This is a genomic window from Arthrobacter tecti (assembly GCF_054511355.1).
In genome coordinates this window covers 170,043-227,713 of the sequence record NZ_JBTNCT010000004.1, presented here as the reverse complement: position 1 = coordinate 227,713, position 57,671 = coordinate 170,043, and the positions used below count along the sequence as shown (strand labels likewise).

Annotated in this window: 41 protein-coding genes (2 of these 41 cut by a window edge); 33 read left to right on the top strand and 8 right to left on the bottom strand. The window is 63.3% G+C overall.

The genetic code is table 11. The features are described from left to right. Positions 1–1,047, top strand: partial view of an FAD-dependent oxidoreductase gene (locus ACX80C_RS07440; RefSeq protein WP_459325763.1) — the 3' portion only. It extends 129 nt beyond the left edge of the window; only the last 1,047 of its 1,176 coding nucleotides appear in the window; the start codon falls outside the window, past its left edge; it ends in the stop codon at positions 1,045–1,047. Positions 1,048–1,071: 24 nt separating this feature from the next. Here ACX80C_RS07440 and ACX80C_RS07435 read toward each other — a convergent pair whose 3' ends face one another. The 3 genes from ACX80C_RS07435 to ACX80C_RS07425 form a co-directional block, all read right to left on the bottom strand. Beyond that, positions 1,072–1,698 carry a Maf family protein gene (locus tag ACX80C_RS07435; protein WP_459325762.1) on the bottom strand — a complete coding sequence of 209 codons (627 nt, stop codon included), beginning with the start codon at positions 1,696–1,698 and terminating at the stop codon, positions 1,072–1,074. Between the two features lie 79 nt (positions 1,699–1,777). After that, positions 1,778–3,166 (bottom strand): dicarboxylate/amino acid:cation symporter, encoded by a 1,389-nt coding sequence (locus ACX80C_RS07430; RefSeq protein ID WP_459325760.1) that lies wholly within the window; start codon positions 3,164–3,166, stop codon positions 1,778–1,780. A 204-nt stretch (positions 3,167–3,370) separates the two neighbouring features. Next, positions 3,371–4,081 carry a CHRD domain-containing protein gene (locus ACX80C_RS07425; protein WP_459325759.1) on the bottom strand — a complete coding sequence of 237 codons (711 nt, stop codon included), beginning with the start codon at positions 4,079–4,081 and terminating at the stop codon, positions 3,371–3,373. A 176-nt stretch (positions 4,082–4,257) separates the two neighbouring features. On the opposite strand from ACX80C_RS07425, the gene ACX80C_RS07420 reads away from it, so the two are divergent. Next, the gene (locus tag ACX80C_RS07420; RefSeq protein ID WP_459325757.1) at positions 4,258–4,791 is read left to right on the top strand and encodes a sigma-70 family RNA polymerase sigma factor; all 534 of its coding nucleotides are present in this window, start codon (positions 4,258–4,260) and stop codon (positions 4,789–4,791) included. Beyond that, positions 4,788–5,546, top strand: coding sequence for an anti-sigma factor family protein (locus tag ACX80C_RS07415; RefSeq protein WP_459325756.1), 759 nt, complete (start codon positions 4,788–4,790; stop codon positions 5,544–5,546). Before ACX80C_RS07420 ends, ACX80C_RS07415 begins: the two co-directional genes overlap by 4 nt. An 80-nt stretch (positions 5,547–5,626) precedes the next feature. Here ACX80C_RS07415 and ACX80C_RS07410 read toward each other — a convergent pair whose 3' ends face one another. After that, positions 5,627–7,342, bottom strand: a complete 1,716-nt coding sequence (locus tag ACX80C_RS07410; RefSeq protein WP_459325754.1) for a DUF885 domain-containing protein — start codon at positions 7,340–7,342, stop codon at positions 5,627–5,629. Positions 7,343–7,406: 64 nt separating this feature from the next. On the opposite strand from ACX80C_RS07410, the gene ACX80C_RS07405 reads away from it, so the two are divergent. From ACX80C_RS07405 to ACX80C_RS07395, 3 genes are all read left to right on the top strand, one after another. Continuing rightward, on the top strand, positions 7,407–7,952 hold the full coding sequence (locus ACX80C_RS07405) for a serpin family protein (RefSeq protein WP_459325752.1): 546 nt from the start codon (positions 7,407–7,409) through the stop codon (positions 7,950–7,952). After that, positions 7,909–8,607: a serpin family protein gene (locus ACX80C_RS07400; RefSeq protein ID WP_459325751.1), complete on the top strand. Its 699-nt coding sequence runs from the start codon at positions 7,909–7,911 to the stop codon at positions 8,605–8,607. The genes ACX80C_RS07405 and ACX80C_RS07400 overlap by 44 nt, the downstream gene beginning before the upstream one ends. An 80-nt stretch (positions 8,608–8,687) precedes the next feature. After that, the gene (locus ACX80C_RS07395; RefSeq protein WP_459325750.1) at positions 8,688–9,350 is read left to right on the top strand and encodes a hypothetical protein; all 663 of its coding nucleotides are present in this window, start codon (positions 8,688–8,690) and stop codon (positions 9,348–9,350) included. Here the strand turns inward: ACX80C_RS07395 and ACX80C_RS07390 are convergent. Further along, a complete protein-coding gene (locus ACX80C_RS07390) occupies positions 9,347–9,571 on the bottom strand; it encodes an acyl-CoA carboxylase subunit epsilon (protein ID WP_459325749.1) in 225 nt (74 codons plus the stop codon). The two genes, ACX80C_RS07395 and ACX80C_RS07390, sit on opposite strands and share 4 nt — an antisense overlap. Further along, positions 9,568–11,220 (bottom strand): acyl-CoA carboxylase subunit beta, encoded by a 1,653-nt coding sequence (locus ACX80C_RS07385; protein WP_459325747.1) that lies wholly within the window; start codon positions 11,218–11,220, stop codon positions 9,568–9,570. The genes ACX80C_RS07390 and ACX80C_RS07385 overlap by 4 nt, the downstream gene beginning before the upstream one ends. 242 nt (positions 11,221–11,462) lie before the next feature. Between ACX80C_RS07385 and ACX80C_RS07380 the strand changes: the two genes are divergently transcribed. The 20 genes from ACX80C_RS07380 (at position 11,463) to ACX80C_RS07285 (ending at position 48,396) form a co-directional block, all read left to right on the top strand. Continuing rightward, positions 11,463–12,311, top strand: coding sequence for an SDR family oxidoreductase (locus ACX80C_RS07380; protein WP_459325746.1), 849 nt, complete (start codon positions 11,463–11,465; stop codon positions 12,309–12,311). A gap of 215 nt (positions 12,312–12,526) precedes the next feature. Next, positions 12,527–13,411 carry a biotin--[acetyl-CoA-carboxylase] ligase gene (locus tag ACX80C_RS07375; RefSeq protein ID WP_459325744.1) on the top strand — a complete coding sequence of 295 codons (885 nt, stop codon included), beginning with the start codon at positions 12,527–12,529 and terminating at the stop codon, positions 13,409–13,411. 42 nt (positions 13,412–13,453) lie between these two features. Then, positions 13,454–14,032, top strand: a complete 579-nt coding sequence (locus ACX80C_RS07370) for a PH domain-containing protein (protein WP_459325742.1) — start codon at positions 13,454–13,456, stop codon at positions 14,030–14,032. A gap of 89 nt (positions 14,033–14,121) precedes the next feature. Continuing rightward, entirely contained in the window at positions 14,122–15,204 is a 1,083-nt protein-coding gene (locus ACX80C_RS07365; RefSeq protein ID WP_459325891.1) for an adenylate/guanylate cyclase domain-containing protein, read from the top strand. Between the two features lie 256 nt (positions 15,205–15,460). Continuing rightward, positions 15,461–21,487, top strand: a complete 6,027-nt coding sequence (locus ACX80C_RS07360) for an Ig-like domain-containing protein (RefSeq protein ID WP_459325741.1) — start codon at positions 15,461–15,463, stop codon at positions 21,485–21,487. 238 nt (positions 21,488–21,725) lie between these two features. Continuing rightward, positions 21,726–27,800: an Ig-like domain-containing protein gene (locus ACX80C_RS07355; protein WP_459325739.1), complete on the top strand. Its 6,075-nt coding sequence runs from the start codon at positions 21,726–21,728 to the stop codon at positions 27,798–27,800. Positions 27,801–27,891: 91 nt separating this feature from the next. Beyond that, positions 27,892–28,863 (top strand): AAA family ATPase, encoded by a 972-nt coding sequence (locus tag ACX80C_RS07350; protein ID WP_459325737.1) that lies wholly within the window; start codon positions 27,892–27,894, stop codon positions 28,861–28,863. Between the two features lie 13 nt (positions 28,864–28,876). Beyond that, complete coding sequence (locus ACX80C_RS07345; RefSeq protein ID WP_459325735.1) at positions 28,877–30,271, top strand: DUF58 domain-containing protein; 1,395 nt, start codon at positions 28,877–28,879, stop codon at positions 30,269–30,271. Next, the gene (locus ACX80C_RS07340; protein WP_459325734.1) at positions 30,268–32,670 is read left to right on the top strand and encodes a transglutaminase-like domain-containing protein; all 2,403 of its coding nucleotides are present in this window, start codon (positions 30,268–30,270) and stop codon (positions 32,668–32,670) included. Before ACX80C_RS07345 ends, ACX80C_RS07340 begins: the two co-directional genes overlap by 4 nt. Positions 32,671–32,852: 182 nt before the next feature. After that, on the top strand, positions 32,853–34,103 hold the full coding sequence (locus ACX80C_RS07335) for an RDD family protein (protein ID WP_459325733.1): 1,251 nt from the start codon (positions 32,853–32,855) through the stop codon (positions 34,101–34,103). Continuing rightward, complete coding sequence (locus ACX80C_RS07330) at positions 34,100–34,978, top strand: PP2C family protein-serine/threonine phosphatase (protein WP_459325732.1); 879 nt, start codon at positions 34,100–34,102, stop codon at positions 34,976–34,978. Before ACX80C_RS07335 ends, ACX80C_RS07330 begins: the two co-directional genes overlap by 4 nt. Further along, positions 34,975–36,879 (top strand): FHA domain-containing protein, encoded by a 1,905-nt coding sequence (locus ACX80C_RS07325; protein WP_459325730.1) that lies wholly within the window; start codon positions 34,975–34,977, stop codon positions 36,877–36,879. The genes ACX80C_RS07330 and ACX80C_RS07325 overlap by 4 nt, the downstream gene beginning before the upstream one ends. After that, positions 36,876–38,516, top strand: a complete 1,641-nt coding sequence (locus ACX80C_RS07320; RefSeq protein ID WP_459325729.1) for a serine/threonine-protein kinase — start codon at positions 36,876–36,878, stop codon at positions 38,514–38,516. Before ACX80C_RS07325 ends, ACX80C_RS07320 begins: the two co-directional genes overlap by 4 nt. 18 nt (positions 38,517–38,534) lie before the next feature. Beyond that, positions 38,535–39,242 carry a flagellar basal body rod protein FlgC gene (locus ACX80C_RS07315; protein WP_459325727.1) on the top strand — a complete coding sequence of 236 codons (708 nt, stop codon included), beginning with the start codon at positions 38,535–38,537 and terminating at the stop codon, positions 39,240–39,242. An 81-nt stretch (positions 39,243–39,323) separates the two neighbouring features. Next, positions 39,324–43,763, top strand: a complete 4,440-nt coding sequence (locus tag ACX80C_RS07310; RefSeq protein WP_459325726.1) for an FtsK/SpoIIIE domain-containing protein — start codon at positions 39,324–39,326, stop codon at positions 43,761–43,763. Between the two features lie 181 nt (positions 43,764–43,944). Then, positions 43,945–44,214: a WXG100 family type VII secretion target gene (locus ACX80C_RS07305; RefSeq protein ID WP_459325724.1), complete on the top strand. Its 270-nt coding sequence runs from the start codon at positions 43,945–43,947 to the stop codon at positions 44,212–44,214. Between the two features lie 69 nt (positions 44,215–44,283). Next, the gene (gene ligA / locus ACX80C_RS07300) at positions 44,284–46,545 is read left to right on the top strand and encodes an NAD-dependent DNA ligase LigA (protein ID WP_459325723.1); all 2,262 of its coding nucleotides are present in this window, start codon (positions 44,284–44,286) and stop codon (positions 46,543–46,545) included. After that, positions 46,542–47,393 carry an inositol monophosphatase family protein gene (locus tag ACX80C_RS07295; RefSeq protein WP_459325721.1) on the top strand — a complete coding sequence of 284 codons (852 nt, stop codon included), beginning with the start codon at positions 46,542–46,544 and terminating at the stop codon, positions 47,391–47,393. The genes ligA and ACX80C_RS07295 overlap by 4 nt, the downstream gene beginning before the upstream one ends. Next, positions 47,390–47,851, top strand: coding sequence for a DUF2087 domain-containing protein (locus ACX80C_RS07290; RefSeq protein WP_459325719.1), 462 nt, complete (start codon positions 47,390–47,392; stop codon positions 47,849–47,851). The genes ACX80C_RS07295 and ACX80C_RS07290 overlap by 4 nt, the downstream gene beginning before the upstream one ends. Further along, positions 47,848–48,396, top strand: a complete 549-nt coding sequence (locus ACX80C_RS07285) for a GNAT family N-acetyltransferase (RefSeq protein WP_459325717.1) — start codon at positions 47,848–47,850, stop codon at positions 48,394–48,396. The genes ACX80C_RS07290 and ACX80C_RS07285 overlap by 4 nt, the downstream gene beginning before the upstream one ends. Before the next feature lie 198 nt (positions 48,397–48,594). Here ACX80C_RS07285 and ACX80C_RS07280 read toward each other — a convergent pair whose 3' ends face one another. Both ACX80C_RS07280 and ACX80C_RS07275 read right to left on the bottom strand, forming a co-directional pair. Further along, entirely contained in the window at positions 48,595–50,286 is a 1,692-nt protein-coding gene (locus tag ACX80C_RS07280) for an HNH endonuclease signature motif containing protein (RefSeq protein ID WP_459325715.1), read from the bottom strand. A 94-nt stretch (positions 50,287–50,380) separates the two neighbouring features. Further along, a complete protein-coding gene (locus tag ACX80C_RS07275) occupies positions 50,381–52,024 on the bottom strand; it encodes a LuxR C-terminal-related transcriptional regulator (protein ID WP_459325714.1) in 1,644 nt (547 codons plus the stop codon). A gap of 61 nt (positions 52,025–52,085) precedes the next feature. On the opposite strand from ACX80C_RS07275, the gene ACX80C_RS07270 reads away from it, so the two are divergent. The 7 genes from ACX80C_RS07270 to gatB form a co-directional block, all read left to right on the top strand. After that, on the top strand, positions 52,086–53,057 hold the full coding sequence (locus ACX80C_RS07270) for an ABC transporter ATP-binding protein (RefSeq protein WP_459325712.1): 972 nt from the start codon (positions 52,086–52,088) through the stop codon (positions 53,055–53,057). Beyond that, positions 53,054–53,836, top strand: a complete 783-nt coding sequence (locus ACX80C_RS07265) for an ABC transporter permease (RefSeq protein WP_459325710.1) — start codon at positions 53,054–53,056, stop codon at positions 53,834–53,836. Before ACX80C_RS07270 ends, ACX80C_RS07265 begins: the two co-directional genes overlap by 4 nt. After that, positions 53,829–54,632 (top strand): ABC transporter permease, encoded by an 804-nt coding sequence (locus tag ACX80C_RS07260; protein WP_459325709.1) that lies wholly within the window; start codon positions 53,829–53,831, stop codon positions 54,630–54,632. The genes ACX80C_RS07265 and ACX80C_RS07260 overlap by 8 nt, the downstream gene beginning before the upstream one ends. 68 nt (positions 54,633–54,700) lie before the next feature. Then, positions 54,701–55,186: a GNAT family N-acetyltransferase gene (locus ACX80C_RS07255; RefSeq protein ID WP_459325889.1), complete on the top strand. Its 486-nt coding sequence runs from the start codon at positions 54,701–54,703 to the stop codon at positions 55,184–55,186. A gap of 93 nt (positions 55,187–55,279) precedes the next feature. Beyond that, on the top strand, positions 55,280–55,576 hold the full coding sequence (gene gatC / locus ACX80C_RS07250) for an Asp-tRNA(Asn)/Glu-tRNA(Gln) amidotransferase subunit GatC (protein WP_167991953.1): 297 nt from the start codon (positions 55,280–55,282) through the stop codon (positions 55,574–55,576). A gap of 3 nt (positions 55,577–55,579) precedes the next feature. Continuing rightward, positions 55,580–57,079, top strand: a complete 1,500-nt coding sequence (gene gatA, locus ACX80C_RS07245; protein WP_459325708.1) for an Asp-tRNA(Asn)/Glu-tRNA(Gln) amidotransferase subunit GatA — start codon at positions 55,580–55,582, stop codon at positions 57,077–57,079. After that, positions 57,080–57,671: the beginning of an Asp-tRNA(Asn)/Glu-tRNA(Gln) amidotransferase subunit GatB gene (gene gatB / locus ACX80C_RS07240; protein ID WP_459325707.1), read on the top strand. The gene runs 923 nt beyond the window's last position; the window shows 592 of its 1,515 coding nt (coding positions 1–592); the start codon lies at positions 57,080–57,082; the stop codon falls past the right edge of the window.

Sequence of the window (57,671 nt, the reverse complement as noted above, 5' to 3'; positions counted from 1 at the left end):
GCGGGCCTCGTCCTCACCGCGAACGGCTTGTCGGCACTGGCAGCGCTGGGCCTTGAAGAATCAGCGCGCCGCCTTGGCTATCGGGTATGTATGGCCGGAACGAAGGACCAGCATGGGAAGTGGCTGATGCGCGTTCGGCGCACCAGTGCTCCCAGCCAGGAGGCGGTCGGAATTCATCGTAGGGAGCTCCACCGGATACTTCTCGAAGCGGCGGAGGGCGCGCGCCTCATTTGTGGCGTGCGGGTGAATAGCGTGACACCCGGGCTTTCCGATGGTGCGCGGGCGTTCGTGGAATGCGACACCGTTGATGGCCCGGTGAACCACACGGCGGATCTCGTGGTTGGCGCGGACGGGCTGCGCAGTGCCCTGCGCGGGCAGCTGGCGCCGGGCACGCTGCCGAGATACAGCGGTAAGTCTTCCTGGCGCGGCATCGTGGATGACACCACTCTGGTGGCGGACAACTTCGTGATCAGGTGGGGGCCGGGCACGGAGTTCGGCGCGGTAAGGATCAGCGCAACGCAGGTGTACTGGTACGGCTACACCTCCTCGGACGAACACCAGGAGTCCGCCGACGAGAAGGACGCCGCACTCGGGCACTTCCGTGAGTGGGCAGAACCGGTTCCTGCCCTGATCGGGAGCACACCTTTTGGAAGCCTTATGCGCCACAACGTCTATTCGCTGGCACCTCCCCTGAAGACCTATGTCAATGGGCGGACGGTGCTGATCGGCGATGCGGCGCACGCAATGCTGCCCACCATGGGCCAGGGCGCGAACACATCGTTGGAAGACGGCGTGTGCGTAGGCTTGCTCATCGGTCGGGCGATCAATACCGGTGCCACGCTGACTGAGGCACTGGGCCACTTCGATTTCCAGCGACGAACCCGTACGCAACGGATCGCCCGCCGCTCACATCAGGCCGAACGGTTCGGCGCCGGTCTGGAGGGGAAGCTCGCGGTCCGTTTCCGGAATACAGTGATGAAGGCTGTGCCCGGCGGTCCCGTTGCCGCAGCAGGAGGTGCCGTCCTGTCCTGGGAAGCACCGCCGTAATACCATGCGGCCTGCAACGTGGGGTTAGCTCCAGAGCGAGGTGAGCTCCACTCCGGCCTTTCGGAGCAGCTCGCGCAGTGTGGAAACACTGAGGCCGACGACGGCGTGCGGGTCGCCGTCGACCTTCTGGATGAAGGCCCCGCCACGTCCGTCGATGGTGAAGGAGCCTGCGCAGTTCAGCGGCTCGCCCGTGGCGATATAGGCCTCGATCTCGGCGTCCTGGAGTTCCATGAAGTGCACCTGCGCGGAGGCGACGGCGCCCACACGGGTGCCGGATCCGGCGTCGTTCGCGTCCCGTGTGTCCACCAGCCAATGGCCGGTGTGCAGGGTTCCGTGCGAGCCTGACATCCGCCGGATCCGTGCGCGGGCGACGTCTGGCTCGTAGGGCTTGCCGTGTGCTTCCCCCTCGAATTCGAAGACGGAGTCGCAACCGAGAACCAGGGCGCCGTGGGCTTCCGGGAGGGCTGCGACGGCTTCGGCTTTCGCGCGGGCAAGTAGTTGGGCAGTGTCGTAGGGGCTTGGATTTCCGTGTTCAGCGGTGACCCTGTCTTCATCAACGTCCGAGACCCGCACCGAATGGGCGATGCCCGCTTCAGCCAGGAGTTTGGTGCGGGCGGGGGATGCGGAGGCGAGGATGAGCCGAACAGTCATGCGCACCAGCCTAGTTGTAGTGACACACGGAAGAGGGACCCGGCATGAGATGCCGGGTCCCTCTTCCGTGTGCAACAGATCAGGTCTTTGCTCCTGCGAGCTCGGGTGCGTCCTGCGTAGTCGGGGTGTCGTCCACGAACGGATCACCGGTGCGCTTGGCGTTGTAAAGCTCCGTGTCCAGGAGTCCCTCGCGCTTGGCGACGATCGTCGGGACGAGTGCCTGCCCCGCAACGTTCACCGCAGTACGGCCCATGTCCAGGATCGGGTCGACAGCGAGCAGCAGGCCGACGCCGGCGAGCGGCAGTCCCAGCGTGGACAGGGTCAGGGTCAGCATGACGACGGCGCCCGTGGTGCCTGCAGTGGCCGCGGAGCCGAGAACCGAAACCAGCGCAATGAGCAGGTACTGACCGAAGTCGAGTTGGATTCCGAAGAACTGGGCGACGAAGATTGCGGCGATGGCCGGGTAGATCGCTGCGCAGCCGTCCATCTTGGTGGTTGCGCCCAGCGGCACTGCGAAGGATGCGTAGCCGCGGGGGACGCCGAGGTTCCGTTCGGTGACGCGCTGTGTCAGGGGAAGCGTGCCGACCGAGGACCGGGAGACGAACGCAAGCTGGATCGCAGGCCAGGCGCCTGAGAAGTACTGCTTCACGGAGAGCCCGTTGGTCTTGATCAGGATCGGGTAGACCGCGAACAGCACCAGGGCAAGGCCCACGTAGATGGCGAGGGTGAACTTGCCGAGCGAACCAATGGTGTCCCAGCCGTAGACGGCGACCGCGTTACCGATGAGCCCTACCGTACCGATCGGAGCGATGCGGATGATCCACCACAGCACCTTCTGGATGACGGCGAGCGCCGAAGCGTTGAAGTTCAGGAACGGCTCGGCGGGCTTGCCCACCTTGAGGGCAGCGATGCCGACGGCGACGGCGACAACCAGCACCTGCAGCACGTTGAAGCTGAGCCCCGTAGAGATCGCACCGGCGTCGTCGACGCTCGAGGAAGCCTCAAGGCCGAGGAAATTCGCCGGGATCAAGCCCTGCAGGAAGGCCCACCAGTCACCTGTGCCGCCGGTGTAATCTTCACCGGTTGCGTTGGTGTTGGCACCCGGCTGGAAGATGGTGCCGAGCCCCATCCCTATTACGACGGCGATCAGCGCGGTGATCGCGAACCAGAGCAGCGTCTGGCCGGCCAGGCGGGCAGCGTTATGGACGGCGCGTAAGTTGGTGATGGAGCTGACCACGGCGGTGAAGATGAGTGGCACAACGGCGGCGCGCAGCAGCGCAACGTAGCTCGAACCGATGGTGTCAAGCGTGGTGCCGAGGCCGTTGGGAGTGTCCTCGGTATGGCCGGTGTACTTGGCGAGGAGACCGAGTGCAAGGCCCACGATGAGTGCGGCGATGATCTGGGGTCCGAAGGAGGTCACCCAGCGGGGCAGCCTGCGGGACGCGGGAGCGGAGGTTTCTGAAGTCACCCAGAAACCGTAGACCCGCTCATATAGCAAAGAAAGTGACCGTTGCGAAATGTTACGGCACACGGGAGTCTCGTGCGAAGGGGCTTCTACGCGCTACAGGCGTCCTTGCGCGAAACCGCGAACTTATTCCAGCATCTCGTGTGACAAACCTGACAGCCGCGACCATGAAATGTGTCGCGGCTGCCAGGTTTCAGCGTGGCACCCTCAGTCGAGGCGGCTGCGGGAGCGCATGAATACAACTGTGCCGAGCGCTGCTGCACCGAGGATGCCAAGGGCAAGGGTCGAAGCTGCATTTGCCGCGCCGTCATCCGCCACGACAGCGGCACCAGTATCAGCCCCTCCCACCGGCATTGATGCCAATTGGCCGCGTACCGCACCGGGGACGTAGGCCGAGGTATGGGTGTCGGCGGAGAAGCCACCGGGATTGGCTTCGATTTCCTTCAGCGAGAAGCCCTCTCCGGTATCTGCGCCGTCGTCCCCTTCAAGTCCCGTAGTGAAGGGACCCTGGAGGCATCCCGAACTGGTGAGCACGCCGTCGCCCTCAGGATTCGGGAACGCCAACCGTGGGGGTCCGTTTGAGCCCGCGGCAGTCTCGTGAACGTGCGTTGCTGTCTTTGCTGCGCTTTGATATGGCGGTGTGACACCGTTCAGAGTGATCTCGTAACAGATGATCTCCAGATCGGAGTTGATCATGAAGTTGAAACCGCCGGTGGCCCCAGGCTCACCCGGTGCAGGGGCGCCGTCCGGGCCGATCACCTGATCCGGGGTTGCGTAGACCGTGTAATAGCTCGTGAAGCTGTCGGGTCGGTCAACCGCGGTCTCGGCGTTGGCCGGCGCCGCCCCGGTTACGGCCAGCAGAGCGGTCCCTGCGGCGACTCCTGCGAGAGCCGCGATGCGTGTCTTGGTGGTTTGCATGATGTCCCTTTCGATACGCAGCGCCGGGAGCCGGTGCCGCCGTACGAGGGAATACCTATGACCCGGCCGTTTCGTTCATCCTGACTTTTTTGCCCGTCCGATGAACGCGGCGCAGTCCTTGGCAGTAACCCTATTGAGGATCTGTTCGCGAATGGGCGGTAGTTATGCTTGGGACGATGAGCGAGGAAGGGGCGGCCCGCGTGCTCAGCCAAACCGCGGGGTTCGACGCGCAGAAGGCATTCGCCGAACACGCCCGGGCGATCTACGGTTTTGTATACAACACCACCCGGGACGCCTCAGTCGCAGAAGACTGTGTGCAGGAGACGTTCGTTCGGGCGTGGCGTTCGCGTGGTAGGTACAGCTCCGAGCGCGGTTCGGAGCGGTCATGGCTCTTTGCGATAGCGCGCAACGTCGTCGTCGATGAATTAAAAGCACGGGCCCGCCGGCCGACGCCGATAACGGGCGATCGGATGGAGAGCGAAACCGCTGCTCTCATCGAGGCGGGAGAGGTGGACGATCGGATTGTCCTCTATGGCGGCCTGGCGCAGTTGAGCCCGGAGCATCGCGCAGTAATCGTTGCCGTGCAACTGAACGGTATGAGCTATCAGCAGTTGAGTGAGCGAAGCGGAATTTCGGTGGCAACGCTACGTACACGGATGTTTTACGGCCTTAAGGCATTGCGGGAAGTATTGAGGGAGGAGGACAAATGACAAATGAACAAGCGCGCCGCGAGGAGCTGATGGGGGCTGCGCTGGCGGGTGAGCTGACAGAGGCGGAGCGGCGTGAGTTCGACCGGGCATGCGCCGCTGACCCTGGTCTGCGGCGCGAGTACCAGGCCCTGCAGGGCGTAGCGGAGCGGCTTGACCGGTCAGAACTCGTTTGGACGGACCAGGACCTCCCGCCAGGACTAGCCGGAAGGGTTTTCGCCGCGACAACGGAGAAGCCGGAACGCGCCGGCGAAGGGCACGGCGTTCCTGCCGCGCGCCATACCATGGACGGCGACCACGTGCCGCCACCAACGCCCCACCGTCACCGTAGACGCCGAGTTGCACTGATGAGCACGGCCGCAGCAGCCAGCCTGCTCGTGGTCGGGGCGCTGGGAGGAATCGCTATCAACGATGCGTTGCAGGCGCCCCCCGGTGGTCCCCCTGGAACGCTTGGCGCCGTCGAAGACGTTGATTTTTCCCGTGTTCAGCAAGGGGCCTCGTTCGACGCTTCGCTGGTGGCGCACACGTGGGGCACAGAAACGGTGCTCGAAGTGGATGGTCTTACAGTGGGTGATTCCTTCGAAGTGGTGCTGGTGAGTGAAGACGGCCGAGACCTCACATCAGGAACGTTCTTCGGATCGGAGCAGACCGTCACCTGCCGAATGAACGCGGCGGTTATGCGTGAGGACGTCTCTGCGCTGGAGATCCGCAGGGTAACCGGTGAAGTGGTGGCCTCATCGATCCTTCCGGAGCTTTAGCCGGAGGACAGTTTTGTGCAGCTGCGGCGACTTCCGGACGTCGTACGTCGCCACAACTGCACGAAACTTCCCCCAAATAGCTAGCTCAGCAGTGCCCGGCGCAGCGTATCCAAACCGACTGAGCCGAGATTCAGCGCGCGGGTATGGAAGTCGCGGAGATTGAAGTTCTCGCCTTCGCGTTCCTTCACCTCGTCGCGGATCTGCTCCCAGAGCCGCTGTCCGATCTTGTAGGACGGCGCCTGCCCCGGCCAGCCGAGGTAGCGGTTGAACTCGAAGTTCAACTGGCCCTCGCTGATGGCGATGTTCTTCTTCAGGAACTCGTAGCCCTGATCCGGAGTCCACGTGCCTGAACCCCAGCGCTCCGGGATTTCGAGTTCCAGGTGCACGCCGATGTCGAACACCACGCGGGCAGCCCTCATGCGCTGGGCGTCGAGCATGCCAAGGCGGTCTCCCGGATCGCTGAGGTATCCGAGTTCTTCCATGAGCCGTTCCGCATAGAGCGCCCAACCTTCACCGTGGCCGGAAACCCAGACGGCGTTGCGGCGCCAGGAGTTGAGCAGGCCACGCTGGTAGGTGGCGGTGGCGACCTGCAGGTGATGTCCCGGAACACCCTCGTGATAGACGGTGGTGGTTTCCTTCCAGGTGGTGAAGGAGTCCTCGCCCTCGGGGACTGACCACCACATGCGGCCCGGGCGCGAAAAATCGTCGCTGGGGCCGGTGTAATAGATCCCGCCTTCCTGGGTTGGCGCGATCATGCATTCGAGCCGGCGCATGATGTCCGGGATGTCGAAGTGCACGTCTGCGAGTTCAGCTACAGCCTTGTCCGACAACCCCTGCATCCACGCTTGAAGGTTTTCAGTGCCCTGCAGTTGGCGTTCCGGAGACTCATCGAGGATCCGGATCGCTTCCTCGATGGAAGCGCCCTCCTTGATCTCGTTCGCCACGGCTTCCTGCTCCGCGATGATGCGGTCCAGCTCTTCGACGCCCCAGCGGTAGGTCTCCTCAAGGTCAACAGCAGAGCCGAGGAACAGCCGGGACATCAGTGCATAGTGCTCGCGGCCAACGGCGTCCTTCTCAGGTGCTTCCGGGAGGAGCTCCTCCTCAAGAAAGGAGCTCAGGTGACGGTACGCATTGCGGGCAGCTTCTCCTCCCGCGGTGAGCTCGTTGCGCACCGACTCGGGAAGCTCGGCGCCGTCCTTGGCGCGGGCGCCGGCAACGAAATCGTCGAAGTAACCGCCGTCTGCCGCATAGGCAGTGGTCTGCTCGATGACAATCCGCACCTGGCGGGCAGCCGCGACGATGCCGCGGTTCTTCCCTTCCCGCAGCGAGGTGATGTACCCCCCGATCGCATCGGGGATATTGCAGAGCCGTCCGGCAATGTGGCCCCACTGCTCCGGAGTGTCCGTGGGCATGAGGTCGAAGATCGCCCGGATTTCCTGAGCGGGGCATGCCAGGTTATTCAGGTCCGCAAGGCTGCGGCCGGTGGCGTGGATCTCAAGTTCCAGCCCAAGCCGTTCCCGCATCGCGTCCAGGGTGACGGCGTCGACGTCGTCAGTGGGTTCCAGATCGGTGAGCCGCTCAAGAGTCTCCCGGGTTGCTTCGGCGAACGCCTCGAGACCGGCAGGGGAGTAGTCGCGGTACTCGGTTTCATGGCCGGGCAGGCCGAGCGTGGTGGCGAAGCCCGGGTCCAGTTGCAGCAGCATGTCGGTGTGGGCGTCGGCAACGGCGTCGATGGCCGTCTGGGCACGGGTAGGAGCCTCGGCGGTCAGGTCTGTGGTGGAAGTCTCGTTGGTCACACCGTTGAGCCTAGCGGCCCACTGTTGCTCGAGGCCACAGAGCGCTGCGCCTGTGGACAGTATCGTGACCGGATTGTGTTCCGCCCGTGCTGGTGCGTGCACACAGCGTGACCAGGCAGTTGGCCTCGAGGATCATCCCGACGCCGTAGCTGCGTTGCGATCATCGGCCTACCGGCTCGGGGCGGAAATGCTCGCGGTCAAGCCCGAGGTGAACCAGGTCACCAGCCCGGTCAGTGCATTGACCGCGCTGGCCATGTTGCGGGTCGGGGCGCGAACGACGACGGCGGACGAGCTGGACAGCGTGCTCGGCTTCCCCGCGGAGCACCGGGATGCGGCAATGAACGCCCTGCTCGCGGAATGGGCAGGGCACGACGGCGATCCCGGCACAGTTGATGAGGAAGAGCCGCCGGAGGAACCATTGCTGCATCTGGCGAACGGACTGTTTGTCGCGGAAGAACTGGAGCTCGCGGACGGTTTTCTGGAGACACTCGCCCAGCATTATGGGGCGGGCGTATACCCGGTTGGACTACGGCAGCAGCAGCGCGCTCGAAGTCATGAATTCCTGGGTGAACCAGCACACCGGCGGCCGAATCGAGGAGGTACCGATTGAGCCCTCACAGGACACCGTCCTCAACATCATCAATACGGTGTACTTCGCTGCTGCCTGGGCCAACCCTTTTGATCCGGCCAGCACGGTTGAGGGAACATTCACGACAAGAGGCGGTCCGGTTCAAGCCGAGCTTATGCACACAACGCTTCCCATCCAGTACGCCGCCGGAGACGGCTGGCAGGGCATCGATCTGCCCTATAACAACGGGTTCGTGATGCGCCTGGTTCTGCCGGAGGAAGGGCGCTCGCCGGCGATGGATCAGGCGGCGCTCGCCGTCGATGCTACTTTCGACGAAGCTCCCGAGACGATGGTCGACCTGACGCTGCCCACGTGGGACCACGCCTACGACCTCGACCTCAAGAAGATGCTCATCAGCATGGGGCTCGACGAAGCGATGGGACTGACACCGGACTACACGGGCATGGGCGCTGATCTGTTCGTCGAGGGAGCCGCCCAGGCAGCCAACATCACTGTCGCCGAGAAGGGCACCGTCGCATCGGCAGTCACCCAGATCTCGATGCAGGAGAGCGGCCCGCCCGAATCCGACGTTGAAATCGTCTTCGACCGCCCCTTCCTCTACCAAATCCTCCACGAGGAAACCGGAATGCCGATGTTCCTCGGAACGGTGATGGATCCCACTGCCGGAGAAGGTTAGCGAAGCACTGCGCCACCCGCTTCGAATCGGGGCAGTCCCAACCGCCGCTCGCGGAATAGGATGAAATGGTGGAGCCATTGTTGAAATTTGCCGGTAACTATTGGTGGCTGGTCTTTCCGTTGAGTGGAGTGATCGCCGCCTGGGGTAATTCGTTGTCGAAAGCCAGTAAGCGCAGGCACAAGCGGAAGGTTGAACTGTACAAAATCCGCTACCAGAACCAGCAGCCCGGTCAGACTCAGCCCCACGAGGTCAAAGCGCTCATGGGGGCTCATGACGCGGTGAATCAGCAGTGGCTCGACTATGAGCTGGACGTGGGTAAGCTGATCGACTTCCCGATGATGACCGACGTCCGGGAACCGCTCACGGTAGCGTTCCTGCGGGCCAAACGTGAGGCCGATGCCCTCCGTCCGGCGAACCCGGATTCCGTGAGTGCTGAGCGGTGCGCAGAGTACCGGGCAGCCGTGAATGACTATGAGGTGGCGTTCAGCGTTGCCGTTGCTGAAGCGCGGCGGGTCAGGGCGGGCAGCTTCTCCGATGTCGAGCGGCAGCGCCTGGCGAAGGCACGGAAGCTGATCAACATCGCGGTGGATTCGGCGGCAAGCCCAGCCGAGCGGCAGGCCGCCTACCGCCGTGCACGCCGGGAATTGGATGGGCTGATTGTGCTCCCCGACCGCGCAGTGAATCGCATTGAGGAGCAGGTGGCGCGTGCCCTGGAGCGCGGCCGCGGATCGGCTACGAGCTAGCGGAGTGCGCTCCTGCGCCACGAACCCGGACCCGGCCGGGGGCCGAGCCGCAGCTGGTCGCGCCGGATCCAGCTGCGGTGCGCTGCCGGTGAGGCGCCGCCGTCGTCGTTGGTTTGCATTCCCAGCACGACGACGGCGAGTGCCGCCAATTCCTCGGGTGTCGGGTCCCCCGCGACAACCTGGAACAACGGCTGGTTGTTTTCTTCGGTAGCCGTGTTCACAGCGGGATGTTCCCATGCTTCTTCGCGGGAAGTGACGCACGCTTGTCACGCAACGCCCTCAGGCCGCGGACAATCTGCACGCGTGTGTCGGATGGTGCGATCACGGCGTCCACATAGCCCAGCTGTGCTGCCTGGTACGGGTTGAGAAGCTCTTCCTCATACTGGTTGATCACCTCGGTGCGTGCCGCATCGACGTCGCCGCCGGCGTCGGACACTGCTTTCAAATGACCGCGATAAAGGATGTTCACGGCACCCTGTGCCCCCATCACACCGATCTGTGCTGTGGGCCAGGCCAGGTTGATATCCGCGCCGAGCTTTTTGGAGCCCATCACGATGTACGCGCCGCCGTAAGCCTTGCGGGTGATGACCGTCAGCTTGGGCACTGTCGCTTCGGCGTACGCGTAGAGCAGCTTGGCGCCGCGGCGGATGATGCCGTTGAACTCCTGGTCCTTGCCGGGAAGGAAACCGGGAACGTCCACCAGGGTGAGGATCGGGATGTTGAAGGCGTCGCAATGCCGGACGAAGCGTGCCGCCTTCTCCGAGGCCGCGATGTCAAGCGTGCCTGCGAACTGCATGGGCTGGTTCGCCACGATCCCGATGGTGTGGCCCTCCACGCGGGCGTAGCCGATCACCACATTCGGGGCATACAGCGACTGCATCTCCAGAAAATGGCCGTCGTCGACAACGGCCTGGATGACGGTGTGCATGTCGTACGGCTGGTTCGCCGAGTCAGGAATCAAATGGTCCAGCTCAGCGTCGAGTTCATTGACCTCAAGTTCCTCGGTGAACTCCGTCAGCGGGGCCTCGGCGAGGTTGTTGGACGGCAGGAAGTCGAGCAGTTCGCGGACGAAGTCGATGGCATCCTGCTCGTCGGACGCCAGGTAGGTGGAGGTGCCCGTTGTTGAGTTGTGCTGCCGTGCGCCGCCGAGGGTTTCCATGTCAACGTCCTCACCGGTGACGGTCTTGATGACGTCCGGTCCGGTGATGAACATGTGCGAGCTCTTGTCCACCATCACCACATAGTCCGTCAGCGCAGGGGAGTACGCTGCACCGCCGGCACACGGGCCCATGATGAGGGAGATCTGCGGGACCACCCCGGAGGCATGCACGTTATTCCGGAAGATGTCAGCGAACATCGCCAGCGACGCCACGCCCTCCTGGATGCGCGCGCCGCCGCCGTCGTTGATTCCCACCAGCGGACAACCGTTGCGCAACGCGAATTCCTGGACCTTGACGATTTTCTCGCCGTTCACCTGGCTGAGCGAACCGCCGTACACGGTGAAGTCCTGGCTGTAGATGGCGATCTGGCGGCCGTCCACCGTGGCGTGACCGGACACCACGCCGTCGCCGAGCGGCTTCTTCTTCTCCATGCCGAACGCCGAAGACCGGTGTACGGCCAGGGCATCGAACTCCACGAAGGATCCGGGGTCCACGAGGAGGTCGATGCGCTCGCGGGCGGTGCCCTTGCCACGGGCGTGCTGTTTCTGGATCGCTTCAGGCCCGGACGGTGCCAGGGCGCGTTCCTGCCTCTGCCGGAAATCGGCGAGCTTCCCCGCAGTGGTATGCAGGTCCGGAGCGCTTTCGGTTGCAGCATCGCCGGTTGCCTGCGGGGTGGAAGCCTGATCGAGGGGAAGCGTTTCGGGTTGCATCGAGTCTCTTCAGATTGGGTTCGGGTTATGGTTCCAGGGGAAACGTATTCAACCTGCCTGACCAACACGTTAAGTAGGTTTCCCACAAAGAACCGGGCTCTTTGGACAGTCTAGTAAGCAAAATGGAGCCCATGGCTGTAGAACACCTACAACAACCGCAGGAAAGACTTAGCCGCCGCACGGAAGTTACCCGTGAGTAACAATTAGGTTCTGAAGCCGCTTCCGGGCTTATTGTTTCCCCTATGACAGGCAACGGCGCTTTCGTACCAGGCACCCTCCGCGGGCACTCCCTTCTCATGTCAGGCGGCAGCAGGGGCATCGGTCTGGCCATCGCACTGCGAGCGGCCGCTGATGGGGCCAACGTGGCAATAATGGCGAAGACGGGTGTGCCGCATCCCCGGCTTGAGGGCACGGTCCATACCGCGGCGGAGCAGATCCGTGCAGCGGGAGGGGGTGCCCTCGCGCTTGTGGGCGACGTGCGGAACGACGACGACGTCGCGGCCGCCGTGGAGGCGACCGTCGCCGAATTCGGGGGCATCGACGTCGTCGTCAATAATGCCTCCGCCATAGATCTGTCCAGCACCGACGATGTCACGATGAAGAAGTACGACCTGATGGCCGACATCAACGTGCGCGGCACTTTCCTGCTGAGCAAACTGGCGCTGCCTGCCCTGCGGAAATCGACCAACCCGCACATCCTCACTCTGTCGCCGCCGCTGAACCTTAACCCGAAGTGGGCCGGTAAACACCTGGCGTACACCATGGCGAAGTACGGCATGAGTCTGACGACGCTCGGTCTCGCCGAGGAACTGCGCGGCGCAGGCATTGCCGTCAACTCACTCTGGCCGCGCACGCTCATCGATACAGCAGCGATCCGTGCCATGCCCGGCGGCGGAGATCTGGTCCAGGCCGCGCGGAACCCGCAGATCGTTGCGGATGCGGCTCACGCAGTACTGGTTCGGCCGGCTCGGGAGTGCACCGGCAACTTCTTCACCGACGAGGAGGTGCTCCGCCAGGAGGGCGTAACCGACTTCGGCGGCTACAGTCTCGGAGCACCGGAAGACCGATTGGTGCCGGATATCTTCCTGTAGCGCCGCCTTGTAGCGCCCGCGCCGCCGCACGCGAGCAACAAATCCGTTGAGTGCACGCAGAGAACGTGGGTTCGAACCAGCCCGCTCTGCGTGAAGGCAACGGATTCGCCGGTTAGGTGCAACGATGTCGGCGCGGGACCCTCGGCCAGTACGCGCCTACCGGCCCCCCGGGGTTCGCTCCGCTCACACCGGGTCCCTGCCGATACGCTTAGAGCATGACATCCCGCTACTCCAGCCTTGAACGTCCAGGCCTTGACGAGGCCGGGCTGCGCGAGGTCCTCTGCAGTCCCAGGGGGCAATTCGCGAGACTGGAACTGGTGGAGGCAACAGGGTCAACCAACACCGACCTCGTCCGGCTCGCTGAACAGGACGCCGCCGGGTGGCCCGACCTGAGTGTCCTGACGGCAGAAGAGCAAACAGCCGGTCGGGGCAGGCTGGACCGGAAGTGGACCGCGCCGGAGCGCTCGTCGCTGATCGTGAGCGTATTGCTGCGCCCCCTCACAAAGACCGGTCGTCCGCTGCCCACCCAGAGCTACGGCTGGCTATCCCTTCTTGCTGCGCTCGCGCTCTCGGAGAGCATTGAGGAGCGCACCGAGATCAGTCCGCAACTCAAGTGGCCCAACGACGTCCACGTGGACGGGCGCAAACTCGCCGGTGTCTTGGCGCAACTGGTCCCCGGCGCCAATGGGGCGCCGCCCGCCGTCGTCGTCGGCTGCGGTGTGAACGTAAGCCTCACCGACCAGGAACTGCCCGTGCCGAACGCGACCAGCCTCCTGCTCGAGCACGCCACAACCACTGACCGGAACGTCCTGTTGAAGGCGTACCTGCGCCGGCTCGCGGATTCGTATACGGAATTCACGGTAGTCGACGGCGATGCGTCCCGTCCGTGGACGGACGGCAAATCGCTGCAGCTAAGGGTCAGCGACCGGATGGTCACCCTCGGACAGGACGTACGGGCCGAACTGCCGAACGGCACCATGCTCACCGGCCGGGCCATGAACCTTGACACCCACGGTGCGCTGGTGGTGCGCGACGACGACGGCGAGCGGCACACTGTCGCTGCCGGCGACGTCGTTCACCTGCGTCCGCTGCTTTCCTAAACGCATGCACCGTTTGGACGCCCGCGTGAAGCGGGGTGCAGCATGCGCATAAAGCTCGAACCCGGTGAGCATGTTGTCGTCCGCACCAGGCCGCACCCGCGGCGGCTGTTCGGGCGGTTCATCACCACGTTGCTGATCCTGGCGGCGACGGGGTACGGCCTCGGCTGGTACAGCCGGGCACAGTTGCCGCCCGGGTGGCTGCCCTGGGAACCGGCCCTCCTCACGGCGTTCCTCGTGATAGCAGGTCTGCTGATTCTGCGCGTGTTCGTCGTCCCCCTGCTGAAATGGGCCGGCACCCGTTACATTCTGACGAGCCGGCGGTTGATCAGGCGGGCCGGGTTCACCCGCCGCAGTGAGCGCGAAGTCAGGCTCACGGGAATCTTCCAGATCATCGTCGAGCAGACGTTGGTCGAGAGGGCGACGGCAGGCGGAACGCTCGTTTTTGACCTCGGCCGCGACAGGATGATCACGTTCCCGAACGTTCCCCAGATATCGACGTTCAAGCAATACATGGTGTCCGCGATCAGCGACCTCCCACTGACCGCCATGTTCGATGGTGTAGATATGGAAGTCGAGCCGATGGACAGGGCGGACATTCGCGGAACGGAACAGGAGTGGTGATGAGCGCCAGCAGCGGCACTGACGGCACCGAAGTGAGCGTGGCCCCGGGGAACCCGTCCGAGGATGAGGACAACCCGCTGACCCTCTCCATGCCGATCCTCAACCGCGCAGCCCTCCCTCCGGCGCCGGACACACTGGACAGAGACACCATTCGGCAGCTCGAAATCGAACTCCTTGGCGCCGAACGCACCTTACGACGCCGCGAGGTCGCCTCAGGCGCGGGCGTGTCCCTTCTGTCGGCTCGCAAGCTCTGGCGTGCCATGGGCTTTCCCAACATCGGGGACGACGACGTCGCGTTCACCGAGAAGGACATGGAAGCGCTCACCACCATCATCGAGCTGGTGCGCAAGGAGCAGCTCACCGAATCAGCCGCGATCTCGATTACGCGTGCGATCGGACAGATGACCGACCGCATGGTCGTGTGGCAGATCGAGGCGCTGGTGGAGGAGATGGTGGTCCAGCGCGGCATCACCGACGCCGCCGCACGCCGGAACCTCGTCGCGGAACTGCCGCAGCTGATTGACCCGCTGGAAAAGACCCTTGTTTACGCCTGGCGCCGGCAGCTGAACGCCGCCGTCCAGCGGTTGGCCGTCCGTGCCGAGGCCGGTCTCGCATCAAGCGAGACAGGACGGGCAGGCACGGAGGACGACGCTCCGCTGCCGCTGGCGCGCGCCGTGGGATTCGCAGACCTGGTGTCCTACACCAGCCTCTCCCGGCAGATGAATGAGCGAACGCTCGCGCAGCTGGTTCAACGGTTCGAGAACATGTGCGCCGAGATCATTTCGGTGGGCGGCGGCCGCCTGGTCAAGACGATCGGCGATGAAGTGCTGTACATCGCAGAGACACCCGAAGCGGGCGCTGAAATATCCCTTGCCCTGGCTAAAGCCTTCACGGAGGACGATCTCCTGCCATCCGCGAGGGTATCGATGGTGTGGGGCAGGATCCTCTCCCGACTCGGTGATATCTACGGCCCCACCGTCAACCTGGCCGCGCGGCTGACTTCGCTGGCCGAGCCGGGAACGGTACTGATTGACGCGACGACGGCGGCAACGCTGCGGGACAACGAACGCTTTGTCCTGATGCCGCACAAGGCACGAACGGTGCGCGGGTTTGGCGAGGTTCACCCGGTGACGCTCGCCAGGGGTACCGGCGACGGCTTGATCCTGGACTGACTGCAACCTACTCCGATACGCTGCCGGGCTTCGGTATGGGCACAAGTACCCATGACTGGGCGCGCTTCGAGTTGCACGGTCGTGTAACACTTTAATCGGTCAAGTATTGGCCTTCTGCCTCCGCACGGAGGCCAGGGTCCATCCAGCGTCTCAACGGGGAATCTTTGTGAAGCTTCTGAACCGACTCCACCGATTCAGCACAAAACACAAACGAACACTTACCGTCTCCACCGTTTCGGCAGTCAGCGTGGCTGTTGTGAGCGGTGCTTTGTTGTACCCGGGCTTCGCCACGGCTGAGGTTGACCTGAATGACGGCGGCGTCTGGGTGACCAACCACAACACCGGAATGGTTGGCCACCTGAACTACCAGTCGCGTCTGCTCGACGGTGGATACGCAGCAAACAGCGATGGCTTCGACATCATTCAGGACGCTGCGACGGTGTTCAACATCAACACGGATCAGTCGAAGGTCAGCCCCGTGGATGTTGCCAACGTCGTCCGTGGTACTGAGGTCCAGTTGCCGGGGTCTGCGGCCGTCGCGATGGGCGGCGCTACGGTTGCAGTGACTGACCGGGCTGGTGGGGCGGTGTGGATTACCACCGCGCAGAATCTTGGTGCGTTTAGTGATCAGGAGACCGAACCTGTTGTGACCGGTTCGTCGGGGGTGGTTGCCGCAGTCTCGTCCAACAACCGGGTGTTTGTTGCTGATCCTGGTGCGGGGACTGTGTCAACGTACGTCGTGGCCGCAGATGGTACCTACGAAGAACCGGCTGTCGTCGAAGTGGAAGAGCTCAATGGCTTCGGTGATGCGCAGATCGCTGCCGTCGGAGATCAGGCAGCGGTGTTCGACGGGGAGTCGGGGCAACTGATCCTGCCCGACGGTGAGGTTGTTGTTCTCCCGGATGCCCAGGACGGCAAGCTCCAGCAGAGTGGTCCGGCTGGCGCCTTCGTGGTGGTGGCAACACCGACGTCGTTGATCAAGCAGCCGCTCTCCGGTGGCGACCCCACTGTCACTGCGTTGGAAGGTAACGGGGTTCCTGCGGCTCCGGTGCAGTTGGATGGTTGTGTGCACTCAGCGTGGGCTGGCGCTGCGGTGTATGTCCGCGATTGTGTCGATGACGCTGGTGATCGTCGCGAGGAGATCCCGGAGTTGGGGGCGGAGTCGGAGCTGGTTTTCCGGGTGAACCGGAGCGTGATTGTGCTCAATGACGTCAATGCCGGTGATGTTTGGTTGGTGTTGCAGAACATGCAGTTGGTGGATAACTGGGGTGACATTATTCCGCCGAAGCAGGATTCCGATGAGGAGGACGAGGAATCGGCCAGCGAGAATCCGGTGAATACGCTTCCGGATCGTAGTGGTGAGAACCGTCCGCCGGTGGCGGAGGATGATTCCTATGGTGCGCGGGCGGGGCGGACCACGATTCTGAATGTGTTGACTAATGACACTGATCCGGATGGTGATCTGTTGACCGCGGCGTTGGCCGGTGAGCAGCCCGCTGCGGGGAGCGTGCAGCCGATCTATAACGGTGCGGGATTGCAGATTGTGGTGCCGGTGGATGCGCCGGTGGGCAATCATACGTTCTCTTATGAGGTTGCTGACGGTCGGGGTGGTAGCGATTCGGCTGAGGTGAGTGTTGATGTGCGGGGTGCGGAGTCCAATGAGCCGCCGACGCCGTTGCGGCCGACAAAGATTTTGGTGGAAGAGGGCAAGTCGGTCAGGCAGAACATTCTGTCCAGTTGGATGGATCCTGATGGTGATGATTTATTCCTGGTCAGTGCGGAGCCGACTCCGGATGGGGATCAGGTGCGGACCCGCTCGGATGGGTTGTTGACGTTCCGGGATGTGGGCAAGGGCCAGGGGGTGAAGGAAGTGAACATTGTGGTCTCTGATGGCCGCGATGAGGTTTCCGGTGTGATCAGTTTTGACGTTCGCGCTTCCGGGACGTTGGCGCCGGTGGTGAATTTCGATCACTTCACGGCGACCGTGGGGCAAGAATCCCAGCTCACGCCGCTGCAAAACGATATTGACCCTGCCGGCGGGCAGTTGAGTTTGGCGAAGGCGGAAATTACCGGAGGTGAGGCCGCGCTGACCCCGAATTATGAGACGGGGACGGTTGCTTTCACTCCGGAGGCGGCAGGGACGTATTACGTCGAGTACTTGGTGACGAATGGGCCGCAGAGTGCCAGCGGTCTTATCCGGGTGGATGCGAAGGCTGAGGGTGCTGAGGGTGCTCCGATTGCTGTCCGTGATGTGGCGTTGTTGCCTCGAAACGGCGACGTGCTGGTGGACGTGCTGGGGAACGACAGCGATCCGACTGGTGGCGTGCTGGTGGTTCAGTCCGTGGATGTCCCCGCAGACTCTCCTCTTGAGGTGGCTGTGCTTGATCACAATGTTCTTCGAATCCATGACGTCCGCAGCCTGAATCAGCAGACGACCATCACTTATACGGTTTCCAACGGTACGGCCACTGCTACCGGTGAGGTGAGTGTTTTGTCGGTTGAGGGGCCTCAGACGCTTTTGCCGCCGCAGGCGAATGCGGATGAGGTGACGGTGCGTGCCGGGGATGTGGTCAATATCCCGGTTCTGGAGAATGACACGCACCCGAATGGGGATGACTTGACCTTGAGCCCGGTGCTCGCTCAGGGCATTGACCTGGCGGACGGGCGGATCTTTGCCTCGGAGAACTCGTTGCGGTTTGTCGCAGGAGATACCGCGAAGACTGTTTACGCGATTTATGAGGTGTTGGACAGCACAGGGCAGACGGACTCGGCGGAGGTGCGGATCAACATCCGGCCGCTGGATGCACCGAACACTCCGCCGGTGCCGGAAAACCTTGATGCCCGGGTGATCGCGGGATCCACCGTGCGTATTCCGGTCCCGTTGGATGGCATTGATGCCGATGGTGACTCGTCGTTCCTTGCTGGGATCGATGTTGCACCTGGGATGGGTGCTGCTGTTCCGGGCCCGAATTATATTGATTTCACGGCCTCGGCTACGGGCGCTGGGACGGATACGTTTACGTATACGGTGCGGGACCGGTTGGGTTTGGAGAACACAGGAACCGTGCAGGTGGGGATCGCTCCTGCGGCGGAGGCTAACCAGTTGCCGGTGCCGGTCAATGATGGGGTGATTCTGCGGCCGGGGCGTGCGATCGCTGTCGACGCGTTACGCAATGATTCCGATCCGGATGGGGATCCGATCGCGTTGGATCCTGAGGCTGTGAGCGCGTCCCCTGAGGAGATGCGCCCGGAGGTTGTTGAGGGCAGGGTGGTGTTCCGCGCACCGGAGGCCGAGGGTGATTTCAGTGTCCGTTATGGCATCGGGGACGGCCGCGGTGGGACGGCGAATGGGAATATCAGTGTCACGGTGGATCAGAATGCCCCGTTGTTGTTGCCGATTGCCCGTGATGACCGGGTGGAGCGTGAAGAAGTGCGGGGGCAGACTGCGGTTGATGTTCCGGTGCTGAAGAACGATGAGGACCCGGACGGGGTATCCGAGGATCTGGATGTCACAGTTGATCCGGCTTACGTAGGCGCCAGCGTCGGTGCCGAGAACGTGGTCCGGGTGGAACTGACCGAGGACGCCCAGATTGTCCCGTATACAGTCGAGGACATTGATGGTGGTTTAGCGACGGCGGTGATCTGGGTGCCGGGGTTGAGCGAGCAGTATCCGACGTTGATCAGTGATGCGCCCATCGATGTGACGGCGGGGGAGGAACTGGCCCTTGATCTGAGCGAACTCGTGGAGGTCCGGGAAGGCCGGAGCCCACGGCTGACGGTTGAGGACAAGGTTTCAGCGATCGGCACCAGCAACGCTAACGAGTGGGTGGTTGACCCCAACAACCTGCGCTACGCGGCGGACATCGATTACGCGGGCAAGGGATCAATAACCTTCGAGGTCACTGACGGGTCCGGTCCGGATGATCCGCAGGGTTTGAGTTCGACTCTGACGATCCTGACGAACGTGATCCCGAACGAAGACCGTAATTTTCCGCCCACCCTTGAGTCCGGGTCGTTGGAGGTTGCTATCGCGGAGCCGGCAGTGACCCTGGATCTGGCCGGGTTGGCAGCGGATCCGAACCCGGATGATGTGCTTGAGTTCTCGTTGACCGGGGACCTGCCTGCCGGGTTTGATGTGTCTTTCGAGGGTTCCGTGCTCAGTGTTGCGGCGCAGGACGGTGCGCAGGTCGGGACCACGGGCATGGTGGGTATATCCGTGAGCGATGGTGAGGAAACCGCAGCCAGCACTGTTGCGTTGACGGTCCTTGCCTCGTCCCGGCCGTTGCCGGTCGCCAACGATGACGAGGTTCCTGAAGCGGTCCAGGGCGAAGCGGTCACGGTGGATGTGCTCAGCAATGACGTGAACCCATTCCCGGAAGAGCCGCTGCAGATCATTGATGTGATCGCTGACGGTAACGGCAGCGTGTCCCAGCAAGGCAACTCGGTGGTGGTGACCCCGGGCGAATCGTTCGTCGGCTCGATGAGCGTGCAGTACACGGTTCAGGATAAGACGGGTGATCTTTCTCGGGTAGCTACCGGGCAGATCGTGTTGACCGTGAAGGGTAAGCCCGGTGTCCCCTCAACCCCCGTTGTGGAGAGTACCCGAAATAAGTCCGTGGTGTTGTCCTGGGATCCACCGGCCGATAATGGGTCCCCGATCACCGGTTACACAGTGCGGAGTAATAACGGGTTCTCCCAGGAATGCCAGGCGACCACGTGCACGCTGACCGGGTTGACGAACAACGTGGAATACGTGTTCACGGTAACCGCCACGAACGCTATCGGCACGTCTGACCCGTCCCCGGAATCCGCTGTTGCACGCCCGGATACCCAGCCGGCGCAACCTGCACCGCCAACCCTAATATTCGGGGATGGAGCATTGACGGTGAACTGGGTTCCACCAGCGAATGAAGGGTCCCCGATCGAGGGTTATGACCTGCAGATTTCCCCGGCCCCACCCAACGGTGCGGTGCAGCGGAGCGCGTCCGGGAGCCCGCTGACCTGGGAAGGCCTGGAGAACGGGACCGCCTACAAGGTCCGGGTTCAGGCCCGTAACGCTGCTCCTGAACCGTCTGAATTCAGCGATTACTCCGCGGCGGAGACCCCTGCCGGGTTGCCTGGGACACCTCCGGCGCCGACCACCACAAGGGCGCAGTCACTGGGCAAGGAGAGTCAACTGGTCATCGACTGGGCGGATGTAAACCCGAACGGTGCACCCGTGACGAAGTACCAGGTCCAGGAGTTCCAGGGTGGGAACCTCGTTCGTACCCTGCCCGAAGTCCAGGCCTCCGAGCAGACGATTGTTGTCCCGAACGCTGAAGCCGATTACAGCTACTCGGTGCGTGCCTACAACCAAGCCGGGTGGACCGAGTACGGGGCGCAATCAGCACCACGACGGGCCGTCGGAGCACCTGCCGCGCCGGCACCACCACGACTGCTCGAAACCCGCACCGGCGGTAACGGTGAGCACGTGCGTATCGAGTTCAACGAACTGACCGCAGCGGAACGCAACGGTGCGCGCGCTTCCGAGGTCAGCTACCAGGCAACCTTCAGCGACGGACGCCAACTACGGGTAAGCAACGGCCAGGAAATCGGCGGCTTCCCCAACGGAACCCGCGTCTGGGCCGTCATCCGCGCGGTCACCACGGCCGACGGCTCCAACTACCCGGGACCCGACAGCGCCCGCTCCAACAACGTCACCCCCTACGGTCAACCTCGGAAACCCAATGCAGATTCGGGAACGAGTAAACGCGGCGACAAAGACGTGCACTTCACCTGGTCCGCCCCCGCAGACAACGGTCGCCCGGTCGACTACGTACGTTATCGTCATCTTTCTCCCAACCTTGGGTGGGTCAACGGCGGTAAGTCCGGCAAGGCGAGCTTTCCGGCCGACGACTGGGGCAAATCCGTGACCCTCGAATTCCAGACGTGCGATTCCACGGGCCAGTGCGCGGGAAGCAAGAAGGTTGTCGGCCGAGCGGGCGATGAGCCACCACCACCACAGCCGACAGCGTGGACCATTCACGGTGGCGGGGAACTGGAGTCACGCAGCTGTATGGATCCCCGGGATGGGTCAAACTTCGACGATGCCACAAGGAATTGTCGGGGGGAGCACTGGTTCTATCCCGACCAATCGATGACTTCCAATTGCTACATCAGCCGTAGCAGTGGGCCGTGGTTCAGGCAGCAGTCCGGACCCAACGGGAGCAACAATGGGTTGTTCCTGAAGGGCGTCCACACCACCACCGGTAATCGGCCGCCGGCCGGCATGCCGCGGTGCTGATTGGCCCGGCGGTTGATTGGCGATCAGGAACACCAATAGGAAGTTGTGACGATAACGTGAGGATGACCGATTTGCGTGGTCGTGTAACACTTTATTCGTCCGAGTCTCTGACAGGTCTCCCTTCCGGAGACCTGTCCATCAAGCGTTTCAACCGGGGAATCTTGTGAAGCTTCTGAGCGGCCTTCGACGGTTCAATACCAGGCACAAACGAACAGTTACGGTCTCAACGGTTTCGGCAATGACCATTGCCGTTGTCAGCGGTGCATTGTTGTATCCCGGGTTTGCCACGGCTGAGGTGGATTTGAATGACGGTGGCGTGTGGGTGACTAACCGTAATACCGGGTTGGTGGGTCACCTGAACTATGAGTCGCGTTTGCTTGATGGTGGTTACGCGGCCAACAGCGATGGTTTTGACATCGTGCAGGACGAGGCCGCGGTGTTCAACGTAAATACGGATCAGTCGAAGGTTAGTCCGGTTGATGTGGCGAATGTGGTGCGGGGGACTGAGGTCCAGCTGCCGGGTGCGGCAGTAATCGCTATGGGCGGGGACACGGCCGCTGTAACCGACCTTGCCGGTGGCTCAGTATGGATCACCACTGTTGGTAACCTCGGTGCCTTCAGCGACCAGGAGACGGAACCGGTAGTAACTGGATCGGCCGGTGCGGTCGCGGCTGTCTCGTCCAACAACCGGGTAGTCATTGCAGATCCTGGTGCCGGGACAGTATCCACCTATTTTGTCGCGCCCGATGGAACACATCCCGCGCCCGAAATGCTCGAGTCGGAGGATTTGAAGAACTTCGACAACGCACAAATTGCCGCCGTTGGCGACCAGCCGGTGGTGTTTGACAGTGAGTCGGGGCATCTGATGCTGCCCGATGGCGAAATTGTGGTACTTCCGGATGCACAGGATGGGATGCTACAGCAGAGTGGGCCGGCGTCGGACTTCGTCGCGGTGGCGACGCCGACGTCGTTGATCAAGCAGCCCCTCGGTGGCGGGGATCCGGTGGTTACTGCATTGGAGGGCAACGGAGTTCCTGCGGCGCCAGTGCAGTTGAATGGTTGTGTGCATGCGGCGTGGGCTGCTGCGGCGGTTTATGTCCGTGACTGTGCCAATGACGCCGAGGATCGCCGTGAGGAGATCCCGGAGTTGGACGTCAAGTCGGAACTGGTGTTCCGGGTGAACCGTGACGTTGTGGTCCTCAATGACACCAACGCGGGGGACGTGTGGCTGGTGCTGCAGAACATGCAGCTGGTGGATAACTGGGGTGACATCATTCCGCCCAAGGATGAATCGGATGAGGAGGATGAGGAATCCGCGAGTGAGAATCCGGTGAATACGTTGCCGGACCGTAGCGGGGAAAACCGTCCTCCGGTTGCCGAGGATGATTCCTACGGCGCACGCGCGGGACGCACAACAATACTCACAGTGCTTACCAACGACACTGACCCGGATGGCGATTTGCTGACCAGTGAGCTAACCGGCGAGCAACCCGCGGCCGGCGAGGTCCAACCCATCTACGACGGTGCGGGGTTGCAGATTGTTGTTCCCGAGGATGCACCGGTGGGTAACCATACGTTCGCCTACGAGGTTGTTGATGGTCGGGGTGGCAAGGACTCGGCTCAGGTCAGTGTCGATGTGCGGGCTGCAGAGTCGAATGAACCACCCAAGCCGATGCGCTCGACCAAGATTCTGGTGGAAGAGGGTAAATCGGTCAGCCAGAACATTCTGAGTGCGTGGATGGACCCTGACGGGGACGATCTGTTTTTGGTGAGCGCTGAGCCGACGCCTGACGGCGACCAGGTCCGCACCCGGTCGGACGGCCTGCTGACCTTCCGTGATGTCGGTAAAGGTCAGGGCGTGAAGGAAGTCAGGATCGTGGTGTCTGACGGACGGGAGGAAACCTCCGGCGTCGTCAGTTTCGATGTTCGTGCCTCCGGGACGCTGGCCCCGGTGGTGAACTTCGATCACTTCACGGCCACTGTGGGCCAGGAATCACAGCTGTCGCCATTGCAGAATGACCAGGATCCGGCCGGTGGTCAGTTGAGCCTGGCGAAGGCGGAGATCACTGGCGGGGAAGCTGCGCTGACTCCGAATTATGAAACGGGGACGGTTGCGTTCACCCCTGAATCCGCAGGTACCTATTACATCGAGTACCTGGTAACCAATGGCCCGCAAAGCGCAAGCGGACTCATTCGGGTTGATGCGAAGGCTGAAGGTGTTGAGGGTGCGCCGGTCGCGGTCCGCGACGTGGCGTTGCTTCCCAGCAATGGCGACGTCCTGGTGGATGTACTGGGGAATGACACGGATCCGAGCGGTGGTGTGCTGGTGGTCCAGTCCGTTGATGTCCCGGAGGGTTCACCCCTTGATGTAGCGGTGCTGAACCATAGCGTATTGCGGATTCACGACGTGAGGAATTTGGACCGTCAGACCAAAATCACCTACACGGTGTCCAACGGTAAGGCCTCTGCTACCGGTGAGGTGAGCGTCCTGTCGGTGGCCGGCCCGGAAACACTCCTGCCGCCGCAGGCTAATGCGGATGAGGTGACGGTGCGTGCCGGGGACGTGGTCAACATTCCGGTTTTGGATAATGACACGCATCCGAACGGCGATGAGTTGACGTTGAGCCCCGTGCTCGCTCAGGGAATTGATCTTGCTGATGGGCGGATCTTTGCGTCTGAGAACACGTTGCGGTTCGTCGCAGGCGATACTGCGAAGACTGTGTACGCGATTTATGAGGTGTTGGATAGTACGGGGCAGACTGACTCGGCTGAGGTCCGCATCAACATCCGGCCGTTGGATGCTCCGAACACACCTCCGGTGCCAGAGAACCTGGATGCCCGTGTGATCGCGGGGTCTACGGTGCGGATTCCGGTGCCGTTGGACGGAATTGACGCAGACGGAGATTCGTCCTTCCTGGCCGGCATTGAGCGCGCACCTGTTATGGGTGCTGCCGTGCCGGGCCCGAATTACATTGATTTCACGGCATCTGCCACTGCTGCGGGAACCGACATTTTCACCTACACGGTCAGAGACCGTTTGGGTTTGGAGAACACGGGAACTGTGCAGGTTGGTATCGCGCCGGCGGCGGAGGCGAATCAGAAACCGGTGCCCGTCAACGACGGCGTGATTCTCCGTCCGGGCCGCGCTATTGCGGTCGACGCCCTTCGAAACGATTCTGATCCTGACGGGGATCCCATTTCCCTGAACACCGATGCGCTGAGCGCTTCGCCGGAGGAGATGGGACCCAAAGTTGTGGAGGGGCGCGTACTGATCCAGGCACCGCAAGCTGAGGGTGACTTCAGCGTCAGGTATGGGATTCAGGATGGCCGTGGTGGAGTAGCGAACGGTAACATCAGCGTCACCGTCGACCAGAACGCACCGCTGCTGCTTCCGATTGCCCGGGATGACCGAGTGGAACCCACTGAGACCCGCGGGCAGACCGCCGTCGACGTTCCCGTGCTGAAAAACGATGAAGACCCGGACGGCGTGGCCGAGGACTTGGTTGTAAGCATTGATCCCGCGAACATTACAGCTTCCGTAACTTCTGAGAACCTGGTCCGTGTCGAGTTGACCGAAGGGGCCCAATCGATTCCTTATACGGTGGAGGACATCGATGGGGGCCTTGCTACTGCGGTCATCTGGGTGCCCGGATTGAGCGATCAGTATCCGACGTTGATCAATGACGCCCCGATTGATGTCAACGCAGGTGAGGAACTTGCATTGGACCTGAACGAACTGGTCGAAGTCCGCGAGGGCAGAACCCCACGCCTTACGGTCGAGGAAAAAGTCACCGCTATCGGAACTGATAACCCGAATGAATGGGTTGTGGACCCAAACAACCTTCGCTACGCCGCGGACATCGACTATGCGGGCCGGGGGTCAATAACTTTCGAGGTCACGGATGGCTCGGGCCCCGATGACCCTGAAGGACTGAGTTCCACACTAACGATTCTCACGAATGTCATCCCCGTCAAGGATGAGAAGCGAAATGTTCCACCGACGTTGAGTTCGGGTTCACTGGAGGCCGCTATTGCTGAGCCTGCTGTCACGCTGGATATTGCTGCGTTGGCGTCTGACCCGGACCCGGCTGACGCTTTGGAGTTCGCCCTGACGGGGGAGCGTCCGGCCGGGTTTGACGTGTCGTTCGACGGTTCCGTATTGAGTGTTGCCGCCCAGGAAAGCGTCCGGGTTGGAACAACCGGTGTCATCGGGATCTCGGTTACCGATGGCGAGGCAACAGCGACCAGTTCGGTGGCGCTTGCTGTCCTGGCGTCGAGCAGGCCATTGCCGGTGGCTAACGACGACGAGGTCCCTGAAGCCGTGCAGGGCGAGCCGGTGACAGTCGAGGTTCTGAAGAATGACGTGAATCCGTTCCCGGAAGAAGCACTTGAGATTGTCGATGTCGTCGCTGACGGCAACGGCAGCGTTTCCCAACAAGGTGAATCCGTGGTCATCACACCAGGTGAGTCTTTCGTGGGGACGATGACGGTGCAGTACACGGTGCAGGACAAGACGGGGGATTTGTCCAGGGTTGCCACAGGTCAGGTTGTGTTGACGGTGAAGGGTAAGCCTGGTGTGCCGTCGACTCCGGTGGTGGAGAGCACCCGTAATAAGTCAGTGGTGTTGTCCTGGGATCCACCGGCCGATAACGGATCCCCGATCACTGGTTATGCGGTGACGAGTAATAACGGGTTCTCCCAGGAGTGCGAGGCGACCACATGTACGCTGACCGGGCTGACGAACAACGTGGAATACGTGTTCACGGTGACCGCCACGAATGAGGTGGGTATGTCCGATCCGTCACCGGAGTCCGCTGTCGCTCGACCGGACACACAGCCGGCGCAGCCTGCACCGCCAACTCTGGTCTTCGGTGACGGAGCATTGACGGTGAACTGGGTTCCACCCGCGAATGAGGGTTCCCCGATTGAGGGTTATGACTTGCAGCTTTCCCCTGCTCCTCCAAATGGTGCGGTGCAGCGCAGTGCCGCGGGTACCCCGATTACATGGGAAGGCCTGGAGAACGGGACAGCGTACAAGGTACGGGTGCAGGCGAGGAATGCTGCCCCTGAGCCCTCGGAGTGGAGTGATTACTCCGCTGCCGAGATTCCGGCTGGGTTACCCGGGACGCCTACTGCGCCAACCACCACCCGAGCCCAGTCACTGGGTAAGGAGAGTCAGTTGGTGGTCGACTGGGCGGATGTTACCCCGAACGGTGCACCCGTGACGAAGTACCAAGTCCAGGAATTCAAGGGTGGGAACCTTATCCGTACCCTGCCCGAGGTCCAGGTCGCCGAGCAGACCATCGTGGTGGCCAACGATGAAGCTGATTACAGCTACTCGGTGCGTGCCTACAACAAAGCCGGGTGGACTGAGTATGGGGCACAATCAGCACCACGTCGCGCAGTCGGAACTCCCGAGGCGCCGGCACCACCGCAGCTCGTCGAAACCCGGACTGGTAGTTCCGGAGAGCACGTGAAGATCACTTTCACCGAGCTTGCCGCCCCACAGCGAAACGGTGCGCGCGCGTCCGAAATCAGCTATCAGGCGTCCTTCAGCGACGGACGGACAATGGGCATCACCAACGGTCAGGAGGTTGGGGGCTTCCCGAACGGGTCTAATGTGTGGGCAGTGGTGCGTGCGGTGTCTTCCTCGGACGGAGCCAACTATCCGGGAGCGGACAGCGAACAATCCAACACCGTGATTCCGTACGGATTGCCCCTCGAACCTGCCGTGACCGCACGACCGAACGGGGAGGGGGATCGGACGATCGAGTTTGATTACTCCGCGCGGAATGACAACGGCCGCCCGGTCACTCACATCAAGTACCGCCACCGCGAGCCCGATCTGGCATGGGAAACGCAGAATCTACGCGCAGGCACCTTCGTGGATGAGACTGCGGAGTACAACGCTTCCGTGACTGTGGAGTTCCAGGCCTGCGATTCAATGGGGCAATGCTCACCGGGTGCGGTAGTCATGGGCACATCGGGCTCGGAGCCGGCGCCAACTGAACTGAGGACCCAGCTCAATGCTGGGATGGACCGAAGCTGCACAGAACCCGCGGATCGGACAGTCTACACACAGGCACCGAACAACAATCGATGTGGCGGAGCGGGTGGCCACGACGCGCCGTGGTTCGGTTCCGAACACAACTTCATTGTGGGTTGCTATATCTACAAGCCGCCGTCCGCATATCAAAACCGTCCAGCAATCCCCTGGTACCGGATCCTGAGCGAACGTAATCAAGGCCGTTACATCGACGCGGGCCACACGACCCTGGGCGGCCCGGATCGAAGCAGACTCCCGCAATGCTGAGCACGCGACATGACAAAATAGCCCTGCCATGGGCACCGCTACCCATTACCTGCATTTGAGAACGCACTACACGAGAAAAGAACACACCAACATGACAATGACAGCTGAGCAGGCCGCCTGGTTCGCAGGCACCTTCGACAAACTGGTCGGAAACGTGGGGCAGGCCGTTTTGGGCAAGTCGCATGTAGTTCGGTTGGTGCTGACCAGCATGCTTGCCGAGGGGCACGTGCTGCTCGAGGATGCGCCGGGAACCGGGAAGACCATGCTTGCCCGATCCCTTGCAGCCACCGTGCAGGGCACCCATTCCAGGATCCAGTTCACGCCGGACCTTCTCCCGTCCGATGTCACGGGCATCACGATCTATGACCAAAAGACCCAGGAGTTCGAATTCCATAAGGGTCCGATCTTCGCGAACATCGTGCTTGCTGATGAGATCAACCGCGCCTCTCCGAAGACGCAGTCGGCGCTGCTGGAAGTCATGGAAGAGTCCCGCGTGACAGTCGACGGCGTCAGTTACACCAACGAGCGTCCGTTCATGGTCATCGCCACCCAGAACCCCATTGAGCAGGCCGGCACCTACCGGCTACCCGAAGCGCAGCTGGACCGGTTCCTCATCAAGACCGAGATTGGCTACCCGGACCACGCATCCACGGTGCAGCTGCTTGGGGGCTCCGCAACGCGTGACAGGTCCGCTGCGCTTAGTCCGATCATCACCACGCAGGCGATCAAGGACATGGCCGACCTCGCCACTGAAACCCATGTTGATCCGGCGGTGCTCGAATACATTTCCCGCCTTACCGAAGAGACCCGCTCGGCACCTGAAACCAGGCTCGGTGTGAGCGTGCGCGGAGCGCTTGCCATGGTGCGCACAGCCAAGGTCTGGGCAGCAGGCCAGGGCAGGCACTACGTTCTGCCGGACGATGTGAAGGAACTCGCACCGTACGTCTGGACTCACAGGTTCGTCATGGATCCCGAAGCCGAATTCGCCGGTGCCACCGCTGAGGCGGTTCTACGCCGCGTCCTGGCCGATGTCTCTGCCCCGCAGCAGCGGGCCACTGCCTGATCTGCACAATTAGATGGCCACCAAAACCGACACCACAGAGAAGCGTTCGTCCCGACGACGGCGCGCCGCTGATCCAGCGCGCCCTCCGAAGGACTCAACCAGCTCACGAAGGGGCGGGAAGGCTGCCCCGCGCAAGGCGCCGTCGTCGTCCCGGTTGCACCCGCGGTCACTGAGCCGCGAAGCATGGCAGCTCGCCGAAGCCGCAGTGGCGCCCACCGTACGTCGAGGCGTGGGAATGTTCAGCCGTTACTGTGGGCCGGTGCTCGGCTTGGTCAGCCCGCTCGGGTGGATCATGATGGCCACCGTGGTCTCGCTCTGGCTGCTTGGCAGTATCTTCGAGTGGCGGGAAGCGCTGATTGCAGCGCTCCTTGGCACCATCCTCTTTGTTCTGGCCGTCGGTTTCATCATCGGGCGTTCGGCCTACGCCGTCGAACTCGACCTGACGCGCACACGGGTTGCCGTGGGGGACCGCGCCGTCGGAAGCGTTTCAGTCTCGAACAGTTCAAACAAGCCGCTGCTCCCCGCCTCACTAGAACTGCCGGTCGGAGCTGCAACAGCAATTTTCCACCTGCCGAGGCTGAAGCCAGGCCAACTGCATGAAGATCTCTTCACCATCCCCACCCAGCGGCGCGCCGTCATTGTGGTTGGACCGGTCCGTTCTGTGCGTGCAGACCCGCTGAGCCTTCTGCGACGGCAGGTTTTCTGGACCGAACCGACGGACCTATATGTACATCCGCGCACCACGCCGCTGGTCGGCTCGGCAGCCGGGTTCATCAAGGACCTGGAAGGCCTTCCCACCAAGGAACTCTCCAGCGCGGACGTCTCATTCCATGCGCTGCGTGACTACGTTCCGGGTGATGACCGCCGCCACATCCACTGGAAGACAACCGCACGTACGGGGCAGCTCATGGTCCGCCAGTTCGAGGAGACACGCCGCTCACACCTCGCTGTCGCGCTCTCCACCAACACGCAGGAGTACTCCTCGAACCTCGAGTTCGAACTCGGGGTGTCCGTGGCCGGTTCGATCGGGCTGCAGGCAATTCGGGAACAGCGGAACCTCAGCGTGCTCACCCAGGACGGCCCCCTACGCTCCGAAACGGGGCGGAACCTGCTCGATGACATGACGCGCATCGAAGGCCGCAACCGGCGGGCAACCGCTGTGGACCTGGCGAGGACGACGGCGGACACCGTCCCGAACGCCTCTGTCGTGTTCTTCGTCGTCGGGCAGCAAGTGACGCCCTCACAGCTGCGTTCGGCGGCGGCCTCCGTACCGCCGGGCATCCGGTGCATCGCGATTCGTTGCGTGGCCGACCAGGAACAGGGCCGGGCAACCATCGGTGACCTGACCGTGCTTACGCTCAATAACCTGACCGACCTGGCCATGATCCTGAGAAAGGCCGCAGCATGAGCCGCCGCGCAGGACGCACCGCCCGTCCCTTGCCCGGGCGGATTCAGGCCCTCATCGACGTGGGTGCCCTGACGGTACTCCTCGGCCTCGGCGTGCTTGGTTTCGGGCCTACGTTCGGAGGAGACCTGCGCTACCTCGCCGCAGGGTTCGGCGGGCTTGCTGTCGGGCTCGGCACTGCGTGGTTCAGCGCCCGCTTCCGTTGGGGATTCTGGCCGACAGCAGGGGTTCTGCTGGGTGCCTACCTGATCCTTGGACACGCCCTTGCCGCACCGACAGAATCATTCCTCGGTTTCCTGCCTACCCTTGAGTCGCTCCGGGTGCTGATTGTCGGCGTCGTCTTCTCCTGGAAGGACATCCTGACCGTTGCAGATCCGGTGGGTGTGAGCCGGGGGATGCTGGTGGTTCCGTTCCTTGCCGCGCTTATTGCTGCCGCAGTGGCCGGTGTGCTGGCCTGGCGGGTGCGAACGCCGTACTGGGTGCTGCTGCCGGTCATCGGTCTTTTCGTCGCGAGTATCGCATTCGGTACCAACCGTGCGTCCCTTCCCGAAGTTCGCGGGATCCTGCTGGTTGTTGCCGCTGCTGCCTGGCTCGCTTACCGGCGGGATATCGCCCGTACCGATGACACCAACGCCCTCTCGGCGAATGTATCCGGGCAGAAATCCGGCCCTGCCGCCTCGGCCGTCCTCCGCTCGGGAAGGCTGCGCCGACTGGGCCTCGGTGGTGCGGTCCTGGCACTCGCTACCATCCTGACCCTCGTGATCAGCCCGGTCCTTGCGGGAGGCACCAACCGTGATGTGCTCCGCGATGTCGTGGAACCGCCGGTGGACCTGTTTGACTACCCCAGCCCGCTGACGAGCTTCCGCAAGTACGTCAAGGACCAGTCCGAAGAGACGCTCCTGATGGTCGACGGCCTCCCAAAGGGAGAGCGGATAAGACTGGCGGCCATGGATGCCTATGACGGCGTGGTCTACAACGTGAACCCACAGGCGGCAGGCAACTTCGCCCGGGTGGGGGATGCGCAGCAGCTCGGCAATACGGACATCGCCGAGGAAGAGGGCACTGTCGCGACGCTCGATATCACCATCGAGGCGTACAACGGTGTCTGGCTTCCCTCGGGCGGCGAACTGATCGGTATGGACCTTCAGGGGCCCAGGGCCGACGAGCTGAACCGCTCCCTCTACTACAACAACGACGCCCGGACTGCGCTGTCAACGATCGGCGTGCAGTCCGGTGACACCTACAGCGTCAACGTGCTGTTCCCTGCTGTGCCGCCCGATGAGATCCTCACCCAGTACGGCTTCGCGGACCTCAGCCTGCCGCGGGTACAGAACGAGCCACCAGTGATTGCTTCGAAGGCCAGTGAGTACGTGGGTGAGGTGTCGGACCCGATCGAGCGCGCCCGCCGTCTTGAGCAGGTTCTGAGTTCCCAGGGGTTCTTCAGCAACGGCAAGGACGGGGAGGCGCCGTCGCTTCCCGGCCATGGGGCGGCCCGCATGCTCAACCTGCTCGACGCCGAACAGATGGTCGGCGACGACGAGCAGTACGCCGTGGCAATGGCCCTGATGGCCCGCAAGCTCAACATCCCCGCGCGGGTGGTCATGGGCTTCTATCCGGACTGGGACGAAATCGAAGATCCATCCGCGCCGATCGCCCTTACGGGTGAAGACGTGCACGCGTGGGTTGAAATTGCCTTCGACAATGCTGGCTGGGTACCCTTCGACCCCACGCCCCCGGAGGATAATGAGCCGGTTCCGCCCCAGCAGCAGCCGCGATCCTCACCGAAGCCCCAGGTGTTGCAGCCGCCCCCGCCGCCGCAGGAGCCGGCAGAGCTTCCGCCGGACTCGGCACCGGAACCACAGGACGCCGAGGACCGCACCGAGGACTTCTGGGACGACTGGGGGCCATTGATCCGTGCTATCGCGCTGGCACTGATTCCACTGGGTGTGCTGCTGCTGCCGCTGCTGCTGATTGCGCTGCTCAAGCTGCGTCGTCGTAAGCGGCGCGCGAACGACGGCGCGCCCTCCCAGCGTGTCGGGGGCGGGTGGAGCGAGGTCATGAGCTTGGCTACCGACCTCGGCGCCGAAACGAACTCCCGCGCAACCCGGCGCGAAAGCGCGCGTGACCTCGGTGACGTTTTTCCCGGTAGCGCCGGCTCCACAACGCTGCTGGCTGAACGCGCCGACGCGAGCATCTTCGCCGCCGGAGAGCCGACCGAACGCGAGGTCGAGGAGTACTGGGGAACGGTGGATGCGTCGCTGGATGACATGCGCGGGTCTGTGGGCTGGTTCCGCCGCCAGCGCGCCAGGTTCTCACCGCGTTCACTCATCCGTGAAGCGCGCTTGAAGATGGCCGGCGGCCCGAAGCCGAAACCGGCGAACGGACGACGGCGGAACCGATGAACAGGGCTGGGTTCGAGTGTCCTCGCTGCGCGTCCCGGGTTGTTGCCGGAACGGCGTACTGCGTGAGATGCGGCGCTGCCATTCCCAATCGGACCGGCAACGTCCGTACAGTTGATTCACCGGGCGGTGTGCGGTTGGATGGACGCGCTCCAGCGAATGGCGAGGGAGGAGAGCAGCGGACGATGGCTCAGCTCAACCTGAAGAACGGTTCCGCCGGGAAGCGGCTTGGAGCCAAGTTGCTGGATGGGATTCCTGCTGCGCTGATCAGCGGGATCGCCGTCGTGCTTGCCCTTCCACTTATCGGCTATGAGCAGATCTCAGCGGACACCGCGGTGCTTGACCTGGGGATGTTCTACGTCGTCTCCGGGATCGGCAGTGTGGTGTCACTCGGTTACTGGATTTTCTTGTGGGGGTGGGAAGCAAAAACCGGGAAGACACTCGGGAACCTCATGCTGGGTCTGCGGACCACCAACGAGCAGGGCTTCGCACCCGGGTGGCTTGCCGTGTTCCTGCGTAACCTGATTATCGGATTGTCCGGGATCGTGCCGGTCATCGGGTTTGTACTCATGATGGTGTCCAACCTGTTCGATTCCCCGGAGCAGCGCCAGGGTTGGTACGACAAAGCTGCACGCACCCTAGTCTTCGATGTGCGTGCCGGGCGCAACCCGCTGGTCACCGGAGGAATCGGCGGGCCGGCCTCGTTCGCCCCGGAGCCTCCTCCGCCGGCTGTGCGAGCCATCCCCTCGCCGGTCACCGGCCACCGCACGACGGCGCCCGAGGAAGCACCCACGAGCTCACCGCAGGAAACGTCTGCCCTCGCGTCATTCGAATCACCCCGGCAGGTCGAGAGCGGGCCACGAGCGCAGCCCATCCGTGCCAGTGAACCGGCCCCGGCATCCTTTGCGCCGCCTGCACCTGCAGCCCCGACACCCGCGCCGGCTCCGCCTGAAGCAGCGCCGCCTGTAGCAGCGCCGCCTGTAGCAAACCCGCCTGCAGCAGCGCTTTTGCCCGAGAAGATACCCACCGGCAGAACCGCTCCGCTACCGGAGAACGAACCCACGCATCCGGACCAGGAATCGGAAGAGACAGTGGCGACCCGGCGGTCAGGCGAGCGGGGGATACGGATCCACCTCGACGACGGGCGGAACTTCCTGCTGCGCTCGACCGCGCTGATCGGGCGCAACCCCGCGGGAACTGACAACGCTGAGCTCATTTCCGTGAAAGATGAGGGCAGGTCGGTATCGAAGACCCACCTGCACCTGCGCGTCGACGACGGCAGGTTGTGGGTAACGGACCGGAACTCCACCAACGGCAGCGCCATCACAGTTCAAGCTGGGGCGCGGATACAGTTACCGGGTGGCGAGCCGTACCTGGCGGAACCGGGATCAACGGTTCATTTCGGCGACCGCAGCCTCCGGGTGGAAATCTCGTGAACGAACTGAATCAGGTAAAGGACTGGGACATCAAACTGAACGTCGGGTACGCGTCGGACCGCGGCCTCAAACGCGAACTCAACGAGGATTCGCTGATAGCTGCCGAACCCATCTTTGCGGTGGCGGACGGCATGGGCGGCCATGAAGCGGGCGAAGTAGCGTCGGGAATCTGTGTGCGGACGCTCGGCGAGAGCAGTATCATCGGTCAGCACGCGCCGCAGTTTTCGGCGGCGGACCTCGAGGAACTGCTGCGTACCGCGGATGAGCAGATCCGCGCGGAAACCGGTGGCAGGGCAGGGACTACGCTGTCCGGCGTCGTTCTCGTCGAAGAATCGGGCATGCCGTACTGGCTCTTCTTCAACGTGGGGGATTCGCGGACCTACCGGCTGAGCCAGGGCAGGTTCGGCCAGATCTCGGTGGACCACTCCGAGGTGCAGGAACTGGTGGACCGCGGTCACATAACCGCCGCGCAGGCTGCAGGTCACCCCCGTCGGCATGTCATTACCCGTGCGCTTGGCACCGGCGATGATTCCGAAGCGGACTACTGGCTGATGCCGGTGGAGACCGGCGACCGCATCCTGATCTGCTCGGACGGCCTCAGCACAGAGGTTCCCGAGGAACGCATCTACGCGCTGCTCGGGTCTCTCAGGGACCCCCAGCAGGCAGCAGACGCGCTGGTCCAGGAGACTCTGCGCTGCGGTGCGCGGGACAACGTAACCGTGGTGGTGGTGGATGCGCATGGAGTCGATGGCGATGCCGACCTCCACACGACCGCGCCCCGAAGCAACGGCGCGAATGACGCAGAAGACTCCACCCTCCCGGGCTCCGACGGCAAGTCGACCGGCACTGCCGTGACCGAGAAAGAGCCGAGATGAGCAGTGTCCGTTACACGCCGGGAGGGGACTGGCTCAGCGTGGTGCGTGGCGGCGTCGTCGTGCTGCTTCCCGCGACCACCGGGCAGGACGTGCTGGACAGGCTGTGGAAGCAGCTGGGGGAGGATCCGGACCTGCAGGCAATCCTGACTATTGTTACCGGCGGGTTCGGTGCCGGTCTGGCGTCGATGCCGTCCTTCGGCCTGGTGTCGAACACCGGACGGCAACATGTTCTCCTGCGTGGACCAGTGCGGCTGAGAACCGAAAGCGCCGACGGCGTGGTTGAACTTTCCGGCGAGCACGTCACCACCTGGACCGAGCGGATTATCGACGGCGGCGTAGGCGGTTTCACGCTCACCGCCGGTTTATCCGACGTGTCGTCAGAGGAGCACGGCCTGGTGCTGTTCCTTGAGTCGGGCATTGTGCGCGCTCAAGCCGTCACCGGAGGTCCGGCAGGGGAATGCGTCGGTTCGTCCGGCACTGGTTCCCATCCTTCCGGCAGGAGCGGCGGCCAGGATTCAGGCCCGACGACGACGGCGGGTCCACCCTCGCGGGCTTCCACCCCGCGGGCGGAAAAGAGCGCACCAGCACCCGGGGACCGCCAGCCAACGTCTGGGTGGGAGCCCGCGGACACTGACCCGGAAACCGCCGGAACGGGGGCGCTCGAAGCGGAGGAATCCGCCACGATCAACCCGAGCCTGTATCTTACGGCGCACGATGATGAGCAGCTCGAAACCGGGGACCGGACCGGTGGCGACACGCAGGCCGGGTCTGACGCAGTGTCTGCACCGTCCGGAAGTCCGGCTGAGGGCTTGACTGAGGCAGAAGTTGACCCGGAACTATCCACGACCGGGTATGACCACCTGTGGGACCGCACGGTTGTGCGCAGGGTGGAGGACGCAGCAGTGCGCTCATCCGATGAGGACGAACCTGACGACGGCCCTGTGGCCCCCGACTCGAATTCCACCGACGCTGGAACCGACACTGGAACCGCCGCCACACCTCAACCGAGCGGTGACGGCGCGGACTCACCCGCAGGCCTGGCCGCCCCGACCGCCGCGCTATCCGCTGCCAAGTCGGCCGTTCACGGTGAGGGCGCGGCGTCCTCGTCAGGCGTTGGAGAGTCCGGAACAAGGGAACCTGGCGCAGACTCACCCGGAGCAGGCCAAACACCCCACGGAGGCAGCGCTCCGGCCAGTGGACTCCTGATCGACTCGGTCCCATGGGCGCGTCCCAAACCGGAACAGAGCCCACAGGCCGAGGAAGTCCCGCCGGCGCAGGAAGTCCTGCCGCCGGCGCGGAAAGCTCCGCCCACCGGCGACGCGTCGAATGCCGGCGAGGATCCCGATCATGACGGGCAGACCGTCATGCGCAGCGACCTGGGTGACCAGTCAGGCACGGCGCAGGCTCAAGCCCCGGACGCGCCGGAGACCCGCCCGGGCACCGGCCCGCTGGTCCTGGCACGGTTGTGCGCCCAGGGGCATGCCAATCCGCCGGAGGCTTCGGCCTGCGGCGTGTGCTCGCAGGCGCTTGAGGCCGATCCGCGCGAAGTGCACCGGCCCAGCCTCGGAACTATGCGCATTTCCACGGGCGAGGTGGTTGAACTGGACCAGTCGCTCATTATCGGACGGCAGCCGTCGGTGTCCCGGGTGCAGGGCCGCGGCATGCCGAAACTGGTGCAGGTAACGAGTGCGGGCGGGGATATTTCACGTTCGCACGTCGAGGTCCGCCTGGACGGCTGGCACGTGCTGCTCTGCGACCTCAAAGCGACCAACGGCACGGTGCTGATCCGCTCAGGCCATCCGCCGCGCAGGCTCGGCGAGGGTGAGACAGCGTTCCTGCTCGACGGTGACGTCGCACAGTTGGGCGATGAAATCTTCCTACGATTTGAGGGGCTGCGATGAGTTCCAGGCGCGCTGCTGCTCCGCCGCCGCACATCCCGGGCTACCGGTACGCGAGCCTGCTGGGTTCGGGCGGCTTTTCGGACGTCTACCTCTATGAACAGGACCGGCCACGCCGCAAGGTCGCCGTCAAGGTCCTCGTTTCCGGACTGCTGACGGAGGGGGCACGCCGGGCATTCGAGTCCGAAGCGAACCTGATGGCACAGCTGTCCACCCACCCGTATATCGTCACGATCTACGAGGCGAATGTCACCGAGGATGGGCATTCCTACCTCGCGATGGAGTACTGCTCCAGGCCGAGCCTCGATGTCCGCTACCGCCGCGGACGGCTCTCCCTCGCTGAGACGCTGACGGTCGGTATCCAGGTGGCCTCCGCCGTCGAATCGGCTCATCGGGCTGGGATAGTCCACCGGGACATCAAGCCCGCGAACATCCTCGTGACCGACTACAACAGGCCGGCGCTCACGGACTTCGGGATCTCCGGCACCACGGACGGCCCGGAGGACGAGGACCTCGGAATGTCCATCCCGTGGTCGCCCCCCGAAGCTTTCCAGGGTGGAAGCGTGGACGGTATCCGCATGGACGTGTGGTCCCTCGGCGCCACGGTGTACACGTTGCTCGCAGGCAGGTCGCCGTTCGTATTCCCGGGGATGGACAACGCACAAGGGCAGCTCATGGACCGGATCGGTTCGATGCCGCTGGCGCGGATCGGCCGCGACGATGTGCCGGAGTCTCTCGAGCTCGCCCTCGCCACTGCCATGGCCAAGAACCCGGCCTCCCGTTACAGCTCGGCGCACTCCTTCGCGCTGACCCTGCAGCGGATCCAGACTGAACTCGGTATCTCGGTCACTCCGTTCGAAGTCCTGGACGACACGGAGCACGTGGCGGACGATCACGACGACGTCGAGGCCACCCGGGTACGAAAGGTCGTCTCGATCGATCCTGAGTCGTCGACCTTCGCCCCCACCTTTCCGACGGCGGTCGGCACCGCGCCGGCTACCTCCCCGCGGCGGGACGTACCGCCGGTTGCACCGCCGTCGCCGGTTACCCAACCCAGGACCGAGGCTGCCGAACCGGCGGAGGATGCAGCCTGGCGGGAACGGACCGTCCTTCGGGGCAGCGAACCGCTCGGCGACTCGGTCCGGATGGACACCACGGTCAACCGCCCGGCCCCCGCAGAGCCTGAAACAGGAACGGCCGACGACGACGGCACCCCCGCCCGCAGGCGCGGTCCCCTTGTGGGGGTCCTGGTGGGGCTGGTACTGCTGGTCGCCGTCGTCGTCGGGGTTCTCGCCATTGTGAACGGCCAGCCGGAGGACGCACCGACCGTGGCGCCGCCCACCCAGGCTCCTGCGGACGCGCTCGCGGGTGTCGAGGGCGTTGTTCCTGTGCCCGTGGAGATCGCGGGAGTGGCGGCAGGAAATGAGGTCCTCTTCACCTGGACCAACCCGAGCCCGGAGGAGGGGGATGTCTACCGCTTCCGCACCGTGACCGTGCAGGATGAGGGTGAATGGGACCGGACGGTGCAGACTGAGGCGGAAGTGGTTGCAAATCCGGCCGGTCCGACCTGCGTTGATGTACAAATAGTGCGGGCGAACGGAACGGCGTCGGAACCTGTTCGTGCCTGCTTGCCGGAATAAGGACCGAAGGGAAAACGCGTGGGGGAACTCGCTATAGATTTTTGCGGTGAATGGCATGAGCCGAAGGAAGGTGAACCCTTCAACATCGGCAGGGAAGGCGACCTCGAGGTCGACGACAACCCGTACCTGCACCGCAAGTTTCTGCAGATCGCACGCCAGAACGGCATCTGGTGGCTGAACAACGTGGGCACCATGCTGTCCGCTACCGTCGCGGACACAACCGGCGGTATGCAGGCCTGGGTGGCTCCCGGTGCCCGGATCCCGCTGGTTTTCGGCCAGACCCGGGTGGTGTTCACGGCCGGTCCCACAACGTATGAGTTCGATGTCCACCTGAAGACCCCTGCCTTCCGGCAGGAACGCCAGGTCGACGACGGTTCGGGCACCACCACAATTGGGCCGGTCCGCTTCACAGACTCGCAGCGGGCGTTGATCGTGGCTCTGGCTGAGCCGATGCTGCGCCGTGAGGGCACCGGATTCAGTTCCATTCCGTCATCGGCCGCTGCGGCCAAACGACTGGGTTGGGCGCTGACCCGATTCAACCGGAAGCTCGATAATGTGTGCGACAAACTGGACCGGGTCGGGGTTGTGGGGCTGCGCGGCGGCGGTGGGAAGCTGGCGACCAACCGCAGGGCGCGCCTGGTTGAGCATGCGGTGACCTCGCACATTGTCACGCCGGAGGATCTGCCCCTGCTCGAGACCATGAAGGGCAAGGCAGATGAGGACTAGGAAGTCTGTGGCGGGCACCCGGGTGCGTGGCGCCGTCGTCGTTGGTCGCAGGGGAAGCCGCGTGGCCGGAAGTGGAACCGTATGAAGCTGCGCCTGACCCTTCGGCGCGATCCTGATCCTGCGAAGGACCTTGCAGTGACCGTCGACGGCCTCGCGACCGTCAGCGATGTTGCCCATGAACTGTACGTTGCCGATCCGGGCAGGGTGGGAGCTGAGCCGCCGGGGGAGTTGTCGCTGACGGTCGAGGAATCGTACGTTGCCGGCGGTATGCGAGGACGAACGCTCAACCCTGCGGTGAGCCTGTTCGAATCCGGTCTGCGCCCCGGATCCACTGTAACGATCAGCCGTGTCAGCGAGCAGTTCAATGTGCCGGGCCAGGACAGGGGACCGGCGGTCGCGACGCTGCGGGTACTCTCCGGGCCTGACGCCGGCAAGGAGTTTTCATTGCCGGCCGGTGCAAGTTATCTGGGCCGCGACCGCAATTCCGACATCCGGTTCTCGGATCCCATGATGTCCAAGCGGCATGCCCGGATCAACGTGGCTGACGGCATTGAGGTCATCGACACGAACTCCGCGAACGGCCTGGTGATGGGCGGCAACCGGGTAGTGCGGACACTCCTGACGTCAGCCGATGAGGTGACGCTCGGCGATACGACCATCGCGGTGGTGCCGCTGAGCCGCGCCTACTCGGCTGACTCGACCAACCCGCTCGTGGAGTTCAACCGTTCGCCGCGGGTGGTGCGCGCATTCGACGAGAAACCCAAACAGGTGCCCGCGGGCCCACGCCGGCCCAACCCGTTCCGCTTCCCTTACCTGATGCTGATCGCGCCGGTGCTGATGGGAGCGATCATGTTCTCTATCACCCGCAGCCCCTACAGCCTGATCTTCGTGTTCATGATGCCGATGATCCTGACCGCCGCCTACCTGGACCAGCGGATGAACGCGAAGCGAACCTTCCGCGAGGCCGTCCAGCAGTTCCGGGACTCGATGGCGTTCTTCCGCAGTGACATCGAGCGTACGCGCAAGGTGGAACGTGCCGTGCGGCACGCCGAAGCGCCGTCGGTGGCGGATACGGTGGATGCGATCTACAAGCTCGGTCCACTGCTGTGGACGCACCGTCCGGAGCACGATCACTTCCTGAGCCTGCGGTTCGGAACGGGTAGCGCGCCATCACGGATCGAGATCAACGAACCCGCCGGCTCCGATACCCTTCCTGAGTTTTCGGAAGAGATCCGGGACGCCGTGGAGGCCTACACCCACATCGACGATGTGCCGATCGTTGCGAGCCTCCGACTCTCCGGCGCGCTGGGTGTGGCAGGTGCGCGGGGGGTGGTGGACGACGTCGCCCGTGGCCTGGTTATTCAGGCGATCGGCCTGCATTCACCGGCTGAGCTTGCTGTGGCATCGCTGACCTCTGTGCAGTCCAAGGAGCGCTGGGCATGGCTGCAGTGGCTCCCGCACACCGGCTCCGTCCACAGCCCGCTGCCCGGAGATCACCTCGCCGCCGGTCCTGCGGCCGGCGGGCTCCTACTGTCCCGGCTGGAGGATCTGGTCTCCACCCGGTCCGCCAACCGTTCGGGCGTTGCGTTGCGCGGGCGGCTTGATCCGGAAAAGGAGCAGAAGCTGCCGGTGCCGGTCACGCCGTCGGTCCTCGTGATCGTGGAAGACGACGTCACGGTTGACCGTGCAAGGCTGACCCGGCTCGCGGAGGCGGGGGCCGACGTCGGCGTCCACGTACTATGGGTTGCCGGCTCCGTGGCAGCGCTGCCAGCCGCCTGCCGCGATTTCCTGTTCGTCGATTCCGACAGCGCCAACGTCAGCGGGCAGGTGCGTTTGGGCGAGTTGAGCACGCCGGTGAGCTGCGAAAGCGTTGACCTGGAGTTGGCCGGCCAGCTGGCACGGATGCTGACCCCCGTCGTCGACGTCGGAAAGCCTGTGGAGGATGACTCCGACCTGCCGCGCGCTGTGTCCTACGTGACCCTGGCGGGCCATGAACTGGTGGAGACCACGACGGCGGTTGCGGACCGCTGGACCGAGAACAACTCAGTGGCATCCAAGGCGATCCCGAACCGGAAGCACCAGGGGTCGCTGCGCGCCCTCGTGGGTTCCAAGGGTGTGGAACCGATGTACTTGGACCTGAAGACCGAGGGGCCGCACGCCCTGGTCGGTGGTACCACTGGTGCGGGCAAATCCGAGTTCCTGCAGTCCTGGGTGCTCGGGATGGCCGCCGCATACAGTCCGGACCGGCTTACCTTCCTGTTCGTCGACTACAAGGGCGGTGCGGCCTTCGCGGACTGCGTGAAACTTCCGCACACCGTGGGATTGGTGACGGACCTGTCGCCGCACCTCGTGCGAAGGTCGCTGACCTCCCTGCGTGCCGAGCTGCACTTCCGGGAACACCTGTTCAACCGAAAGAAAGCGAAGGACCTCCTCGCGATGGAGCGGGAAGCGGATCCGGAGACGCCGCCGTCGCTTGTCATCGTTGTTGACGAGTTTGCGGCACTGGCGCGGGAGGTGCCGGAGTTCGTGGACGGCGTCGTCGATATCGCCGCGCGTGGACGATCCCTCGGCCTGCACCTCATCCTCGCAACGCAGCGACCCTCGGGTGTGATCAAGGACAATCTGCGCGCCAACACGAACATGCGGATTGCGCTGCGCATGGCCGACACCGATGATTCACAGGACATCCTCGGAACTCCCATGGCAGCGTTCTTCAGCCCGTCCATTCCAGGCCGCGGCGCGGCGAAGACCGGTCCAGGACGGATTCAGAGTTTCCAGACCGGTTACGCCGGCGGGTGGACCACCCGGGAACCTGCACGGCCGCGGATCGATGTCGTCGAAATGGACTTCGGGTCCGGCAACCAGTGGGAGTCGGCGGCCGCCGAGGTGGTCGCCGAGCCCAGCGGCCTGAATGACATTGCCCGCATTGTCGGCAATGTTTCGCAAGCAGCAGTGGAGCTTGGGATCAAGCCGCCGAGGAAACCGTGGCTAGCCGAGCTTGCTGAAGCATATGACTACTCGAAGCTGCCCAACCCCCGGACGGACGAGGCGCTGCTTCTCGGAGTGGTGGATGACCCGGAGCATCAGGCACAGCCGACCGTGTTCTACCATCCCGACGTCGATGGGAACCTTGCGATCCTGGGCTCAGGAGGGTCGGGCAAATCGACGGCGTTGCGTACGCTGGCGATCGGTTCGGCGGTGACGGTACGGGGTGGTCCGGTGCAGGTGTACGGCATTGATTGTGCCTCTAACGGGTTGCAGATGTTGGGCCAGCTGCCGCATGTCGGGGCTGTCCTGGATGGGGAGGATTCCGAGCGGATCGGACGCCTGCTGCGCTATATCCGAGGCATTATCAACGAACGCTCGGACCGCTTCGCCGAGGTCAAAGCCGGGACGATCGCCGATTACCGGCGGCTGGCCGACCGGCCGGATGAACCCCGGATCCTGCTTTTGGTCGACGGCATCACCACCTTCCGTGAGACGTACGAGTTCAAGGGACGTGACCGCCACTTCGAGCTGTTCCAGCAGATTGCAACTGACGGCCGTCCCATGGGTGTCCACGTGGTGGTGACGGGGGAGCGCACCAACTCGCTGCCGCCGTCGTTGGCTTCTTCGATCAGCAGGCGCATAGTCCTGCGGATGGCAGGCAGGGACGACTACTCGACGCTCGGCGTTCCGCGGGACGTGCTCTCGAGCTCATCGCCTCCGGGACGTGGAATCCTCGATGGGCTCGAAGTGCAGCTTGCGGTCTTTGGCGGCAACGCGAACCTCGAACTGCAGGCGCGTGAGGTCGAACGCATGCGTGACGCAATGCTTCGGCAGGGTGTTCCGCAAGCGCCGGGCGTGCTGAGTCTGCCCGAATCGATTGACCTGGACATCCTGCCCGCAGGCGAGCAGGGGTCCGCGGTAGTTGGTGTGGATGACTTCAACCTCGAGCCCGCGGCCGTTGCCGGGACTGGAGCCTTCATGGTGTCCGGTCCACCCGGATCAGGACGCACGGTGGCGCTGGTGACTCTCGCTGCGGCAATGCAGAAGTCATCACCCGGTACCAAGCGGATCTATCTCGGTGCACGGAGGTCCACAGTTGCCTCACTGGGGCTCTGGGATGAGTCGTACGCCACTGCGGCGCTGGTGCAGCCGGAGTTGGCGCGGCTGGCCGGGCTCGCGGATGGTCCGGAAGGGTCGGTGGCGTTCTTCATCGAGGGACTGACGGAGTTCACTGATTCCCTTGCTGAGCTGGAACTTTCATCGCTGGTGAAGGCTGCGGTGAAAGCCGGTCAGTGGGTGGTCGGTGAGGCCGAAACGTCCACCTGGTCGAGCGCATGGAACCTGTCGGGGCCCTTCAAGGCCGGGCGCCGGGGGCTGCTGCTCAACCCGAACGAGCTCGACGGCGACACCCTCCTCAACACATCTCTGGGCCGGACGGCGGGCAACCGCTTCCTTCCGGGACGCGGGTACGTGATTGGCCGGGGGAAGGCCTACAAGGTGCAGGTGGCTACGACTATGGGCGGCGTGGATTGAGAATTCGGCTATCCGTTGCAGCATGGGGAGCGCTATCTGGGGAGGTCTCCTTGGGTAGCTGTCCCCATCGACACCCGTCGACGGGCTTGGATAGTTTGTAGTTAGTCGCCCGGTCGGAAAGACAGATCGGGCAGGGCATGGTTCGGAAACGCCGGACCGCCGCATACGAAAGGTGGGGACAATGAGCAACATCACGCATGGTAATAACCCGGAGCAGATGGGACAGCTGGCACAGCTGCTTACCCAGAAGTCCGAAGAACTGAACCAGACTGCCAACCAGCTGACCCAGCAGCTCGCCAACACGGGCTGGGTTGGTCCCGACTCGGAGCGTTTCCGCGGCGACTGGGAAACCCACCGTGCGCAGCTCAGCCAGATTGCGTCTCAGCTGCAGGAAGTCAGCTCGACGGTTCAGCGCAACCGTCAGGACCAGGAAGCTACCTCAGGCAACTAGGTGGTTCCACGGACGGCCCGCAGCTTCTGGCTGTGGGCCGTTCGTCGTTTAAGGGCTGGTGCCACCCTGATGAGCGTTAGCTACTCACAACGCTCAGAAAGTGTCGGACCTGTGGGGCAAGATAGGACCGTGGCCACAGTGAAACAGCAAGCTGATGAAAACCCCGAGGTTGAGCTTCCGGCGGAGGAGGTGCCGGATGACGCCCTCAAGGAGGAGTACGGCAGGCTCGTCGAGGAAGTGCGCCGGCACCGGTTCGCCTATTACAACGAGAATGAGCCCCTCGTTTCCGATGCGGAGTTCGATGAGCTTTTCCGGCGCCTCGAGCAGATCGAGGCCGAACATCCGGAGCTGATTTCGAATGATTCACCCACACAGGAGGTGGGCGGTGATGTCTCGGCAGCCTTCACATCGGTCCAGCACCTGCAGCGCATGTACAGCCTTGAGGATGTGTTCTCGCGGGAAGAACTGGATGCCTGGGTTCGCCGGGCAGAGGCGAGCATCGAGTCCCAGCGTCCGGGAAGCAGCGTTTCGTGGCTGACTGAGTTGAAAATCGACGGGCTGGCGGTCAACCTCCTGTACCGCAATGGGGAGCTGGTCCGTGCCGCGACCCGCGGCGATGGTTCCACGGGTGAGGACATCACCCACAATGTGCTCACCATCAACAGCATTCCGCGCACGCTGAAGGGCTCCAACCACCCCACTGAAGTGGAGATCCGGGGCGAGGTATTCTTCCCTTCGAAGGAGTTTGCCTTGCTGAATGAGTCCATGGTGGAGGCAGGGAAGGCTCCTTTCGCCAATCCACGTAATGCTGCTGCGGGCTCATTGCGCCAGAAGGATCCGGCGTTGACGGCGCAGCGGCCGCTGGATATGTACGTGCACGGGATTGGTGCCCGTGAGGGCCTGGACGCCGAGAGCCAGTCGGAAACCTACAAACTGCTGGAGCAGTGGGGTCTGCCGGTTTCGCCATACTTCAAGGTGCTGGCCTCGTATGGGGAGGTGGTGCAATTCATCGAGCACTACGGCGAGCACCGCCACGACTTGCTGCATGAGATCGACGGAATTGTCATCAAGGTGGACAGCTTCGCCTTGCAACGCGCCCTCGGCCACACGTCGCGGGTGCCGCGCTGGGCGGTGGCGTACAAGTACCCGCCTGAGGAAGTGAACACCAAACTGCTGGACATTCGGGTCAATGTCGGCAGGACCGGGAGGGTGACGCCCTACGGGATGATGACGCCGGTCAAGGTGGCAGGGTCCACCGTGGAGATGGCCACGCTGCACAACCAGGAGGTCGTCAAAGCCAAGGGAGTGTTGATTGGCGACATCGTGGTGTTGCGTAAGGCAGGCGATGTCATTCCGGAGATCGTTGGGCCTGTGGTGGCCCTTCGTTCGCAGCAGGATCCGCCACCGTACGAGTTCGTTATGCCCACCGAGTGCCCTTCCTGCGGCACCCCGCTTGCTCCTGCGAAGGAGGGGGACATCGATATCCGCTGTCCCAATGCCAAGTCATGCCCGTCGCAGTTGCGGGAGCGGGTTTTCCATGTGGCGGGGCGTGGTGCGTTCGATATCGAGGCACTGGGCTGGGAAGCAGCTATTGCTTTGACCCAGCCCGCAGAACCCTCAGTTCCGCCGTTGACCACTGAAGCCGATCTCTTCAGGCTTACGCCCGAGAAACTGGCCGATGTCCGCATTCTGAGGGACAAGAAGGTCAAGGGTGTGGTGGACGGCCAGGAACTTGTGCCGTACTTCTACAGCAGGGGCACAGCGAAGAAGCCGTCTGAGCCCACAGCCAATACGCGAAAACTGTTCTCAGAGCTTGAGAAGGCAAAGTCGCAGCCGCTGTGGCGGGTTCTGGTTGCGCTCTCAATACGTCATGTGGGTCCAACCGCGTCGCGTGCGCTGGCTACTGCGTTCGGGTCGATGGAGCGGATTCGAAATGCAGGTGAGGAAGAGCTTGCGAATGTTGATGGTGTCGGTCCCACTATCGCTGCAGCGTTGAAGGAATGGTTCGCTGAGGATTGGCACTGTGAAATCGTGGACCGCTGGGCGGCTGACGGCGTTCGCATGGCTGATGAGATCGATGAATCGATGCCGCGCACGCTGGAGGGATTGACCGTCGTCGTCACGGGCTCGCTGGAGGGGTTCAGCCGCGATGAGGCGAAGGAAGCGATCATTCAGCGTGGTGGAAAAGCCTCAGGTTCGGTCTCGAAGAACACCAGTTATGTGGTGGCAGGGGAGAACGCGGGTACCAAGCTGGACAAGGCGGAACAGTTGGGTTTGACGATTCTAGATGAGGACGGCTTCAGGCAGCTGTTGGCGGAAGGACAGGTATGAGCACCAGTGCAAGTCCGGCGGAGTTGTTGCATGTGGCGTTACAGGCGGCTGAAGCCGGTGCTGCGGTGTTGCGGAAGCGAAGCATCGGAGAGTTGCAGGCGGAGAAGCTGCAGGCTGAGAACAAGAGTTCAAACAGTGACTGGGTTACCGCGTTCGACACCGCGGCTGAGCGGGCAGTCCGGGACGTGATCTGGCGTTCTCGCCCTCACGATGCAATCACCGGCGAGGAGTACGGAACCACCGTTCCGGAAGGGGCGGCTTCCGGGATTCGCTGGTCTATTGACCCATTGGATGGGACCACCAACTTCATCCGAAACATTGTTTATTACGCCACCTCTGTTGCTGCGGTTGATGACGACGGCGAGTGGTTGGCCGGGGTGGTCCATGCGCCGGCCATCGATCGGGTCTATTGGGCTTCGAGAGACCAGGGCGCGTGGGTGCGTGAGCAGGGGACCGTTCGTCGTTTGGAAGGACCCGTTGAGGGTCGTTCCGGAACCATTGTCGGCACCGGCTTTGTCTACAGTCCCGAGCAGCGTGGTGAACAGATCGGCGAGCTGGGTCGGTTGCTGGAGGGCCATGGCGATATGCGCAGGATCGGTTCGGCTGCTCTGGATTTATGCATGGTGGCGGATGGAACCCTTGATGCCTACCTGGAGCGGGGGCTCAATGAGCATGATTGGGCGGCGGGTGCGTTGATCGCGGAGGAGGCCGGAGTGGTTGTTCGCCGACCTTCACTGTCATCCGTTCTGGATGGTGGTCCGGATTTCCAGGAGCGGTTCGGCGCCTTCACCGTGGCGGGTCCGCGGGAGCTTATCGAGTTGGCTGAGCGATTGGAGAGTTCTCTATGACTGTGAGCTGGCAGAAGGTGTTTTCGACCCTTGCGGCAGAGCGGTTCCGTGAACTGTATGCCAAGGCGGTTCTCGGACTGGAGTTGGACGCATCGCCGAAGGAACGGTCCAAACTGGTCACCGCCGGTCTGCTTTCGGAGGACGGGTCCGTGAACGATGGGCTGTTCAAGGAAGTTCTTGGTGCTGCGGCAGGCCCTCGGCCACAGGGTGTGGACAGGTTCTTCCGGGAGGGACGGCTGGATGGATTTCCAGCGAATCCAGCGGATCGGAAGGCTGTCCTTGAACATCTTGCCGGCCGATTGTTTCCGGATCAGCAGGAACTCGATGAACCGCTGGTGAACAGGCTCGTCGGCACGGTGACGCACGACATTCCGACGCTTCGGCGGGCACTCGTTGATTACGGATACCTGGAGCGGAATCCGGACGGGACCGGTTATCGGCGCGTACTGGACGAATGACTAGGGGAGCAGTTAGCGTCACCCGGTTCCTTCGAGAGGAAGATGTCCCGGAGCTGACCGCCGTCCTCGTCAGAAACCTTAAGTTTCTGCGGCCCTGGGAGCCGGCTCGCGATGATGATTTCTTCACCGTGGAGAAGCAGATTGAGGTTGCGCGCGACGCGCTTAACGCTTACGACGGCGGCACGATGGTGCCGTTGGTGATTCTGAATCATTCTGGTGCCATCGTTGGGCGCTTGAATATCAACGGGATTGTTCGTGGTGCCTTTCAATCGGCTTCGCTTGGGTACTGGGTGAGCGAACAGGCGAGCGGAGCAGGCTTTGCCACGAGCGCTGTGGCGGAAGCCATCGATCATGCCCGGCTTGAGCTGAACCTTCACCGCTTGCAGGCGGAAACGCTTACTCACAACATTGCATCTCAACGGGTCCTGAAGAGGAACGGCTTCGTCCGATACGGCTTCGCGCCGAAGTATTTGCAGATTGCCGGTGAGTGGCAGGACCACGTGCTTTATCAGCGCATCCTTGAGGATGCAGCCTCCTCAACCTGACGGTCGGTGTCGTGGCGTCGGTTGCAAGCTTGGCGATACCCGTGGCCAGATGTCCCGAGCACTTTTGTGGTCAGGCCGCATACGCTGGATTGCGGCGGCCGTAGTGCCGGTTTCGATCGTCACGACCTTGGTTGTGAATGTACCTATCAATATCGCAACAGGCACGTGGGATGTGCGGGTGCCAAGCGCAGTCTTTGCTCAGCAGAGGGTCCAGTAACGGTTGCGTCGTGGTCTCTGTTCAGGGTCCACGTGTTTCGGTGGGATGAACCAGGGTGTGTGGTGCTTGATCTCGATGGTCCAGTCGCCTTGATGGATGAGGTGATGGTGGTGGGAGCAGAGCAGTACGCCGTTGTCGGTGGTGGTGGTTCCGCCTTCTGACCAGGGGGTGATGTGGTGGGCTTCGGTCCAGTGGCTTGGCATGTGGCAGCCGGGGAAGGCACAACCCTTGTCACGGGCGTGAAGTGCCTTGCGCTGCTTGACGGTGAAAAGCCGTTGGGTGCGGCCCAGGTCAAGGATCTCGTTGGTCCCGCCGAGCACGATGGGGATGATGTCGGCGTCACAGGCGAGTTTCCGGACCGTTCGGGCGTTGGTGGGGCCGGTGAACGCGAAGGATGCCCCGCTGCTCAGTATCGGGTCCGGCGATGAAACGGTCGAGAAGCCTGTGCTTGCGGTGGAGGAACTGCCAATGCCGGTTGACCCGGCTACATCCCGGAGGAGGGTTTTGTAGTCGATGGTGACCAGGAGTTGGGGGCGGTGCCCGCCGGTTGCCGGCAGCTTATCCGTGGCCAGCGCTACCTGGCAGGCGCCGATGAGCCCGTCGAGGAGTAGCTGGGCCCGGGTCCGGGTTTCAAAGGTTTCCTCATCCTGGGTGGCCTGTCTGCTGTCGATCGTTCCGTTTTCGTGAGGGCCATCGTCACCCTCGCCGACGGCGGCAATGGCGCCACCGCCGCCGCCGGCGCCACAGGGTTGTGTGCGGGGGTTGGTAGTGGTGTTCATGACGGTGGTGAGGTACTCGTATTGTTCGTCGGTGGCGGCGATATCCAGCAGGTGCAGTCCGCGTTTCTTGCCCCGAACGAACACGCCTTGCCGTGCAGCGAGTTCCTTGTCGGTGGGTTCTGGTCCGTCGGGGTCCAGGTGTGCTTCCCAGCGGCGGATGAGCCGGGTGAGGAAGTCCGGGTCATACTGCGTGGCGCTGGTGGTGAGTTGGGCTTCCATGGTCTCCAGCACCGCGGGTTCAGCAACGAAGCGTGCCCGGTCCAGTGCGGTGGCGATCAGGGTGGCTGACCGGCCGGAGACGTTACTGCCAGAGATGCCCCCGGCAGAGATGTTACTGGCAGAGACATTGCTGGGGGAGACGGCTGCTGCGAGGTGTTCCAGGGGCGCCGGGAGGGTGTCGCCGGTGAGGGTGGTGCGGGGTAGGAGTTTGGCGCCGAGGCGGAGTCTGCGGGTGGCTTCGCTGCGGCTGATCCGTAACCGGTCCTGCAGGTACTCCGCGGTGCACCGGTACACCGAGCGCCTATCACCGGAGGGACTGAAAGCGGTGTTCGAGTCGGGGGTGTTGAAGACGAATCCGGCGCCACCGGTGGAGGGGTTTCCTTCGGCGGGCCGGCCTCCTGCGGCGGCGTTGCTGCGGTCCACCGCAGTAGCGGCGGCGACCTGGAGGTACTCCGCGGTCCGGGACAGTTCCTCGATCCCGGCAAGATGCTCGCCCAATTCAGCTTGGCCCATCCCGATGAAGTCTTCAGCGAAGCCGGCAGCGAACGAGGCGACCAGTAGGTTCAACTCAGCAAGAGAGCGTCCGGAACCGGCACGCTGGCCACCGATCTCAGTGACAGAGCCGGTGCGCTCACCATCGACATCGGGGGTGTCGATGACCGCGGCTAAGCTCATACCTAATTATATTCGAAAACATATACGAATGGAAGGACTTGTGGACAACGCACTCTGTTAGCTCGCTCCCCCGATAGCCGAGCAGTTGCAGAACCTATCCCGTGAGCCGCCTGCGCAATTCAGCAACCGCGAGAGCTGTCCGTGACGCGTGCCCGGTCCGCGCGAGAATCTCCGAAACGTGAACTGCAACGGTTCGTTCAGCAATGCTTAGCGTCTCCGAGATGTTCCTGTTGCTCGCACCCTCGAGGATGAGCTCCAGGATTTGAGCCTGCCGTGTGCTGAGCGCGGGCGGTTGGGAAACTTCCGTGACACTGAGCTGGTGGAGTTCGTCGCGCAGTCTCCCGGGCCACCGATCAACGAGCCGTTGCCCTTCCGCCAACGCAAGAGCGGCCGCGGTATGTCTACCTTCACGCCGATACGCGCACACGAGCTGGGCCTGCAAGGTGGCCCGCCAGACGGCGTTTCGGTAGCCTATGCGGTCCCGTACGGCAACAAGCTCGCCGGAGGACGCCTCGACCCCCGAATGATCTTTCAAGACAGCCTGCGCATAAGCCTTCGTCGCCGGCCACAGATTATCTACGGCACCGCCGGGAACCACGCGTTCAAGGAAGCGCACGACGACGGCGGCGTCCGTTCCAGCGGTGAGCGCGACTTCGGCTGCTTCCCACGCACGCCCTGCTCGTTGAGCATGGCTGGTGGGGCTCATACAATTTCGGTACTCGTTCAACGCATGCTCAACACTTCCGCCGGACGCCGCCGCTGCCACCACACCACCAAGATAGGCGTAGACCCGCACCCAGACGACGTCGATCGCCGTGGATTCGGACCTGGCGCGTCGGCCCCAACTCGCCGCTTCAGCCACAAGCCCACGGGCAAAGGCAAACTGGGCCAGTTTCGCAGCAATCGCTACCCGCTCACTGCGGCTTGCCTCGGTCTCTATGTGCCCAGTTCCGATGGCCCAGCCGCGCTCCCATTCGCCCGTGCGCGCAGCAAGGTCCATTCCCTGCCGGGCGATCGAAAGTAGTGACTTCCCACCGAACAGGCGTGCACGCGCATGAGCACGGTCGTAGAGCGACCATGCAGCAGCGGCAGGGAGGTTCTCCTGCCCAAGCAACGCCACCAGCGAGTTGTTGATTGCGCGGGTGCGGGCTGCCGCTCCCAGATCCGTCGCGGGGTTCGAGAGACGATCAAGCTCCGCGATCTGACCTTCGTCGGGATTAGATCGGGTCGCTGAACAGCTTGCAAGCGTTACGGCCGCATCATCCCGTGCACGTGCTGCCAGCGCATCACCAAGACCCGAGGCACGCGATATTGCCGTCTCCGCCGAAGCGATTGACTCTTCATAACGCTCAGCCCGAAGTTCAGCCGCGGCACGGGCAGCCGTGACCAGGAGCTCCGCGACCGGGCTGGCTGCGATGTGGTGCGCGTCGGCCAACAGCGTCCATGTTTCCGACACGTGTCCCTCAAGCCATGCCAACTGGCTGAGGACGATCATCGCCCTTACCCGCGATGAAGAGTGCCCACTCCGGTCGTCCACTACCCGGGCAAGGGAATCGGCATACCGCCGCGCGTCGTCGTACTTTCCCATCGCAGCAGACGTCTCAACGGCGAGCGCGAGAGCCTGCGGACAGGTCTTCAGCAAAGGACCAACCACGTTGAGGGCAGCCTCAGGCTCACCGCCGTCGGCCAGTCTCCCAGCACGCGCGAGCAGCTCTGCTGGAGGGGCTGCACTGGACACCTGTCAAGCCTAGTCAATTTTTACTAGACGCCGGAAAACAAACCCGAAATATGGTCACTGCATGGACCCAGCAATCGAGGTGCGCTCACTGCGTCGGACGTTCGAACCCACCAGGAGACAACAAAGCAAAGGAACAGCGCCCAAAGTCGCCCTGAACGATGTCGATCTCACGGTCAACCCCGGTACCGTCCACAGCCTGCTCGGCCCGAATGGCGCGGGCAAGACAACACTGTGCAAAATCGTCTCCACGATGCTCCTCCCCACGGCGGGAAGCGCAAACGTGGCGGGGTTCGACGTCGTGAAAGAGACGCGCCAGGCCAGAGCCAGCCTGGGCGTCGTGCTCGGCGGGGAGCGGGGCCTCTATGACAGGCTTACACCAGTTGAAAACCTGATGTTCTGGGCCGCGATGTACTCGATGCCACGGCGAAAGGCCAGGGTCAGAACCGCGGAACTGCTGGAAAAGCTGGGTCTGACCGGTGTGGAAAACCAGCGCGTTGAAACCTTTAGCAGGGGCATGAAGCAGCGGCTGCATCTGGCACGGGGACTGATCGCCGACCAACCGTTACTCATTCTCGACGAACCGACCGTAGGCATGGACCCGGTCGCCGCCAATGGGTTCCGCGCCCTGATTCGCGATCTTAGGTTCAAAGGCAAGACCATCCTGCTGACCACCCACAACATGGAGGAAGCGGGCGACCTCTCGGACCGGCTGAGTTTCATCGACGGCGGTCGGATCATCGCGGAGGGCACCCCAAGCGAACTCATGCGGAGTACCGGATCCGGGTCAAGGCTTGAGCTGCCGGACCTCAGCTCCAGCCAACGCAGCGAGATCCTGGCGTCAATCGAACCGTTGGATGCCCAGGTGAGCGAGGACGGAACCGGCGGGCTGGTGTTGGTCCTCGAAGAACAGGCAGTGATGAAGGCGCTGACCATCGTCGCCGCGGCAGGAGTGTCCGTCTTTTCGGTCACGCCACCGAGCCTGGACGATCTCTACGTGAACCTTGTCGGCGATCGCGGAATGAGCTTGGGATGAGCGCAACGCACACCTCAACGGTCATGGCTGGCGCAGTTATGCAGCACAGGCGCATGCGGGGAAACGCCGACTGGTATCTCACTCTCTTCACAGCACCGATGCTGACCCTGGTTTTCCTCGCTATCACCCAGTATGCAGGGCGCTCTGACCTGAGTGGCTACGCCGTCCTCGCGCCCGGGCTGATAGCGCTGTGGGGCATGTGCCTCCATACCGCGGGCGAACTCATCACCCGGGACCGCGAAGCCGGCACGCTGGAGCTTCTGGTGGCGGCGCCGTCGTCGTTCTCCGCTTTGTTGACCGGGAGGGTAGGGGTGGTGACCTGCATGGGCCTGGTGGGATTCGTTGAGTCCTGGCTTGTGGGGTGGATCTTCACCGGTGAACCTGTGGCGATCCGGCACCCGGTCCTGTTCGCCGCAACCATGGTGTTGCTGGTGTTCGCGATGGTCGGCACTGCGCTGTCGATGGCGGCGGTATTCGTTCTCGCCCGCTCGGCCCGCTCCTTCCAGAACTCCCTCAGCTATCCCTTCTACCTCCTCGGCGGCGTGATGGTCCCGGTTGCCCTGCTCCCGGAATGGGTCCATCCCGTTTCGGCGCTCGTTTTCCTTTCCTGGGCTTCGGACCTGCTGCGCGAATCACTGACCATCGAGCTGGCGGACGATGCCGCCTTCAGCCTGATGATGCTCGGAGTCCTTGGTGTGCTCTCCTACGTGATCGGGAACGTGTTGGTGAGGGCGTCCATAAATCGGCTTCGACGGACGGGGACGATGACCTATGCCTGAACCAACCGCGACATTGAACGTGGTGCGAAGCGCTGCACACATTGCCCTCGCAGATTTCCGCACGGTTTACTCGCCGCTGACGTGGTGTGTCGGCTGGCTCGGGCGCGTCATCATGCAGGTCCTGTTCTTCGCCGTGATCGGCCTGCTCCTGAAGGAACCCGGCGCGATCCTGTACCTGTTCATCGGGCAGGCAGTCTTCCTGACCGCATCCGAGACGCTGTTCGCCATCCAGTCCACCCAGTGGGAGCGGGCCTCCGGCACGCTCGGCCTGCTGACGGTCGCGCCCGCCAGATCGTGGCCGGTCTTCGTCGGCAGGAGCCTGCAGTGGATGCCGAGCGGAGTGGGAACCGCGTCGATCGTCCTCTTCGGAATCGGCCCGCTGCTCGGGGTCGAGTGGAGCCTGCCTGCGGCTGTTGCCGCCGTCGTCGGGCTCGCCTGTGTCGCCTGCGGGACGTACGGGATGGCGCTCTTCGTTGCGGCATTCGTGCTGAGAGTGCCGCACTGGCGTAACGTCGTCGCGAATCTGGTTCAGTCCGCCCACACGCTCCTGTGCGGCGTGGTGGTACCGGTGGGGTTCTGGCCCGAAGGCGTGCAATTGGTGGCGCAGGTGTTTCCCATCACCCATGGTTTGGCGGCCATCCGCGCTGTGCAGGGCACCCAGTCGGTATCCGTCGGGACGATCGGTCAGCTCGGGCTGTGCCTCTCGATCGGACTCGGGTGGCTGGTGTTGGCGGTCTTCATGTTCGAACGCTTCGCGCAACACGGCCGCCGAACCGGCTCGATCGACTTCGACTAGCGCGTCACAATGGGTAGGCGGATTCTCCAACCATCCAAACTACAGAGGCTTACGCAATGACCCTGACCATGCGTCGCGTGACAGAGACAGATTACGACGACGTTCGCCGGATTACGCGTGATGCGTACGTCGGCGCGGGCTACTTCGAAGATCCAAACCACCCGTACGTCCAGGTGCTCACCGATGTTGAACACCGGGCAGCGCACGCCGAGGTGTGGGTCGCGGAACTGGGCAGCGCCGTCGTCGGCTCCGTTGCGATCACCTTCGAAGGCCAGCGTTACACCGACATCGCGATTGCCGGGGAACTCGAATTCCGCATGCTCGCCGTGGACCCAACGGTGCAGCGCGGTGGAATCGGCCGCCGCATGGTCGAGTGGATCATCGGGTATGCGCGCACGCTGGAAGGGATAGACGCGGTCAGTCTCACCAGTGGCTCCAATATGGTGCGCGCCCACGGCCTCTACGAATCGCTCGGATTCGAGAGGGTGCCAAGCCGCGACTGGTGGGTTCCGGATGAGAACATCCACCTCTGGGTGTTCCGCCTGGCGCTTTAGGAATGCTGGTACCGGGATACGCACAGGACGCTCCCCTCGCGCCCGTAGACTAGAACCCGAAACCTGAGTACATCGAAAAGATCCTGGAGAAATATGCCCGAGATCACCCGTGAGGACGTCGCGCACCTTGCCCGGCTGGCCCACATCGACATGAGCGCCGAGGAGCTGGACCGGATGACCGGCGAGCTTTCCGTCATTGTCGACTCCATCAAGACCGTCAGCGAAGTGGCGGGCGAGGACATCCCAGCCACAAGCCACCCCATCCCGCTCAGCAACGTGTACCGCGATGATGTCATCGGCGAAACGCTCACCAACGAGGAAGCCCTGAGCGGTGCACCGGACAACGCAGCGGGCCGGTTCAAGGTTCCCGCAATCCTGGACGAGGAGTAGGCCATGACAGATCTGACCAGGCTCAGCGCTTCCGGGCTCGCCGAGAAGCTCGCGTCCCGCGAGGTTTCGGCCGTTGAAGCAGTACAGGCGCATCTGGACCGCATCGGCGAAGTGGACCCGGCGATCAACGCCTTCCTGCACATCAACACCGATGAGGCGCTTCGCGTCGCTTCCGAGGTGGACAAAGAGCGTTCCCTAGGGGACGCTATGCATCCGCTGGCAGGCGTACCGATCGCCGTCAAGGACCTCATTGTCACCAAGGGCCAGCCCACCACTGCCGGTTCGAAAATCCTTGAGGGTTGGCACAGCCCGTACGACGCAACTGTGGTGCGGCGCCTTCGCGACGCGAAGATGCCGATCCTCGGCAAGACCAACCTCGATGAGTTCGCGATGGGCTCCTCCACCGAGCACTCGGCCTACGGTCCCACCCGGAATCCATGGGATCTTGACCGCATTCCCGGTGGCTCCGGCGGCGGATCGGCTGCTGCCGTCGCAGCCTTCGAAGCGCCGCTTGCGCTCGGCACCGATACCGGCGGCTCCATCCGCCAACCCGGTGCGGTCACCGGCACCGTCGGAGTTAAGCCGACCTACGGCGGCGTCTCCCGCTACGGCGCGATCGCGATGGCTTCCTCACTGGACCAGATCGGTCCGGTCACTCGCACGGTGCTCGACGCGGCACTGCTCCACGAGGTCATCGGCGGTCACGACCCCCATGACTCGACGTCGCTCACCGATCCCGTCGGCGCGCTCGTTGACGCCGCCCGCAACGGCGACGTCAGGGGGATGCGCATCGGCGTGATCAAGGAACTGCAGGGCGAGGGCTACCAGGACGGCGTCCAGGCGCGCTTCAACGAGGCGCTGGACCTTCTGCGCCAGGCCGGTGCCGACGTCGTCGAGGTTTCCTGCCCCAACTTCAGGTACGCCCTCGGCGCGTATTACCTGATCATGCCCTCGGAAGCCTCGTCCAATCTCGCGAAGTACGACGGCGTACGCTTCGGCATGCGTGTTGTGCCCGAGGGCGCTCCCACCATTGAGCGCGTCATGGGCGCCACCCGCGCCGCCGGCTTCGGGGACGAGGTGAAGCGCCGCATCATCCTTGGCACCTACGCGCTGAGCGCCGGCTATTACGACGCCTACTACGGCTCGGCGCAGAAAGTCCGCACACTGATCCAGCGTGACTTCGACGCCGCATTCAGGCAGGCCGACGTCCTGATTTCGCCAACCGCGCCCACCACGGCGTTCAAACTGGGCGAGAAGCTGGACGATCCGCTCGCCATGTACCTGAACGACGTCGCCACCATCCCCGCGAACATGGCCGGTGTCCCCGGCATCTCGGTACCCGGAGGCCTTGCCGACGGGCTGCCGGTCGGCGTCCAGTTCCTGGCCCCCGCGCGCCAGGACGCACGCCTCTACCGGGCAGGCGCAGCACTGGAAACGCTGCTTGAGAACACCTGGGGCGGACCCCTCCTGGCACAGGCACCCGAGATCGCTGGAGTGAAGTAGATGAGCACTGCAACCGCCGAAATCCTTTCCTTCGAAGAGGCCCTGCAGAAGTATGATCCGGTACTCGGGTTCGAGGTTCACGTTGAACTGAACACCCGGACCAAGATGTTCTCCTCCGCGCCGAACGCGTTCGGGGATACACCGAACACCAACGTCACTCCCGTGGATCTGGGGCTGCCCGGCGTGCTCCCGGTCATCAACCGGGTGGCTGTCGAGTCCTCCATCAAGATCGGGCTAGCACTGAACTGCAAGATTGCGGAAAGGTGCCACTTCGCCCGGAAGAACTACTTCTACCCGGACACCCCGAAGAATTTCCAGACTTCCCAGTATGACGAACCGATCGCCTATGACGGCTCCATCGACATCGAGCTTGCTGACGGGACTGTCTTCACGATCGAGATCGAACGCGCGCATATGGAGGAAGACGCCGGCAAGCTCACCCACATGGGCGGGTCCACCGGCCGCATCCAGGGCGCCGAGTTCTCACTCGTGGACTACAACCGAGCAGGTGTACCGCTCGTGGAAATCGTCACCAAGCCGATCGTCGGGGCGGGGGAGCGCGCACCGGAACTGGCCAAGGCGTACGTTGCAG

Coding starts and splice junctions, on each gene's coding strand:
- ACX80C_RS07335 (WP_459325733.1), top strand. CDS start 32,853: ATGGCTCAGCTCAACCTGAAGAACGGTTCCGCCGGGAAGCGGCTTGGA.
- ACX80C_RS07375 (WP_459325744.1), top strand. CDS start 12,527: ATGACATCCCGCTACTCCAGCCTTGAACGTCCAGGCCTTGACGAGGCC.
- gatA (WP_459325708.1), top strand. CDS start 55,580: ATGACAGATCTGACCAGGCTCAGCGCTTCCGGGCTCGCCGAGAAGCTC.
- ACX80C_RS07285 (WP_459325717.1), top strand. CDS start 47,848: ATGACTAGGGGAGCAGTTAGCGTCACCCGGTTCCTTCGAGAGGAAGAT.
- ACX80C_RS07385 (WP_459325747.1), bottom strand. CDS start 11,220: ATGCAACCCGAAACGCTTCCCCTCGATCAGGCTTCCACCCCGCAGGCA.
- ACX80C_RS07345 (WP_459325735.1), top strand. CDS start 28,877: ATGGCCACCAAAACCGACACCACAGAGAAGCGTTCGTCCCGACGACGG.
- ACX80C_RS07420 (WP_459325757.1), top strand. CDS start 4,258: ATGAGCGAGGAAGGGGCGGCCCGCGTGCTCAGCCAAACCGCGGGGTTC.
- ACX80C_RS07325 (WP_459325730.1), top strand. CDS start 34,975: ATGAGCAGTGTCCGTTACACGCCGGGAGGGGACTGGCTCAGCGTGGTG.
- ACX80C_RS07320 (WP_459325729.1), top strand. CDS start 36,876: ATGAGTTCCAGGCGCGCTGCTGCTCCGCCGCCGCACATCCCGGGCTAC.
- ACX80C_RS07265 (WP_459325710.1), top strand. CDS start 53,054: ATGAGCGCAACGCACACCTCAACGGTCATGGCTGGCGCAGTTATGCAG.
- ACX80C_RS07305 (WP_459325724.1), top strand. CDS start 43,945: ATGAGCAACATCACGCATGGTAATAACCCGGAGCAGATGGGACAGCTG.
- ACX80C_RS07365 (WP_459325891.1), top strand. CDS start 14,122: ATGCCGATCCTCAACCGCGCAGCCCTCCCTCCGGCGCCGGACACACTG.
- ACX80C_RS07255 (WP_459325889.1), top strand. CDS start 54,701: ATGCGTCGCGTGACAGAGACAGATTACGACGACGTTCGCCGGATTACG.
- ACX80C_RS07270 (WP_459325712.1), top strand. CDS start 52,086: ATGGACCCAGCAATCGAGGTGCGCTCACTGCGTCGGACGTTCGAACCC.
- ACX80C_RS07260 (WP_459325709.1), top strand. CDS start 53,829: ATGCCTGAACCAACCGCGACATTGAACGTGGTGCGAAGCGCTGCACAC.
- ACX80C_RS07355 (WP_459325739.1), top strand. CDS start 21,726: ATGACCATTGCCGTTGTCAGCGGTGCATTGTTGTATCCCGGGTTTGCC.
- ACX80C_RS07435 (WP_459325762.1), bottom strand. CDS start 1,698: ATGACTGTTCGGCTCATCCTCGCCTCCGCATCCCCCGCCCGCACCAAA.
- ACX80C_RS07290 (WP_459325719.1), top strand. CDS start 47,390: ATGACTGTGAGCTGGCAGAAGGTGTTTTCGACCCTTGCGGCAGAGCGG.
- ACX80C_RS07310 (WP_459325726.1), top strand. CDS start 39,324: ATGAAGCTGCGCCTGACCCTTCGGCGCGATCCTGATCCTGCGAAGGAC.
- ACX80C_RS07280 (WP_459325715.1), bottom strand. CDS start 50,286: ATGAGCTTAGCCGCGGTCATCGACACCCCCGATGTCGATGGTGAGCGC.
- ACX80C_RS07295 (WP_459325721.1), top strand. CDS start 46,542: ATGAGCACCAGTGCAAGTCCGGCGGAGTTGTTGCATGTGGCGTTACAG.
- ACX80C_RS07425 (WP_459325759.1), bottom strand. CDS start 4,081: ATGCAAACCACCAAGACACGCATCGCGGCTCTCGCAGGAGTCGCCGCA.
- gatC (WP_167991953.1), top strand. CDS start 55,280: ATGCCCGAGATCACCCGTGAGGACGTCGCGCACCTTGCCCGGCTGGCC.
- ACX80C_RS07340 (WP_459325734.1), top strand. CDS start 30,268: ATGAGCCGCCGCGCAGGACGCACCGCCCGTCCCTTGCCCGGGCGGATT.
- ligA (WP_459325723.1), top strand. CDS start 44,284: ATGAGCGTTAGCTACTCACAACGCTCAGAAAGTGTCGGACCTGTGGGG.
- ACX80C_RS07380 (WP_459325746.1), top strand. CDS start 11,463: ATGACAGGCAACGGCGCTTTCGTACCAGGCACCCTCCGCGGGCACTCC.
- ACX80C_RS07370 (WP_459325742.1), top strand. CDS start 13,454: ATGCGCATAAAGCTCGAACCCGGTGAGCATGTTGTCGTCCGCACCAGG.
- ACX80C_RS07350 (WP_459325737.1), top strand. CDS start 27,892: ATGACAATGACAGCTGAGCAGGCCGCCTGGTTCGCAGGCACCTTCGAC.
- ACX80C_RS07415 (WP_459325756.1), top strand. CDS start 4,788: ATGACAAATGAACAAGCGCGCCGCGAGGAGCTGATGGGGGCTGCGCTG.